The sequence below is a fragment of the Vibrio sp. C8 genome (assembly GCF_054051265.1).
In genome coordinates, this window is record NZ_JBPAOE010000014.1 from 1 (window position 1) to 57,491 (window position 57,491).

Sequence of the window (57,491 nt, forward strand, 5' to 3'; positions counted from 1 at the left end):
ATTGAGTACACCATCAGTGATGGTAATGGTGGCACGGCTACCGCAACGGTGACGGTAACGGTCAATCCAGTAAACGATGCACCAGATGCGATAGACGATACATATAATGCTTCTCAAGAAACGATACTCTTTACTGAATCCTTCGAGGGTATGGCATCGCTATCTCCAGGTCGCTGGACCATTCTGTCAAACAGTGAAGTAAAAGATCAGAGTGCTTGGGAATCAACCAACGGTTTAGAAATTCAAAGTAACGGTGTATTGGCGGATACTAACGCTAGCGATGGTTCGTACTACGCTGAGCTAGACCCGAATAATAACACGTCAATCAAAGCGACAATTGATACAACAGGGCAAGATAGTATTCGTGTCGAATTTGATTATAACCCTCGTCAAGATGGTAACTCTTCATCAAACATGAGTTTTGCTGTAGGTTCAATTTTAGTTTCCCTGTCAGCGGATGGCACAGTAAGTACTTCTGATGACAGTGTCTCTGTGACTATTGAAGGTCCGGGTGCAGATGGCTGGTATCATGTCAGTGGTACGTTCCCAGCATCAAGTGACGGAAACACAGATTTAGCTCTATCGGGGGAAGGAAGTAGCGATAGCTATGGTGCGTTAGTCGATAATATTGTTGTTACCGGAATTGTGAATGCTGACCTGACTACCTCGGAAGATACTGCCTTAACTATCAGTGCAGCTGACCTGCTGGAAAATGATAGTGATCCTGATGGTGATACATTAACCATTACTTCGGTTAATGCAACTTCAGGTACGCATGGCTCAGTAGAGTTAATTGACGGAAAAGTAGTCTACACACCTGAAAGTAATTATAACGGAGTTGCTAGCTTCACATACACCATTAGTGATGGTCATGGTGGCACTGATACTGCAACAGTAACTGTGAATGTAACTCCTGAAAATGATCCTCCTGTGGCTCAAGACGATGGAAATACTGTCTCTAACGATCAGACAACTGCGGTTGGTAATGTACTGATTAATGATACTGACGTTGATACGCCTCACGAAGATTTGAAGGTTACATCAATCAATTATGATGGTGTTGATTACTCAGTTGATGAAAGTACGGGAGCAACAATCACAACGCCTTCTGGAACTTTGACTATTTGTAGCGATGGTAGTTATACGTTTGAGGTTTCCTCTTCCTCAACAACAGAAAACATCAATTTATCTGATTATGTTTCTGGGGCTGTATCTAATACTCAAACTACGAACGGTATTGAAGTATATGGATTAACATCAGGCAGCTATACCTATAAGGTCGGTGATGCAGTTTATGTTATCTCTAGTACTGAAACCCTAGTGAACAATGTATCTAGCAATCTATCTAGCAATGGCTCTGGAATTGGGGTTAAAGACTCAAATTCAAATTCAAATTCAAATTCAAATGAAAGTAAACTTGACCAGGGTGAATCACTAATCATTCACTTAGATGCTGGTGCAAGTACTGTCACTGTTGGGTTAAGTCAGGCTGACGACGAGGAAGTAACAATTTCAGTCTTTGATGTAAATGGTAAGCTGATTACGGACTATACATATGAATACACTTACATAGGAAATAGTCACAATGTGAGTGGTATAACTATTACATCGACTACTGCCGAAATAGGATACATAGTTTTTGAAGTATCAGATGATCTTAAGGGCAACAATAATTTCTATCGATTAGATGGTGATATTGAGATTTCATACTCAGGAACCATCGATTCTCAGTTCGAAGAACAATTCACATACACCGTTGAAGATGGTGATGGTGGCAGTGACACAGCAACGCTAACCATTAACGGAGAATATCCAGTTGATGATGCGCCTGTTATTACATTCGAAAGTGGTCAAGATAGTGTAGTCGTCTCTGAAGAAGGCTTGTCTGCTCTGAATGCTAACCCAGATTCTGAAGGCACATCTGATACAACTAATGCCACAATTGCTCAAGGTATATTTGCTGTAAGTGATGTTGACACAGATAGTAGCGATCTGTCGGTCTCTCTGACTGCTCCAGATGTGGCTTTATACTCCAACAATGTCGCCATTGAATGGTCAACTGAAAATGGAAATCTAGTCGGTAAAGCTGGTAATGAAACCATACTGGTAATCAGCCTATCTCAGGATTCTTCGAATCCTAGTTCATACAGCTACACTGTCACTTTGTTGGGTTCATTAGATCACGCAGATAAAACAGCAGAAGATACTTTGTCTTTTGATGTTGGTGTAGAAGTTTCTGATGGCACAAATACTGTCAAAGATTCTATTACAGTGACAGTAGAAGACGATTCTCCAGACGTTCCTGTAAATATCGTTGTCGATGCTGTTGAACATAATGAAACCACAACTGGCTCGTTGGGTGAATTCAACTTTACTCAACGACCAAATGATTCAGGTTGTCACAACAATAATGCGTACACCTTTATTGATACAAACTCAGGAAACTCAGTCTTTGTATATGCAATTGGTTTATTTGGAACTCATCATCATGAAGAGTTAACCTTCTCCAATGACAGTGGTATGGGCGTCAAATCGTCATCATTCTTTGGAATCATTAACGACAGAACTGATGGTGAAATCGATTATCAATATGGTAAATCAGAAAAGATAGTCATGGAGTTAGGTAACAAAGTCGCCTATGGAATGCAGGTGGGTTTGGCTGAGTTCTACTCCAATGAGGGTGAGAAAGGTAAGATCATCTTCTTGTTGGATGGCAAAGTTGTACAGGAAGAAGACCTGATTGCTACTCATAGTAATGGCAATTATTCGGCTAGCTTTAATGTTGCATCTGGTTTCGATGAAGTACGATTTGAAGCTGTGACAAACGATAACGGTTGTTATGCAGACAACAGTGATTACTCAATTAAATCTGTGTCGTTTGAAAGTTTAATTGTCGATCCTGTAATTGCGACCGATGAAGGAATTATTAGCGCTGATTTTGGTGCGGATGGCGCTGGTGTAATTACGTTAACAGGTGTAGCCGATACAAATATTAAAACGGCGGATGGTTTACCTGTAACCTTAGGGTCTACTGATGTGGTGGATGGGGTAAAAACTCAAGTCTGGGTAGATAGCCATGGCGATAAAGTTTTTGAAATTGAACTTAATTCGAGCACAGGTGAGTGGTCTTATAGACAGTTTGCTGAACTGGCAGAGGGTGATTCCGTTGAGATAACCTATGATGTCGTTGATGCAGATGGAGATATCGTATCGTCTATTGCACCAAATACCGGAACAGACAACGATTTCACATCTGGATTAAAAGGTGAGTTCTATAACGTAGGTTATCAACTTAGCACTATTGCTCAAGCTGTCTATGTAACCGAGCATCAGAACGCTAACGCTACGTTTACTTCTTCTGAAATCAGTTACATTGGGCAGGACTGGGATGATCTTGGCGATTACGATTGGAGAAACGAGTCCACGAATCTAGAATCATGGCTGGGTGATGATGCTCAATCAGTAGAGTTTAAGAACAAGACAGATTCAAACGATGCTGTGGTTCGTCTCACTGGTGGTGTCGCGCTAGATGCGGGAACATATTCAATAAAAGTAAATGCAGATGACGGCTATCGAATCATCATTGATGGGCGTACTGTGGCCTCTTTTGATTCGAACACGTCTGTGAGGTCTGAAGAATTTACTTTCAGTGTCGATGAAAATGGTATTCACCAAATTGAAGTTATCTATTGGGACCAAGGTGGCGCGTATGTCCTGGAGGTTTCTCTAAATGATGGTTCTGGTTATGAACTACTTGGCAGTGAGGCGTATCCAACTTATTCAGGCTATAACGTAGAAGTTACCGATTACGTTGACTCAGTAGACACAAGCAACAACGATCATCTAGTGGGTACCGCAGCCAATGATCATATTCAAGGTTTAGGTGCTCAAGACCATTTGTTTGGTGGTGCTGGTGATGATTGGCTCGAAGGTGGAGAAGGTGATGATCACTTGATCGGAGGCAGTGGTAAGGACATCTTAGATGGCGGCTCAGGTCAGGATTCACTGTCAGGCGGATCAGGTAATGACAAGCTTTATGGTCAGCAAGGTGATGATTCATTGTCGGGAGAATCTGGTAGTGATTATCTAGATGGTGGGCAAGGCCAAGATTACCTCTATGGTGGTTTGGGCAAAGACATTCTTGTTGGTGGTGACGGTGATGACAAGCTCTTTGGTGATGAGGGTGATGATGTTCTCATTGGCGGCAGCGGGCATGACCAACTAACAGGTGGATCCGGTAGCGATGTATTTGTTATAGAAGGTTCAAATAGCTCAGATACGATTATGGATTTTAACGTCCAAGAAGATATTGTCGATATTTCAGAACTTCTTAACATTGATAGCTCTAGTGATCATGATGCAATTCAAGCCTATCTAGACTCAGAGAGTTCTTCATTATCCATTACCGCTAATGGAGATGGTTCCGCGACCATCAGTGTTGCTGACCAGAACAATGCTTTGCACTCAGCAGGCAGCTTCGGTGCGGACTCACACATTGTGTCGGGTGATATCGTATCTGTTCTGTTTAACAATCATGAGTACACTCTGAAAGTGGACTAGCCCTTTAGCTAAATGTGAAAAGGCCGGAGTTATCTCCGGCCTTTCTATTTCTATCGAACAAATCAAAATAAATAAGGAAACAGCTTCTTCCTTTCTTCCGGACTGAGGTTACTTACTCGCTCAATATTGATATCCGGAATATCTTCTGGATTTGGGTAGTGCTTGAGAACCTTTTCCATGCTCTCTTCACGAATAAGGTGAAAGATTGGGTATGGCGAACGGTTAGTCAGGTTCTCAGCGTCTTCAGGATCGGTTCCTGCGAAATAGTAATCAGGATGGAAAGTCGCAACCTGGAAAACACCTTCCCAATCTTGCTGCTTGATCAGTGCTTCAACCCAATCAATAAAAAAGTTGTAGTCAACAAAGTCATTGAGCATATTCGGAACCACAACGAGAGTGGTTTCAAGCTCGCTGGGCTCTTTGGTATCTAATTCTAGTAACTGGTCTAGGATATCTTGCAGCAAGTTCTCTTCGCTCGCAGCTTCACTGACGAAAATTTTAATTTGCTTGTTGCGTTGTGGTTTGGCAGCAAAAGGGCAGAGGTTTAGCCCTATTACTACGTCATTCAACCATTGATTAACTTGTTGAGTAATAGTTTGATTATCAGTTGTTGAGCTCATATTTCTGTGTCGGTGCTATTATTTGCCGCAAGCATAACACAGTTTAGTGGGTTGAATTGAGCACCACTGATTGCCCTGTTATTGGGGTGCGCGCTGTCTGGCTGAGTTTCCAACATAAGGCAAACATTATGGCATAGATAACCAAGCCTGCTGCGGCAACCATAGTCCATCCACCGTGTTGCCAAAAATAGAGTAAGTAGAATCCACCCAAACTACCACCGATATAATAATGAGAAAGATATAAAGCCGTTGCAGTCGCTTTTGCTTCGGTTGCTTTTTGACTTACCCAAGCATAAGCCAGAGTATGAGTGAAGAACGCCCCAAAGCTAATCAACATCAAGCCAATAAGCATCATAGGAATGGAATCGATAATCGCCACGATCATGCCGCTAAGACTGATAAAACCGCCAGCGACCATACCTGAAATCGGAGAAAAGCGTTTGCTCCAGTTGGACGTTAACTTTGAACTCAAGGTGCCGGCCAAGTAACAAACGAAGATCAGAGACGCTAAACCAATAGGTAGGTTATAAGGTTCACTCACCAGTCTGAAACCCATAACCGAATAAAGATTGACGAACAAAGCGAAGTTAGCGCCACCAATCAGCATCGCAAACCAAAGTGTTTTGTTTGATAGGTGTTTTACCAAAGCGCGATTGTGGTGGAAGAAAAGACCGCGCTGTGGTTTGAAATTCTTCTGAACAGGTAACAGAATTAAAACCAAAACCGCACCCAGCAAAGTGAAGATAGCCGCAATAATAAGGGCTTGTTGCCAACCCAAAGCGTCGGTCAGCAAACCACCGAATATACGTCCGCTGATCCCACCTAATGAATTCGCCGCAATATATCCACCAATCGCTTTGCTAAATGCTTGAGGTGAAAGTTCTTCCACCATATAGGCAACGGCGACAGAGGCAAAGGCCGCCAATGCGACGCCAAGTAGTGCCCTCGCTGCAACCATTACCCAAAATTCGCCGCTGATTAACATCACTAGGCTGATAAAAGGCATTGCGAATAAACCGAGCAACATGACTCTTCGACGTCCTATCGCTTCTGAGGTAATAGCCCAAGGCACTAAACAGACTGAAAGTGCGAACGTGGAAGCAGCAAACAGCCAGTTGATCTGTGTTTCAGATACCGCAAAGTGCCTAGCCATATAGGGAAGCATGGGTTGAAACAGATAGAGATTGCAGAATACGAGGAATGAGCCAAATGCGAGAGCAAAAGTAACTTTCTTGTACTGCGGACTTTGTAATTCGATCATAGTGCTCTCAACAAACCATTAGGTGAGTAAAACTGGAAGACGATCACAAATTATCAGTGAAAAAGAAATTAATAAAATATATTAAAACTATAATCGCGATATAAATAATTTATAGATAACTGCTCGCTGATATTATGGAAACTCGTCACCTTAAATATTTCGTTGAAGTCGCACAGCATCAAAGCTTCACCCATGCTGCAAGTGCTTTGCATATTGCTCAACCCGCTTTAAGTATTGCGATTAAGAAGTTTGAACAACAATTGGGTGTTACTTTATTTAGGCGTGATGAAAGAAAGGTCAGCCTTACTCATGAAGGTGAAGTGCTGCTTGAACACGCGTTACGGATATTGCGACAACTGGAAGACGCACAACTGGCGGTAGATGAGCTAAAAGGTTTAGTTAAGGGAGAAGTGCGGCTTGGCACCCCCAGTATGATGGGGTCGTACTTCTTTCCCGAAATCATCATGGCATTTAAGAGTTACTTTCCCAACTTAAAAATGACCATGGTAGAGGCGGGTACTCAGTCGATTCGCAAAATGCTGCTCAATGGTGAGCTCGACATTGGCGTTATCCTCAATCACGATCTTCCGCCAGATCTTGAAGTTGACCCTCTTTTGTCTTCGCAAATGGTTGCTGTGGTGGGTAAAGAACACGAGCTTGCCGAGAAGAAAGAAATTGAATTTAAAGAATTTTTTGACCATGAACTGGTGATGTTTAAACCGGGGTATTTCCACCGTGACTTCATAGACAACACGTGTAAAGAACACAAGTTAACAGCCAATATCTCGTTTGAAACCAACTTATTGCCCATGATTCTTAGCATTGTGCAACATGAGTACGCGATTACCGCATTACTAGAGTTGGTGACTGACCACGAATCAGAAATTCGGGCGATACCGTTTAATCCGCCCGTATATTTAGATTTGGCACTGGCTTGGAGAAAAGAAGGTTACTTGTCGAATGCGGACAGAACCTTTATTGAGTTCGTGAAAAAATACGTTTAGGCCATTAGGCGTGGTAGGTGTTAGCCTTTTCCATACATACGATCGAAATTGTTCGGGTTCCAGCCAATCATTACCTGATCGCCAATTTTCAGCACAGGCACACTACGAGCACCTATAGCGTCGAGTTCTTTGCGCCCACGTTCCATCTTCGCGTTACATAAGCGGTATTTTATCCCTTTAGAATCAAGGTAACGTTGTGCGTCTTTGCAATGTGGACACTTGTCTTTAACGTATAAAACAACTCGTTTCATGGTATTCGCTCTGCTCGTAAAGTGGCTAAGTTAAGGTGGCGTAGAAAAGCGGCAAAGTTTACCGATACACAGATAATGATGCAAACCTATCTCTGCTTTGACGATAGTCTAATGCGCGAATCTTCACCAAATTTTCGCTACGTTATGGAGGCTCTATTTTAAGGCCTACAATTCACTTAAATTAGAAAGAAAAAGTAAAGAAAATAGATGAACGACAGCAGCGTAGCTGTAATCGTCGGATAAATGATATAGGTTTCGTATTTGGTTGTTTGTAGGAAGCAAAGACCGGTCAATATGACGTTGTATAAAACAAGTAGAAGACTTATCGAAGTGCCACTATTGATAGTTAAATGGGTTAACTGGAAAAGAAAGGTAGCCAGTAAAAAATAATCAACAACAATGAGCCATAAAAGCGCTTTTTTAAGATTGGCTTTTTCACAGCTCTCGTTGTTATGTCGATCCATGGTGTACTCAGTAAAGTTATAAGACGCTTAAAAAGATCACCCTCTGGTGTGTAATTATGGCTAGAGGGTGATCATATGCTTAAGATTTTTGGAGATTTCTGTTTGTGCTATCAACTTCTACAGGGTAGTTAATTGCTTCCTGACGTAAGACAGGTTGATTAAAGTCGGCTTTGTCCTTCGCCTTTTCAAGCTCATTGTCTTCGCTTTTAAATAGTGTTTCCAATACTAGTGATGCGGTCGTAGTGAGGATGAACAACTCAATTCGGCGGTTTTCACTGCCATTAGGATTTTCAGGATTAAGTAGCGCTCGATTTGACATCCCGGTCACTTGTAACACGCGTTCTTCCGGCATGCCTCCAGCAACTAAAGTTTGACGGGCGATATTGGCTCGATTCGCTGATAATTCCCAGTTGGTGTTGTGACTAAATGCGCGCTTAAAAGCAACGGAGTCAGTGTGTCCACTGATAATCAAAGAGTTTTTCACGCGTTGAAATATCGGAGCCAGAGCCAACAGCAAATCTTCAAAGTACGGTGTTAATTCTGTACCCCCACGATCAAACATATGTTGTCGGAAGTCATCTTGTAGAACGATGCGTAAACCTTGTGGTGTGACGGAAACGAACACATTACCTTCGGCATTTATCTGTTTGATCATGTTTTCGATCACTTTAGCGAGTAATGCCAACTCTTCTTGCGTATCAAAGGTTCCATCAATCAGTGAATCAGATTCAGGTCCTTCACCATCGCCACTATAAAACGATGTAACAGTATGATTGGAATCAGCTTTGCTTGGCACTGTCGATGAATTGGTTTCCAAATCAATAGGAGACAAACTTTGTGACGTGTCAAAAGGGTTTCCTGCGCTTTCAAAAATGCTGGCTTTCGCGATTTGAGCGACGATAGCTTGCCTTTCTTTCTCGTTGGAAACCTGCATGATCCACAGTACGAGGAATAGCGCCATCAAGGCTATCATGAAATCTGCGAACGCAACTTTCCAGGCTCCTCCGTGGGATTCATCGTGTTCATGCGCCTTAGCGCGTTTGAACACTATATGCTCCTTTTGCATTATACCTCCTGCTCAGTTAGCCATTTTTCCATTTCGTTAAAAGTTGGCTTGATGTCTAACTGAATGTGTTTACGGCCAGCGTCAATCGAAAGCAACGTAGGTTTTTTTGCTACGTATGCCACAAGGCTTGCTCGAATACATTCGAAAGTAGACATATTGCGTTTAACTCTTTGCGCCATGGCATTGCTTAGTGGGTCTAAGCAGCAGTAACAACCAAAAATACCGATAAAGGTGCCAACAAGTGCAGCAGCAACATGATGGCCGATAAGGGCGATAGAACCGTCAATTGATTGCATTGTAATAATAATGCCGCCTACAGCCGCCAAAATACCAAATCCCGGTAAAGCTTCGGCTGTGCGTTGAATCGACCTTGATGGCACCATTAAATCCGCCTGAACAGCGTCTATTTCCTGTTCGAGTAATCCTTCAAGCTCATGAGGTGACATCTGTCCCATTGCCATAAGACGAAGGTTGTCTGCAATAAAGGCGACGACTCTATAGTCTTTAGCAATGCGAGGGTAGCGAGAGAATATGGAGCTGCTCTGTGGGTTTTCAATATGTTGGTCCAGAGATTTAAATCCACTGGTACGTACAGTCTCTAGAAGGATCTGTAATAGAGCCATCAGCTCCATGTAGTATTTCTGTTCTTCTTTGGGTTGACGCAAAATCATACGCAACTGAAGACGTATTTCCTTAATAACATGAGGCGGATTACCAATGATAATTGAACCTAAAGCTGCACCAATAATGATAAGAAATTCAGCCGGTTGCCAAATGGCAATTAGGCTGCCGCCAGCCCACATATAGCCGCCAAATACACATACTAAAATAATGATGGCGCCAAGAAACTTTTGCATAAGTGACTCCTAAGAAGACAAATGATGATTGAGTTGGTTGAGCGCCTGTTTGTGTAACTGACAAACACGGGCTGGTGTTAAATCGAGTACGAGCGCAATTTCGTTTAGGTTAAGTTCATGTTGATAAAACAGCGTTAGTAGTAGCTGGTCGCGTTTATTCAGTTGTTCTACTGATCGTTCCAAGCTTCGACGAGTATGTTCATGTGAAATGCTGTCGTAGCCGTCTTCGGAAAAATGCTCAACGCCGTTTTCAATCAGTTGATCGAGGCTTTGCATTTCTCCAGCAACTAACGCATTTAGACGAGAATGATAGTCTTCCCCGCTGGTTCCCAGGGCCTGAATGATTTCACTTTCAGACGGTTGTCTTCCGAGTTTTCTCGTTAAGTCACGAGTAACATCATTCAGTTCGTGTGCGTCTTGTCGTGTCTTTCTTGATCGCCAGTCTAGCCGACGCAGTTCATCTAGAATCGCTCCTCGGATACGGCATACGGCGAACGCCGGAAAGTTGGGGTCATCAATGTCACCATAGCGGCGTCCTGCTTCGAGTAAGCCGATTAATCCGATTTGTTGCATGTCTTCGATACTGCAATGAGTATTGGCATGAACGCGTAATTGGTTAGAAACCCTTTTCACTAGATGTTGAAATTGACTGAGTAGGTAATTTTCATCAATGGCAACAGCAGGGGTGTTTATATCTTCTGAATGACTGTAAGCGTCTTGATACTGCATGTCCAACATACGTTCCGACCTTACTGCACGACAAATTTAGTAAGAAGTACATCGTCGATGTTATGAAGAATATCTGTTTTATCAAACGCTGAAAGAACGGACTGTTTCACTTCGTTCTGCAATTTGTCGATGATGCCGTCTTGCTGAATATCTTCATAGGTTTTATCGCTAAACAGTTTGATCATTGAGTTGTGAACAACAGGCATATAATCGTTTATGTTTTCAATGGCTTCCGGGTATCTGGTTTCCACGGCAATTTCAAGCATAAGGAAATGATTTTGTTTTTCCCCTTTAATACTGAGTACTACTTTCTCTAGCGAACGAAAACTTGGAGCTTGTACGCCTTCTTGCGAGTTGTAGGTTAGAAAAGACAATGGGGATTGAGCAAACCAACTATTTGATTCGCCATTGTTTGGGGATTTTAGATACATAATACCGCCAAAAACGATACCACCTGTAACGAGCATGTTAGTGACAAGTAGCATGATAAACATTGTGATAATTTGTTTTTTGGACATAACTATTTCCTAGGATATTCGCTTTAGGCTTGTGCACTGAGCCAATGTTCAGACGTTGGTGTATAGTCTTGGTCTAAAGAGGTTTCTCTCGCTTCATAAATTCTGCCGCTTTGCTCTTCAAAGGTTTGACTTTGCTGTTGATTGCGTTGTTCTGAGCCCACGTTGACATCAACATTGACGAAATTTTGTTCCTGAAGTTCAGCACGTAAACGATCCGAAACCTGCATTAGGGCTTCTCGTGTCGCTGCATTATTTGCATTGATTTGTACACTTAGACGATCCCCTTCTATTCGAACGACCAAATCCAGTTTTCCAAGATCCGGTGGGTCGAGACGAATCTTTGCTTCCTGAAGGTTTTGCTGTGCTTGTAGCGTGACACGATCATGCAGTACCTGAAGCATTTGCTCGCCCCATTTACCCGCTTGAGTATCAATGCGTAAGGTAGCCCATTCTGGTCGGTTTTCACCTGCTGTTACGTTTGTAGTAGATGAAGAGTGTAGGGGGGCTGATTGTGCTGTTGGAGATAGCGGTGATGCCCCTATGTTACTGAGCTCACTATTGATTGCGCTGACAAGTTTGATGTCTGCAACAGGCGTATTTGATGTCCCACTGTTAACTTCCGGGTTTGTTAACGGAGTTTGCAATAAATTCGAGCTTGTAACTTGATTTGTGTTTGTAGCTTGGGGAACTGATATCTGGTTGTTCAATGTGCCAGCTTCAGCCCCTGTTATATTTCTGCCTTGAGTATATTGTCCATTAGCAAAATTAAACCCAGATAATGTAACACCTTGTGCGTTGCTTCTGGATTCAGGTTTGTTCATCTCTTGCACAATATTAACTGTAGGCGGAACCAACATGGTTAGCTCTTGCTGACTATCATCACTGACTTGTTGCTCGTCTGACGCTGTGGCGTGTGGATGATCGTCCGCAGCAGGCCTATGTTCCGTTTTGGACAAAGCGGAATTCAATGGAATTTGAACAAGAGTAAAGGCTTCAGCGTTTGCTTGCCCATCGCTATTAAAACTACGCGCCTGGTGCACTGATTGAGTAAAAGAGGCATCCTCTTTTACAGGTGATTTCACTTGTTGAGTTGTAGTTAGTCCTTGCAAAAACTAGTCCTCCATTGACATCGCTAACTGATAGGCCAATGTACCTTCCTGTTGCTCGTTAACTTTGGACATTTGAGCTTCCAATTTTGAACTCGCTTCTTTTAGAGCGTTATAAGCCGCTTTATGTGCAGCTTTTACATCAGCAACATGCGGGGCAATACGTGGATCTGTTAGAGAGTCTCTACCCGCACTTAAAAGTTCACTAAGCTCAGAGTCGTAACGGGCAATAGCATGCCAATCCTGCATTTTTGTCGCTATGGTTATCCGTTGAGTCAGAAAGCGGAAACGCTCCGCTGAAACCTTACGCATGTTGCCCAAAATTAACCCATCCTTCTCTAATGTTGCCCATCACTGTTTCAACATTGGTTAAGCGTTGCACGTCTTTCTGCACGCTAGCTTGATACAGCTCGATTTGGCAGAAGTCGTATAACTGATGTAGGTTTTCAGCGAGCTCACCACCGTTCTCCATGTCGAGAGCACTGTCTAAACCAATTAAAATGTTCATACATTTACTTATGCCTGCACCTTTGGCCGCTAGACGCCCTTCAGCAAGGTGGCCACGGATACGCTCTACTTCATCGAGTAGACCGTCGATAAGCATAACGACCAACTGGTGTGGAGTTGCTGCTGCGGCTTGAGCGTTTAAGTCCACTTGTTGGTATGAGTCATAACCAGAATCCATTAACATAAAGTCTCTCCTAGATCAGACTTAGCCGAACATCGACATTGTCTGATTCATTTGGGTAATAATTTGGTTCATTTGGGTAAATTGCTTCAGGTAGCGGTTGTAAGACATCTCATATTTTCGTTCTAAGGCTTCTTGTCTATCGCTAATACGATCGAGAGTTTGGCGTAACGCGTCTTTACGTGATGAAAACATACCTGTTGAAAACTGGAGATAAGGCTCCATCATTTCATCAATAGAATCTAAAAGATTACCGTCACCATTGAAGAAGGTGTTCAAAGCCTGACTATTGGTCGTCTGAGCTTCTTTGAACTTGTCGCTATCAATACTCATACTTCCATCACGACTGATTTCAATGCCAAGATCAGCGAGGCGTATTCCAGAAAATTGCTCACGTACAATCGTTTTGAGCTGAGTTTCTATGGAACGAACGGTTGAATCTCCTGCCAGTACACCACGGGCAGTGTCTTCTCCACCGATAGTGGTGTATTTGTCTATAGTCGACATTAAGCTGTTATAAGCTTTGATAATCGAATTCATCTGTTCAGTAGTGCCTTCCTGATCCGGCGCAACTGTCATCGATATTGGCGTCTCACCCGATGTTTGTGCTTTAGATACCGTGATATCGACACCATCAACAACGTTTTCGAAAGTGTTGCTACTACTGGTTAACTGGAGACCGGATCCTTGGGCACCGGCCCAAATGATCGCATCTTGTGGTGCGGTGATTTCTGTCAGATTAGCGAAAGCATTTTCAAACCATGCTTGGCCTGTACCTGAAGCACTAACATTAATCGCGTTGTTAACGCCGGTTTCTTCACTGGAAAGCATAAAGTAGGTTTGGCCGTTCGAGCGTACCAGCGTGGCGTTAACGCCGGGGTTGCTACTGTCACTGTTAATCGCAGTGACGAGTTCCGCCATGGTTGATACACCGTCACTATTACTATCAATAGTGGATAGGTCTAAAGACATAGTTTCGCCATTGATACTAAAATCGAGCGTTCCTGTTGAAGGCACTACAGTGCTAGCATCTAAGTTAACTGGCATATCGGCGGAAACTTGGTGAGCTGTTGCAATTTGTTCCACAAAAAACTGGTAACTGCCTGAAAGTGCGGTAGCGTCGGCTGTCGCAGAAAGGTAACCATCAGAAGAGGCGGTCGCACTATTTTTTACGATGCTACTAGTCGAACTGTTTATATCATTAATAGCGGTGCGAAAATCTCTCAGAGCCGTTTCTATCTTGCCTAGTGCTGTCAGTTGAGATTGATACTGAGTATTCTGTGTATCATAACGAGTTTGAAATGCCTGCACGTCATAAGTTGCAAGCTGTGTTGCCATCGTTATTGGATCTATCGAACTCATTTGTTTTCTCCCTGATATCAGCCTGAGTGCTACTTATATCTGGCTATACATAGCTGATTTGAATAAACGTTCATTTCAAGATGCGTGCCAGTTAAATTGTTTATATAAAACAAGTATATAGATGTGATAATTAGTAAAGGCGGAAGCTCTGTTTCCATAGGATGAGTTCCGCTTTTCCACTTAAAATCACATGCTATTCAATAACGTTAGGCGACATAGTCTTGAATAAAATTAAATGCAACGTGGTGAAACGTAAGTCGGCGAGTGAAAAATAAAAAACCTCCCATAAAGGGAGGTTCTATTAAGGTATATGGTTGAGCAATTAGCGTAGTAGAGAAACAGCCATGCCTGGAATTTGGTTAGTTTGAGACAGTACCGTTGTACCAGCTTGCATCAACATTTGGTTCTTAGTCATGTTTGAAGATTCTGCAGCGAAGTCTGCATCCATGATACGACCTTTAGCTGCTGTTGTATTTTCAGAAACGTTCGCTAAGTTGTTAACTGTATGTTCTAGACGGTTGATGTTTGCACCCAATGTACCGCGCAGGCTACTGATTGTGTCGAACATGCCTTCCATAACAGTAATTTCGCCGTTCGCATCCGCTTGAGTAGTTAAAGCACCTAAACCAGTGATTGCAGTTTCAATTGCTGTAATACCAGTAGATGCATCAACTTGTAGTGTTTCTGCTGCAGACGCACCGATTTGGAATTGAAGAGTTGCATTGCTACCCATAATACCGTCAGTGGTGTTTAGCAGGTGTGTACCTGAACCGTAAGTTGTCTGATCGATGATACGTGTCATTTCGGTAGCCAGTTGTTGGTATTCTGCATCCAGTGCAGTTTGTTCTGTACCACCATCAGCATAAGTACCGTTAGATGCTTGAGTTGCTAGATCTTTCATACGGTAAGCGATGTTAGATAGCTCATCTAAAGCACCATCAGCAGTTTCGAGCATGGAGATTGCGTCTTGAGAGTTACGCATTGCAACCGACATACCACGAGTTTGAGCTTCTAGTTTAGTGGCAATAGCCAAGCCTGCTGCGTCATCAGATGCAGAGTTGATGCGGTAACCTGTGCTTAAACGTTCTAGCGCAGTATTAAGCATGTTGTTCGTACCGCTGATCGTGTTTTGCGCAACGAGTGAAGCATAGTTAGTTTGCATTGATAAAGCCATGTTCGATTCCTCAAGTGGTTTCAATATGTTATTGGGTTCGGGATACTTCCCTGTTCACTAATTAGAGGCGGATGATCGAGTGAGAAAATTAATTAAAAATTAAGAAAAGTTAAGAAATATTTTAAAATTGATTAAAATTCAATAACTTAAATTAATTCTTGGTGAGGGTTATTATTCAGATTATTTTGATTCCCCCTTTACTAACAACTGATGTGTCAGTGATGCGGAAAGAGAAGGGGGAATAGAGTCAGACTGTAACGTCGTTAATTAAATATAACGTCGTTAATTAATAGGTATCATTATCCGCATCGCTAAAGTTTCTAAATGACATAGACATTGGGATATCGCTGAAGTACCCAAAATAGTAACTGGCGCCAAGCAACTTATATTGGTTTAGTTCTATTTTGCTGGAAACTCTACCTGCAACCCATTTGTAGCGTGATTGTCGAAGGAAACGTGCGATTGGCAAAAAAGCCTGCCTGTCTTCTTTATTTTCCAATGACACGGCAAGTTTGATCATGTCTGGTTTGAACAGCGCTACTTGTTCGAATTGATCACATGGAGCATAGAGCTCAAACCAAACAGCGTACGCAGTCTTTTGAATTTGTTTTACAAATTCCTTAAGTTCATTAGGAGAGGTTAATGGGAAGTCTACCTGTATTGATGGCACTATGTGCGCAAACGTCTGCTGATGATGCTCAAGAGCTTGTTCGATAAATAGTTTACCTTCAGGCCACAATATTGTTTCACCTTTAATAGGGACGACGACATTGCTGATGAGATCCGGGTGAAAAGTTTCTAATTGGAATTTGGTTTGACGAAGCGCTAGATATAAGCTGTATAAGTCTAGGCAGTACGCCATTTTCTCTGATAATTGAAACTGATAAACACTTTGTTCGCCATGGCTACCAAATCGCAAAGTTAGGTGTTGAAACTCAACTTCACCAGTATTCGCTTCACGGATCGCCTGACAGGCGTGACGAATATCGTTGTGTTTGAATGCTTCAAATACTAAAGCGTCGTCATTGGTGGTGACGTTGTTTTCGATAAGATCGCTGAGATAATGGAACAGCGTCTGAAAAGAAAATAGCTTAGCCAAGGTTACCTACCACACTTATCTGTTTGTTTTCTGGAATCTCATTGTATGACAGCACTGCTAGCCCATGTGCGAACGTTCTTGCGTATCTTGCAACTAACGGCCTTAATTGCGGCATAACCAGCAGAATTGACGGAATACCTTGCTGTTTCATTTGTTGCTTAATGAGAGGTAAATTTTGTTGGAATTGTCCCAGAATGTTAGGCTCAACAGGAAAACTATCTAGCATCACGGTGCCACGAGTTTGAGCCTGTTGCAAAGAAGTCATGAGCATTTGCTCAAGTTCATCAGATAATGCATAGACTTTAATTTCCTGCTTTTGCCCAGCTAAAAGGTTAATCAAAGTCCGGCGTAATGCACAGCGAATGTCGGCGGCCAATAAGATTGGATCTTTTGTATTTTCACTAGACTCAAGCATGGTGTTCGCAATGGTTCGAACATCTTTCAGGGGAACCTGATCTAACAAAAGCTGACGATATACTTTGAGTTGTTGCGCCGGGCGCAAGGCCGCAGCGAGTGCTTCAGCGAGTTTCGGTGCTTGAACGGTTAAACGCTGATTCATCGCGTCTACATCATCATGATTAAACAGCTCAGCAAGGTTGGTTTTCATCACTTTACTAATATGCGTAGCAACGACTGTCGCGTCATCGACAACCTGATAGCCCATATTAAGTGCCCGAGCTTTTTGCTTATGTTCTATCCATACTGCTGGTAACTGATAGGCAGGATCGCTGCCGATGATACCGTCGATCTCACCGTAGGTTTCTCCTACCGCAATTGCCATCAAGCGTTCTGGTTCTATAAAACCTTCTTCTATCGTTTCTCCGTTTAGGGAAATAGTGTACTGATTCGGTTTAAGATTGAGGTTATCTCTAATGCCCACTTCTGGAAGCAGGAACCCGACTTGCTCTGATAAATTGCGGCGTACGCCTCTGATTCGTTGTGTTAGAGGGGCGCCTTGTTCTTTATTGATCAGATGAACGAGTCGATAACCGAGGGAAAGCCCTAAAGTCTGAACGTGGGGTATATCTTCCCAGCTTAGCGGTGCGTCTTCTTCCTGTCGCATTGCTTTTGTAAGGGCTGTCACTTCTTCAAGTTGCGAGTCTTCAACCGGCAGTTTGCTCTGACGCCATCCGGCAAAGGCGACAACAACAGCAAAAGTGAAGAAAGCTAAGTGTGGCATACCCGGAACAATACCGATAACAAACATAATGCACGCTACGGTATAAAGCGTCGAAGGTGTCGCGAGCAACTGTTTGTGCATTGTTTGCGACATATCGTTATCGCTATCGTTAATGCGCGTAACAATAATCGCTGCTGACGTTGCTAATAGGAGAGATGGGATCTGAGCAACTAAACCGTCACCTATGGTAAGTAGAGCATAAGTTTTGAAGGCTTCGGCAGCTGCCATACCGTGTTCAAATACACCAATAGCGACACCGCCAATAATGTTGATGAACAAGATCATCAATCCAGCGATTGCATCACCGCGGACAAACTTAGATGCACCATCCATTGAGCCGTGGAAATCTGCTTCATTCGCTACTTCTCGGCGGCGTTGACGAGCGGACTCTTGATCGATCAACCCGGCATTCATATCAGCATCTATTGCCATCTGTTTGCCAGGTAAAGCATCTAGAGTGAATCGAGCAGAAACTTCAGAAATGCGTTCTCCACCTTTGGTAATGACGACAAAGTTAATGATCATTAGGATGATAAAGACCACCATACCAACGACATAGTTTCCGCCGATTACCACTTCACCAAACGCTTGAATGACTTTACCTGCAGACTCGGCACCATTATGTCCTTCAAGCAGTACAATCCGCGTAGATGCTACGTTTAGAGTCAAACGTAATAGGGTTGCGACAAGCAATATGGTTGGAAATATGGAAAAGTCCAACGGACGTTTTGCCGTTGTACTCACTAATAAAACCAGAATTGCGAGCACGATATTGAAAGTGAACAAAGAGTCCAACAGCAAAGGCGGTAAGGGCAGGATAACCATTGCCAAGATCATCAGTAAAACGATTGGAATACCAATATAAGATTTACTTGTACTTTGTAGTTGTTTTAACCGGTTTAACATCGGTACAGTCCTTATTACTGATTAATGCTGCAAGTTCTTGGGAATGGAAAAATGAGGGAGTGGCATCGGTTCTTCCCCTTTACCATTGCGAAAAGATTTCAACTGCAACACGTACGTCAAAATGTGTGCTACCGCGATATAAAGCTGGCTTGGAACAGCCTGTTCAATGGCGGTTGTATAGTAAATTGAACGAGTTAACGGAGGAGAGTTAATGATTTCTACGTTATTTTCTCTAGCAATACGCTGAATATGCATTGCGGTCTCATCAATACCTTTAGCGACCACGAAAGGGGCATCGGATAAAGAGAGATCGTACTTTAGTGCAACGGCATAGTGTGTTGGGTTGACGATTACTACATCAGCCTTTGGTACCATTTTATCGGCACGGCGTCGGGCAAATTGTTGTTGGATTTGGCGAATACGTTGTTTAACTTCTGGACGACCTTCATTGCTTTTGTATTCTTCCTTCAATTCCTGCTTGGTCATCTTGAGTCCTTTCATATGCTCCCATCTTTGGTAGGGAATATCGACCAGTCCAAAAAGCAATAACACGCCCCCCATTAAAAGAAGACCGTCAAACAGGATACTCATTATTAATTTCACACCCTGATTGAGAGGGAGTTGCTGCATTCCCAATAGAGGCTGTAGATTTGAGTCCATATACCAATACAATGCGAAAGAGATAACCACGACTTTCAGCGTGGATTTGAGAAGCTCGACCAATGAGCGTGTAGAGAACATCCGCTTAATTCCAGTTAAAGGATTAAGCTTACTCAGTTTGGGTAACATGTTCGCAGGACGAAACAGCCATCCTCCGAGAACCATGTTGGAGCCTGCGGCTGTAACAACAATAACTACAAACATCGGAATTAATAGTTCGACTAAAATACCTAAGCTGTGCATCAACTTTTCAATCATCGTGATTGGGTTTTCAAGATCTTGATGAGTGAGAGACATGTTGTAGCGAAACACACCCGTAATGGTGTGCCAAATCGTAGGGAGTTGTGCTGAGAAATAGAAAGCCACAGCGAGAAAAATAAGCGCGGTGGTAAATTCTTTGGCTCGAGGTATTTGGCCTTGTTCTCTGGCTTTTTTGACCTTTGGGGGTGACGCTTTTTCGGTTTTATCCTGAGAAGACGATTCGCTCATGCTCTTCCCACCATAAATTGATTTAGAAAACGTAAAGTGTCATGAACTAATCCTGTGTAGCTGCCCGGTATACCGCTAACGGATAGCAATACGGTGAATAGCCCCAATAGCATCGTCATTGGAAAACCGAGAGCGTAAACATTGAGGCTTGGTGCTGCTCGGTTCATTACACCGAAGCTAATGTTCGCCAGAAGCATAGCGACGATTGCCGGTAGGGCGAGAGCGAGAGCTGCCGAAAACATCCAGCCAAATACCGAGATAAGTGTTTTTACCGATAAGATCGTAATGCCTGACCCTACGGGCCAAACCTCAAAACTTTGAATTAAGATATCGATAACCAAAAGGTGCCCTTCGAGAGCTAAGAATAATAGAGTGGAAAAAATGAGAAAAATTCGGCTAAGAATAGGTACTGACATTCCATTCACAGGGTCATTCATAACAGCCATACCAAGTCCCATTTGTAGAGAGACTATTTGACCAAGCATGGTAAAAACTGTGAACAACATATGAATGATTAATCCAAATAATAAGCCCCAAACGGCTTGCTCAAACGCTAGAAAAAGTGACGTCATCGAAAAAAGTTCCACTTCTGGCATTGTTGGCATAAGCGGAGCTGTTATCACAGTAATGGAAAGTGCAAGTAATGTTCTTATCCACACAGGAATAAGCAAATCACCCAAAATAGGCATTGAAATAAACGCTGCGCCAATCCGGAAAAACGGCCACCAAAGTTGACCTAACCAACTGGATAATTCGCTGAAACTCAACTCCATTAGCCAAGCATTCCGGGTATGTTGAGGAACAGGTAATCAAACAACTCCATAATTTGGCGTATCATCCAATGGCCAGCAAATATGACCATTAACATAGTCACGATGAGTCGAGGAAGAAAACTGAGTGTCTGTTCGTTAATCTGAGTTGCGGCCTGAAAAACGGCAACGCCTAGTCCCACAATTAAGCCAGGAACAACTAATACAGCGACAATTAGGATGATCAACCAAACGGCTTGAGAAATGAGGGTTACGACATACTCAGGAGTCATTTATTAATCCTCAATTTATGGAGCGAAACTGGCGGAAAGAGTACCGACGGTCATTGCCCATCCATCCACGAGAACGAAAATAATTAGCTTAAATGGTAATGAAACAATAAGCGGGGATAGCATCATCATACCCATTGCCATCAATACACTGGCAATCACCAGATCAATGACTAAGAAAGGAATAAACAGCATAAATCCTATCTGAAAAGCAGTTTTCAACTCACTGATGACAAAAGCGGGCAATACAACAGCAAAAGAAATGTCTTCTACGTTCTGATCTAACGGTTCATTAGCGATACGAAGCATTTGCTCGAGAGAGCTTTGATGTGTTTGAGCAAGCATAAAATGTCGTACAGGTTTTTCGGCAACAGAGAATGCTTGCATCAAGGTTATCTCACCTTGGTCGTAAGGCTTAAATGCGTGTTCATATACGTCAGTCCAGACAGGGCGCATTATGAGGATGGTAAGCGCGAGTGCTATACCAACTAAAACACGATTGGGAGGGCTTTGTTGCAGACCAAGAGCCTGACGCAAAATAGCAAGTACAACAATAATACGCGTAAAGCTGGTGGCCATCATAATAAAGGCCGGTATAAAACTTAATGCTGTCATCAACAACAGAATCTGCAGTTTTACACTGTATTCTTGTTGAGTATTACCGTCAGTGACACTGAACATAGTAAGACCGTTTTCTGCTGCAAGCGTTGGCATCGATAACAATGACAGCAACAACACCATTATGCTTAAGCGGTATAAAGAAAGCGGCTTATTCATTTTTATAACCTGAGATTAACCAACGGATGTTAAAGCTGAATCAATCACGTCAATTAGACGCAGACCATACTTCTCATTTACGATAACGACTTCCGCATGGCCCAGTAATGAACCGTTCACTTTTACGTCTAAAGGCTCGCCATTTAGCTTATCCAACTCAATGATAGAACCTTCACCCGCTTTCATTAAATCGCCTAAAGAAAGTTCTTTACTGGCAACCTCTAACGTTACGGTTACGGGAATGTTTTTGAAAAAACTTAAATCCCTTTCGCTTTTGGGTGTTTCTTCATTTACAGCACTTTCTTCCGATTCATCAAGTTGAAATTGACCAAAATTCAGGTCATCGTCATCGAAGTTCAAAGCGTCCAAAGAGTCACTCATTTGTTAGGAATCCTTATCTTGGTTCAAAATTAAAACTAATTGCCCGTCTTGTTCTGCAACTCGACCTGTAAAGAGATTGGCATTGCCGATACTGACAGGAGGGGATGACAACAGATCGATGGGAAGTATGTCTTGCGGCGATAAACTTAATACTTCGCTTAGAGTCATGGTTTTCTTGCTCAAAAGAACATTGAGTCTCACTGGCGTAGTTTTTAGCGATTCATAAAACTGAGGTTTTAAGTTTTCGTTTGACTGCAAATCAAGCTGGTTGATCAGCGTTTGAACCAGTCGATTATCAAAGAATACCGTCAGCTCACCGTTATGTTCACCGCTAGTTACACTCAATTCGGCCTTAATACCTGTACCGAAAACCACATCGTCTCCGTTGGTTCGCCACATTTCTTTTGGTGCTACCCATTGACTGATCAACTTGCCTATACGGTCTTGAAGACGTTTGTCACTACTAGTAATTACGGTTTGTTTACGTTCAATATCTGTGCCATAGAAACGGTCAGAAAATCTAATCAATGATTTGTCATCTAGATTGATAAATAAAGAGCCACCGTTTTCATGACTGTATTGAGAAACCGTTTTCATATTGAAGGATAAATTGCTTAGTTCGAATATTTCAACGGACTTGATATTAATATCTATATATGGGCCACTCAGCCAAGATTGAAGTTCTGTAATTAGACCAGTGGTTGAACTTTTTATGATTTTTTCTAACTTTTCTCGGACGATATGAATTGGCTTGCCTAGTAATTGTACATTTAAGGGTTTTACGTCGGTATTTAAATTTTCAATTAGTTCTGACATTTATATTTTACCGTTTCATGACAATTCATTTTTAGTCTTATTGACCAGCATTCTAATCAATAAAACTAATATTTTTTTACTTATAAAAATCATATCTGTGATATTTATTCCAAAATGAGCTCTGTGATGTTTTTCACTTTTTTTCAGTGGTCATTTATTGAATTGATTGTTTAAATTCTGGTCAATTTATAACGTTTGATTATCAATATTTAAGGGTTTTTGTATTAAGTTGTTGTAAGTAAGAGGTTTTTTGTGCAGGCTTAGATGGGTGTCAGCACTAGGTTATACATAGATGGTGCTTATGTTGCAGTTGTTAAGATTTTTCGGTGCTATGTGTGTCTCGTTGCCATCTATAGGTTTTTCATACCAAGTAAAATAAAAGTCACGCACTTTTTATTAAAGATAAAATGTGCATTTGTTCCAGTTTTTAATTTGAATTTGAGTTAAATATATAAAGCTTTTGAAATATATAATTCTTTATGTAAATTGTTTTTTTCTAATGAAATGTGTGTCAGAGTAGTGTCAGGTAAAGTTTTGAACGGCTATTTTTGGATGTTTGAAAAATGTTTCGCTCAGTTGTTTTCTCTTTAATATTAGTTTCATCGTTCGAATCTTGTGCGAATGAAAAAATTGAAGTGCCAATGGATGTCTCTTCTTGGGTATATAAAGAGGAACCAGCGGCTTGTAATTTAATTCATGCGGAAGTTCCGCAGGGGAAGTTTTATTTCCGCTCTGAGACAAATAATCAGGTCACATTTGAATATGAATTGGCGAATACATTGAATGTTTGGAAAACAGCGGAACTTTCATTGTTGGAGCCGCCTTGGTCAGAACTGCAGAAAGTCACTGAAATGAGTCAGGGATATAAGAGGGCAGCGTCTCACTTTTTATTTCTAGACCATATAAGCGAAACACTAAAGTCCGCTGAACAAGGAAAGTGGTTGCAGCTTTCACTTCATGACGGCTCTCGTTCAAAGCGATTCGATATTATTGTTCCAACCATTCGGGCTCAATCTCCTATTGCTGAGTTTATTGAATGTAAGAATCGTCTGCCTTCAATGACGTATTCCGATGCGAAAGATACATTTATTTATTATCGAAGTGGCCAAAAAACACTGAGTCAAAGCCAGCGTGCGCAGCTAAGTACGTTGGCAGAATACATCCACTGGGACGCTTTGGTTACCAAGGTATTGATCGACGGCTACACAGACAGTGTCGGATCAAGATTGGGTAACATTCAAATTTCAAAAGAACGTGCAGAAGAAGTGGCACAGTATTTGGATAAATTAGGTATAGGTAAAGAAAACATGCAGATACGAGCACATGGTTCCCGGTATCCGATGATGACTAACGACACAGAAAAGGGGCGTTCCAAAAACCGCCGCGTAATGATTCGCATCGTTAGAAATAACGAGACTGTTGTTAAAACACTCACTCAACACCAAGTAACCAGTGAAGGTCAGTAATGTCTACGTTAGATATTTTATTAGTCGAGCCGAATGAGCTTTTGGCTCAATCTGTTATAGAAGTGTTGACTGACGCTGGTTATAAAGTACGTCATGAACGCACAGGCCGAAACGCTCTACTACAGAGCCCAGCTTCAATTACAATCGTTAGCTCCAATTTATGTGATATTTCAGTACACGACTGGGTTGCATGTCATCAGAAGCAAAGTCGCTCTGGGGTTGCCATCGCGATTGTAGAACAAGATCAAGGTATTTTGGCTGCCGAAACCATGAAGGCTGGCGCGACAGACTATTTGCTACGTCCGTTTGAATCAAATCAGCTTCTAAACCTAATTCATAGAGTTGAAGCTCTCAAAAAACCAATGGCTAACATTGTTGCAGAATCTTGGCGTAGTAAACAGGTTCTGCAGCTAGCTCACAGAGCTGCTTGTACAAACGCGAGTGTATTGATTACTGGTGAATCTGGTACAGGTAAAGAAGTTCTCGCTCGCTATGTTCATGAGCAGTCATCAAGATCAAACGGTGCGTTTGTTGGCGTTAACTGTGCTGCAATACCCGAATCAATGCTAGAAGCGGTTCTATTTGGTCACGTAAAAGGCGCGTTCACAGGTGCGCTAGCGTCGCAGAGTGGTAAATTCGAAGAGGCTAACGGAGGAACCATACTACTGGACGAAATTGGAGAAATGTCCCCAGCTGTTCAGGCTAAACTTCTACGCGTACTTCAGGAGCGTGAAGTAGAAAGAGTGGGCAGTCACAAGGCTATTAAACTTGATATCCGTGTGATAGCTGCAACCAATAAAGATCTTCGAGAAGCAGTACAAAAGGGGCAGTTTCGCGAGGACTTATACTACCGCTTAGACGTATTACCTTTACATTGGCCTCCGCTACGTGAACGTAAAGAGGACATACTTCCAATTAGTCAGTTCTTTATCAAAAAATATCAGGAAGCAAGTTCTTGCTTTCTTTCTCAGGACGCCAAAATAGCGCTCAGTCAATACGACTGGCCAGGCAACATACGTGAACTTGAAAATGTAATTCAACGTGCGTTAGTCATGCGTCACGGAGACTATATTACTGCGCAGGATCTCATGCTTCCCGTTGAAGTCAGTTCAATAAACCATAGTTCTACTTCAGATCAAACGTTTGGTCATGTTGAAGCAAAAAAGCAGGCTGAGTACCAATACATATTAGAAAAGTTACGTCAGTTCGGTGGCAACCGAACCAAGACAGCTAGCGCGTTAGGGGTTTCAACCCGAGCATTACGATACAAGTTGGCGGCAATGAGAGATCAAGGTATTGATCTTCAGTCAATACTTGGCTCAGCGGCATAAAAAGGAGAATAGAAATGGCAGATTTACCTTTTGGGAATGTAATGTCAGCCGAGCAAATGATGCTCACGAAAATGGATGCAATGCGAATACAAGCCTCTCCAGAGTTTGTCGTGACTGCTAACCCTGTTGATATTCATACCGTAAATGAACCTATGTCGTTTTCAACTGCAATGACGGATGTACTTAACAAAGTTAATGGTCATCAGTCGCTTGCAAGTAGCAAGATGACGGCGGTAGAAACCGGAGAAAGTGATGATCTGGTGGGCGCAATGATTGCGAGCCAGAAAGCGAGTCTGTCATTCAATGCATTATTGCAGGTACGCAATAAAGTGGTTGGTTCATTTGAAGATATTATGAAAATGCCGGTGTAAAACATGTCTGAACTTCAAACTCAAACGGCTGGTGCGCTTAGCCTCAGTTCTAATCAGCCAAGAGCCTCTTCAGCGAAAGGAATGGACGACTTTGGTAATAAGCTAAAACAGCTATGGTCAAGTAGTCAGCGAAATTTAGTATTGTCTGCGGTGTTGGCTGCCATTGTTGCGGCTTTAATTGTTGTTGCGTTGTGGAGTTCATCACAAGGCTTTCGCCCTTTATACGGGCACAACGAGCAGTTCGATGTAGGCGAAGTTGTATCGGTACTGGAAGCTGAAGGTATCGATTACCGTTTGCAGGACCAAAACGGACAAGTTTTGGTCTCTGAAGACGAAGTAGCACGAGCGCGTATGCTATTAGCTGCCAAAGGTATTAAAGCTAAACTTCCTACTGGACTTGATTCACTTAAAGAGGACAGTTCATTAGGAACGAGCCAGTTTATGGAAACGGCTCGATATCGTCACGGATTAGAAGGTGAATTGGTTAGGACAATTATTGCATTAAATGCCGTTTCTAATGCTCGTGTTCATTTAGCGATTCCTCGCCAAACATTGTTTGTGCGTCAACAAGGTGAAGCACCATCAGCCTCTGTTATGGTTGAGTTAAAACCTGGGTCAGATTTAAAACCAGAGCAGGTTGAAGCCATTGTGAATCTGGTTGTTGGCAGCGTCATTGGCATGAAACCAGAATCGGTATCTGTTATTGATCAATATGGTCGCTTACTAAGTGCTGACGTCGGTTCTACTGAATCTGGCAAAGTAAATGCTAAATATCTTGAATATCAGAGAAACGTCGAACAACAGATTATCAAACGCGCAGCAGACATGTTGACGCCTATATTGGGTTCAAGCAACTTTCGTGTTCAGGTTGCTGCGGATATGGATTTTAGCCGAGTTGAGGAAACCCAAGAAATCCTAGATAACAATCCAGTCGTCAGTAACGAACATACAGTGCAGGATAATTCGATTGATCAGATCGCTCTTGGTGTGCCAGGGTCGTTAAGTAACCAACCTCCGGTTACGGGTGAGCAACCCACTCAGGACAGTCAAAACACAAATGCACGCGCAGAAATTAAACGTCAGTATGCTGTGGGTTCAAGTGTAAGAAGGACACAGTTTCAACAGGGACAGATTAAGAAACTCAATGTATCTGTATTGTTGAATTCTGTGGTAGCTCCAGATGGGAGTGCTTGGACTAATCAAGAGAAATCAGAGCTTTCTGAAATGATTATGGAAGCGGTCGGCATCAATGCTGAGCGCGGTGATAGCTTCAGTTTAAGTAGCTTTAACTTTACACCAATAGAGATCGAAGCTCCGCCAGAAATACCTTGGTGGCAGGATCCAACCATTCAACAACCGCTACGTTACGTTATAGGTGGAATGTTAGGTTTGGCCATGATTATGTTTGTTCTACGACCATTGGTTATGCACCTAACTGGAGCAGACCGACGTAATCTGGAACTTGAAGTACCTTCATTGCTAGATGAACCGTCTTACGAAGATGTACAAACTAAGTCTGATCGTGAATATGAAGAAAATCTCAATCGACGATTAGCAGAAAAAGGCATTAGTACATCCAATGGATTAGATGTGAGTAGTGAACTATTACCACCTCCAGGTTCTCCATTAGAAATCCAATTGAAGCATCTGCAGCTTATCGCGAATGAAGAGCCGCAGCGTGTCGCCGAGATATTGAAACAGTGGGTAAATGTGAATGAGCACAGCACAGTCAATGCAGAACCAAGAGCTTGAATACGTAGAGCAAACAGCGTTAGTGCTGTTGGGGATGGGTGAAGACGCCGCAGCCAAAGTGCTACGTCATTTCTCTCGAGACGAAACACAACGTGTCACTCGCGCTATGGCGAAGTTGAGTGGTATTAAAAGCGAAAAAGCGAAAAATGTTATACAGAAGTTTTTCGAAGATTTTCGCCAGCACAGTGGTATACGTGGTGCATCGAAAGATTACTTGTCTAATACTCTTCGTAAAGCGTTGGGTAACGATTTAGCCAAGGGATTATTAAATGATCTTTATGGTGATGAGATTCGCAACAATATGCAGCGTCTGCAATGGGTAGATTCCGAGATACTTGCCCGTTTTATTGCAAACGAACACCCACAAATGCAAGCCATATTCCTTGCCTATTTGCCACCAGAGAGTTCTTCTGCGGTTTTAAAAAGTTTACCTCAGGATTACCACGATGAATTATTGTTCCGAATTGCACGAATACAAGATATCGACCATCAGGTGGCTGGTGATTTGAACGAACTGATTGAGCGTTGTATTGAGCAAATCTCAGTGACGCAAAGTGCACCTTTGTCAGGCGTTAAGCAAGTCGCTGACATCATTAACCGTTTTGATGGTGATAGAGCGTCATTGATGGAGATGCTTCGTTTACATGACGAAGATGTGGTTAATGAAATTGAACAAAATATGTTTGATTTCATGGTATTGGGGCGTCAAAGCGAAGACACCATGGATCGTCTGGTTCAACAAATACCGATGGAACTTTGGGCGGCCGCACTTAAAGGCGCTGAAATTACGTTGCAGCAAGCGATTAAGCGTTCCATGCCTCAACGTATGATTAAGACACTCGAAGATGAGATGCAAGTGCGTGGAGCGATTCCTCGCAGTCGTGTAGAAAGTGCTCGTCAGGAAATTATGCAGACTGTTCGTGAACTCAATGAAATGAATGAGATTGATCTGCAGCTCTATCAGGAACCGACGGTGGAGTAAGTCATGAATAAAAAAAAGATCATGCGCCTTCCTTCCGATAGCTATCGAGTTCATCGTTTTCCACCGCTGGCACAGCCAATACAGGGAAATGATGAATTCGTTTCTGAGAAAGAAACTCAGGGTTTGAAAGCAGATGTACAACAACAGCTAGAAGTAGGCTTTCAGCAGGGTCTGCAGCAAGGCTTTGACGAAGGCTTACGTCAAGGAATTGAACAGGGAAAACAGCAGGGTGCAGTTGAAGGTCAGAAAGAGGGCTTTCAGAAAGGATTTCTTAACGGTGAGCAGTCAGGAAAAAAACTGTTTGCTGAAGCAGCAAAGCCAGTTAATGAGATATTGAAATCATTATCGCAGTGGCAGGTTGAGCAGGAGCAGCAACAGCGCCACATTATTTGCGAACTGGTACAAAAAGTCGCACAGCAAGTTATTCGTGCAGAACTAACGTTGATGCCGCAACAAATTCTGTCATTGGTTGATGAAACGCTACAAGCGATGCCAGGTAAACCTCAAAGTGTCGTTATACATTTAAATCCTCAAGATTTGGAGCGCATCAAGCAGGTGAGTACTGAACTACCAGACGATTGGAAACTGATTGCCAATAAAGACTTACCCGTTGGAGGTTGTCATTTGGTGACTGATGACGCCGAAGCAGACGTCAGTTGCGACTCGAGGTTAGAGTCATGCATGGACAACGTGAAACAGCACTTACTTGAAGAATCGTCTGAATCTGAGAACCAATATGAGCAATAATGTTCGAACTCATAGTTTTTTATCAGAACGTCTTAATGATGCAATTGCTTCTCTAGATGCCATACCTGTGGCACGAGTTACTGGAAGATTGGTCAAAGTTAATGGATTAATGCTCCAAGCGGTCGGTTGCCGTTTTAAATTGGAGCAACGTTGTATGGTTGAGACCGCTGAAGGAAGCATGATTGAGGCTCAGGTTGTGGGTTTTGATCATAACGTGGCTTATTTAATGCCCATAAGACGCCTTGGTGGATTGTTCGCAGGAGCGAAAGTTGTCCCTTTGGAAGGGGACAGCACTGTTCAAATGAGCAATCAATGGCTTGGACGTGTCGTAAATGGCTTGGGTGAAGCGCTTGATGGTGGACCTGAGTTACGTGGTGGTGAACGAATCTCTTTAGAGGCAAATCCGATCAACCCGTTAAAACGTAGGCCTGTTGATACGCCATTAGATGTTGGCGTGAAAACAATTAACGGACTTCTAACCGTCGGTAAAGGACAACGTATTGGTTTGATGGCTGGCAGTGGCGTTGGTAAAAGTGTTTTATTAGGCATGATCTCTCAAAACACTCAGGCTGATGTTATTGTCGTTGGCCTTATTGGTGAGAGGGGAAGGGAGGTTCGTGAGTTTATTGAGCGAAATCTTACCGAAGAAGCCCGTCAAAAAGCGATTATTATCGCGGCTCCTGCTGATGAATCGCCACTCATGAGATTACGTGCAACATTACTTTGTCACCGTGCTGCTGAATATTTTAGGGATAAAGGCAAAGATGTACTTCTGATGATGGATTCGTTAACGCGATACGCTATGGCACAAAGGGAAATATCACTCTCTTTAGGTGAACCGCCGGCGTCTCGAGGATATCCACCTTCTGTTTTTAGCGTACTGCCCCAATTGCTAGAGCGCGCTGGTAACAGCGAAAATCAGGAAGGCAGTTTAACAGCTATTTATACCGTCTTGGCAGAAGGAGATGACCAGCAAGATCCTGTGGTCGACTCTGCTAGAGCTATTCTCGATGGGCATGTGGTACTTTCTCGCCAATTGGCGGAACAAGGCCATTACCCGGCAATTGATGTCAATGCGTCAATCAGTCGGTGTATGTCATCCTGTACCCAAGAGGCGCACCAAACCGTAGCAAATCAATTCCGTCAGCTATATTCGAATTATCTGCAAGTTAAAGAACTATTGCCTCTTGGTGGATATCAACCCGGACAAGATCCCGACTTAGATCGTGCTGTTGCTATGTACCCGAGTTTAAGCGCTTATCTGCAGCAGTCAGCTCACGAGTCGGTGAGTTATGAGGAAAGTTTGACACAATTAGCGACTCTGTTTCAGGGGCGCTGATTCTATAAATTTTGAGGTTGTTTAGGTAAGCGGTTATGAAAAATAAAATTCGGGCAGTTGGCAAATTGCAACAAGTAGAAGAACAAAAGCGTGACCGTATTGGTCAGCGACTGGATTCAATGCGTCAACAGCATCAGCATTTAACACATCAGCTGGAACTCTTAAGCCACTTAAAATCGGCTACAGGTCAGTCAACCTTTGGTGCTTTGACACTTAACAGCGCAATATTAATGAACTTAAATCGTGTAGATATCATGCTGCACAAAATGCTACGTCACCATGAAGAAGAGCAAGCGGTGATGGAAGCGGAATGTAATTCTGTACAGGAAGTTTTAGAGTATAAACATGCGCGAGTGAAAGGATTAGAACAAGTGTTAGATCGCTGGAAGAAAAAGCAAAGTTATGAGAAAGCGCGCAAAGAGCAAAAACACATAGAAGATATTATAAACTCACGCCTTCGTTACAAAACTCTGTAATGTTAACTTCATTTTGATTGCCAAGTACTGATTGCTCACCGTTCAACGAGAATGTGTACAAATCATCATTGATCATTTAATCAGATTACTCTCATTACAACTGAATGAGAGGTGGCAGAGGTTGCAGGTTAATAATAGGCTGAGCATTTAGCTGATTATTAGAGCTAAACAACATAAGTGGTTGAAATGAGCTTTGGTTTATCGAAGAAACAGTAACCAGATTGGCGAGCGCATAAAAACGGTGAACATACTGGATGGTTTCTTGTGGCAAACGTAATTTTTGGAACTCGTTACTGCCAGCTTGCTTTATTGCTCTCTCTACACGTCCTTCTCCGGCATTGTATGCGGCTAGTGTCAGCGTTAAGTTCCCGTCAAACTTTTTGTAAAGAAACTTCAGATAACGTAGTGCTGCGCCAGTACTGGCAGAAATATTTAGCCGTTGATCATTCGGGGTAGTGGTGAGGCCGAAACGTTGCGCAGTCGCGGGCATTAATTGCCATAATCCACGCGCACCTGCATGTGATATCGCCTGTGCGTTGTATGAAGATTCAAGCATGGGTAATAAGACCAATTGTTTAGGTAACGAATAATGCTCCAACTGGCCTAGAATGAGCTCGGTAATAGGTTGATGAGCCTGTATGTGTGAACGTATCTGGTTTTTAAATGGCAGCAAAAGAAGCTGTTGATTCTCCACTTCTTTGGTAAAGGTTTGTGCCATACACACGCTACTACTGAATAACAGGACTAATCCAGTCGCTATCAGACGCCTTTTATTTAACGATAACCTAAGCTTGCTTATCATAATGCTTCGGTTAGTCGCTCTTCGTATGTAACAGACGTCTGAGTAAGTTCGGTTAAAAGCTCATGGAAAGCTGCAGAACTTTGACCGTTTTCTTGATTGAGCTTGCGACATTGTTCTATCACAGAATTAAGCGATTTCCACTGAGTGGCGAATCGACCTCTTACGCTTTCTGGTAATGCATTTAAAATACGAACCACGGATTGAGAGTTATTGGGTAAGCCTAAACTTCTTAGACACTGAGTTCGTTGTGATGCGTTTTTATTTAATCGATTGAGTAAAGGAACTTGCTGTTTAAGGTTTTTCGCCAGTTCATCTCCTTTAAACTCAAGATACAATAATCTTTGCTCTATGATGAGCGTATGAAGCAGACCATAAAGTTTTAGATCTTCACTAATCGTTGCCATAAAAGCCTGAATGTGTTGCCCACGGTTGCTTGACATGAGGACTCCTTATTACTCGTGTCCTGTGTGAAACTGCATCATAGCCTGAGACAAAGCTTTGCTATCCAGTTCAAGTTTGCCATTCGCGAGTGCTTCACGGACTTGTGCTACTTTTTCGATATCCACATCTGAAAGTGCAGCCATTGCCATTTGTGCTTTTTCCAAGGCAACCGTATTGGCGTTCATTTCAGGTTCACTTGTTTTGGTCTGTTGACTTGATTCAATTGGCTTTTTAGCTTGTTGCAGCGTTGGCTGCTGGACATGAGCGCCCGAAACTTTATCGATTTTCATGCTTTGACTCTTGGCTTAAATTTCGTTGTTACTATTAGTAGGCGACAACGGTTTTTAATTCATTAAATAAAAAACGGAAATTTTTTAAATTTAGAATTGAGTTTGAACTTGGTTTAATCCAGTGACTACAGCGTGAATTACGGTATGAGAGGAACTATTTTGCACTTCTATTTGCTCTCCTAGTCCACCATCTTCTAATGCGACACCTTGTGTCGATGCATTAACCCCATTTTTAGATGCGATGATGATAACTTCGTTACCTTTGGTAACGATTGGAGGAACAGCCACAAGAGTTGGTTCTAAAATTTGTCCGACACGCATACGACGCGTCGCTTGTTTGCCAATCGCATCGGATAGTTTGGTAAAGAAATCATCTTGATGCGTCAGAGTTCGCATTTCCATTTTTAGCATTGAAGCATCAATTTTTTGATCTCGGGACAAAGGCGTACTCACCACAACAACGGGGAGTGATAACGAAGCTTTTATGGTGACGTTTATGCTCCAACTAGAGTTATCGTCATAACAATCAACAGACCGTTTTAAATTGCCAACCGGAAGCAATTGGTTGTCTTGACCAGAAATAACCAGAGGGGTTTCACAAACTTTGAGATGTTTAACTGAGCCAGGAATCCACACCTGCCATTGAGGTTGAAAATTCTGCCACTCTCTTTGTTTCGCTAATAACGCCAATTCTTTATCAAGATGGTTTTCTATGACCTGCTGTAACGCCTGTTCTGTCATGTTGTTTGCTTGGGTGGCGCCACTCACGATGAGCAAGCTTATTAAGATTAGAAACTTATTAAAAATAGAGGAAATATACACTTCCTCCTTCCTGTAATTTGCTTCCGATGGGCGGAAGTTGATCTTCCTTGCTTTAATATAAGTCATTGAATTTAATTAATAATTTATGTGGCATGCATCTTGTTATATGTATCTGAAGTGTAAGGCAATCAGCAAGGACAATAGCATGGCTATTTCATTTGAAACCGCGTTAGGCGTACATCCCGATGCGCTTAACTTTCGCGTTCAGCGTACCAAAGTTCTCGCGGGTAACCTAGCGAATGTTGACACTCCGGGATATTTGGCAAAGGACTTGAGTTTTACCACCGTCATGGATTCTGTCAGTAAGTTGGGCGTTGATCCTTTGATCCCCTCTCTTCGTGTTGAGAGCCAATATTCGATTCCTTATCAGAATAGTAAAAATGGTAATACCGTCGAACTGGGTGTGGAACAAGGCAAGTTTGCTCAGAACAACATGGATTTTCAAACAAGCCTGACGTTTCTCAATATGAAATTTCAGGGCTTAGCTAAAGCAATTGAAGGACGCTAATCATGTCATTTACTGATATTTATTCGATAGCGGGTTCGGCAATGAATGCACAGACTGTTCGCTTGAATACAGTTGCCAGTAACTTGGCGAATGCGGACGCCGTATCTGCAAACCCGAATGATGCCTATAAAGCTTTGAAGCCAGTCTTTGCGACTGTCTATAACAAGACTCAACTCACCGCCAGCCACAATGATTACCCGAGTGCAGAAGTTCGCATTGTTGATGTCGTTCAAGCGCAGGGGCAAGCAGAAAAACGTTTTGAGCCTAATAGTCCATTGGCTGACATAGACGGTTATGTCTATTACCCAGACATCGATGTTGTGGCAGAAATGGCTGACATGATGTCAGCAACACGCAGTTTTGAAACCAATGTTGAAGTACTCACCAACGTAAAAAGTATGCAGCAAGGGCTGTTGAAACTAGGGCAGGGTGGCTAATGACAATTGCAAGCTATACAGCACTTTCTGGTGACACTACAGGTAGTGCAACAATGACAAATACAAGCGTGAGTAGTAACTCTCTGGATGCAAACAGCGCTACGTCACTTGAAAATGAGTTTATCAGTTTGATGGTTGCTCAGATTCAAAATCAGGATCCGCTAAACCCAATGGATGGTACGGAATATGTTGGTCAGTTAGCCCAATTCTCTCAAGTTCAAAGTATGGAAAACATGTCCAGCGTACTGCAGAACAACACTGTCTTGCTGGATAACATGCAGGTGCTATCGACCGCAGGGTTAGTAGGGCAGACCGTATACATTTCCGGTAATGAGTTTGAGCTTGATGAAAATCCACAGAAAGGAAAAGTCGAGCTCAATTACGCTTCTAGCCAAGTTAACTTAATCGTTACAGACCAGTATGGAGAAACAGTGAAAGTGCCATTGGGTGCTCATCCTGCTGGTGAAGTTGAATTTTCAATAGACCCTGAAGCATTAGGACTAACCGCCGGTAAATATAACGTTACCGTGCAAGTGCAAGATGGCCTACCAACACCGAATGTGTTGCTGGCTGGTGAAGTGGAACAAATTCGGATCCCCGCTTCAGGCGGCTCTGCAATGGTCAATGTCGCCGGTGTAGGTAGCGTACCTTTTTATCAAATTACTCAATTTGGCGCTTAACGCCTTATAAGGAAACTGAGGTTATTTATGAGTTTTAATATTGCTCTTAGTGGCTTGGATGCAACCAATACTGAACTAAACACAATCAGCCATAACATTGCCAATGCGTCAACGTATGGATTTAAGGGTGCAAGGACTGAATTTGCAGCCGTTTATAATGGCTTACAGCCAGGTGGCGTAGAGGTTGCAGCCACATCACAGGATTTTGATACAAATGGGTCTGTGACAAACACTGGCCGAGCAATGGATTTGGCGATTAACGGCGGTGGTTTCTTTGTGACACAAGATTCTGCGGGTCAGATTCAATATACGCGTTCTGGTGTCTTCGGAACCGATAAGAACAACAATGTTGTTAGCAATACGGGTGCTGCGCTACAGGGCTACAGCGTAGATGCCAATAACACACTTATGAGCGGGTCTGTTGGTGATATAAAAATTCGCACTTCCTCATTGGCGGCGAAGGCGACAGATTCACTTGAATTTGTTTCCAATTTCAACGCTAGTGCAGGCGTAATTGATCAAGCGGTATATCCATTTGATGTTGCTGATCCTAACTCATTTAACTCTTCATACACCTCCAAAGTTTATGATTCTCTCGGCAACAGCCATACGGTTACACAGTACTTCACCAAAACTGCAGATAATACTTGGGAAGTGAACGTCCAAGTGGATGGCAGCGCTACACCAGTATCAACACAAGCAGTGACTTTTAATACTGACGGAACACTGTTATCACCTACTGGCACTTATAACGTAGCTTTCCCTGCCGCAGGTGCTAACGCGATGAGTATTGACATCAGTATGACGGGTAGTACGCAGTTTGGTGCGGAGTTCAGTGTCAGTACTAATAACCCTAACGGCTATACCTCAGGTGAACTCAGTGGTGTACGTATTGAAGACAACGGCATGGTGTATGCCACATACACAAATGGTGAATCTCAATTACAGGGACAAGTTGTGTTAGCCAACTTTGCTAACCCGCAAGGCTTAGCAAAAGTGAGTGGTACTGCTTGGACGCAAAGTTTCAGTTCAGGTGCTCCGATTATTGGCGTACCGGGTACGGGTACTTTAGGTGATTTATCTGCAGGTGCTCTGGAAGGCTCAAATGTCGATTTGACTGGAGAGTTGGTCAGTCTGATGACGGCTCAGCGTAACTATCAGGCAAACGCAAAGACCATATCAACAGAAGATAAGCTTACTCAGGCGTTATTCAACGCAATCTAGTTAATGAAGTTCAACAGGATCATAAATGGATAGTTTGCTATACACCGCGACTTCTGGAGCCAGCCGGGTACTTAAAGCTCAGCACGTTCGTTCAAATAACTTATCAAACGCAGATACTTCGGGTTTTCGCGCGGATATGGAACGCGTCAGCAGTGTGCCGCTAAAAGGTTCAGGGTATGACGGACGAACCATGGTTGTAACCAACTCTGCTTCTACGCGTTTTGACAGTGGCGACATCGTTAGAACTGGGCGGTCACTTGATGTAGCCATCATGGGAGATGGTTATTTAACCGTTGAATCTCCAGATGGCGGCGAAGCTTATACACGCGCAGGCAATATGGCTGTCGATACCAATGGTGCCCTGAGCATTAACGGGTTTGCAGTATTAGATGATGGTGGCGCGCCAATTGTCCTGCCTGAATATGAAAAAGTGGAAGTTAGTGAGCGTGGAATTATTTCTGTCACACCACCTGGAGGCGGTGCTGAAATCAACGTTGGGACTCTCAAACTGGTGAACCCGGCGGATGGCCAACTGCAAAAGGAAAGTGACAGTTTATTGCATACCACTGATGGCACAGTGTTAGCGGCAGATGCAACGATACAACTTAATCCTGAACATATTGAAGGAAGTAATGTTTCCGCAATTGACGAGTTACTGAGCGTTATGTCTTTAACTCGTAATTTTGAAATGCAAGTGCGCATGATGAAAACCGCAGAAACATTGGCTCAAGCCGGAAATAAATTAGTAAGCGCGCGATAAATGTCGGCGTTGTAAGGAGAATCTTTAATGCATTCAGCACTATGGGTCAGTAAAACTGGCATGGCGGCTCAAGATACTAAGATGACCGCTATTTCAAACAATCTCGCGAACGTGAACACGGTTGGTTTCAAACGTGACCGTGTTGTTTTTGAAGACTTGTTTTACAGCATTCAACGTCAGCCCGGCGCTCAGGTTGATCAGGTAAACCAGCTTCCAACGGGTGTTCAGTTAGGTAGCGGTGTTCGCGTAGTGGGTACGCAAAAAGTCTTCACTCAGGGTAATACTCAGAACACCGGTCAGGAAATGGACCTCGCTGTCATGGGGCAGGGTTTTTTCCAGATCGAAAATTCTGACGGCCAAATCATGTACAGCAGAAATGGACAGTTTCATGTGAACTCTGAAGGTTTGATGGTGAACAGTCAGGGATTGCCTTTGCAACCACAAATACAGATCCCAGATGATGCGACATCTTTGTCGATTGGTGTTGACGGCACAGTCACTACAACAAGCGCAACGGATTCTACACCACAGACGTTAGGGCAAATCACGCTGGCAAGATTCATTAACCCAGCAGGCTTAGAAGCATTAGGTGGAAACCTCTTCCGTGAAACGGATGCTAGTGGTCAGGCTGAGGAACTTGTTGCTGGTGAAGATGGTGTAGGCAGCATTAAACAAGGTGTGCTTGAAGGTTCTAACGTTCAGGTTGTAGAAGAAATGGTAGATATGATCACCACACAACGAGCGTACGAGATGAATGCCAAAGTCGTATCTGCGGCTGATGACATGCTGAAGTATGTGTCACAGTCTGTGTAAGGAAGCATAGTTAATGAAACATAGAGTAATGACAAAGCTAAACACGGTCGGGTTATTGGGCGTTTTAATATTATCGGGTTGCGCTGGGCGGGATGAGTTTATTCCGCCGTCACCCGATGATGAAAAATATGGGCCACCGGCTTTGGATTACTCTTTACCTACACCTCATTCAGGCAGTCTTTATCGTCACAATTACTCAATGACACTCTTTCAAGACCGCCGTGCATATCGTGTCGGCGATGTTTTGACCGTACTTTTGTCGGAAGAAACAGAATCCAGCAAAAGTGCAGATACTAAATATGGAAAAACGTCGAGTGTTGGACTTGCTGTTCCCACAATAGGGAACAGCACATACGATCAATTTAGTGCGTCTGTAGATGGTGAGCGAAATTTTGATGGCACAGCTTCTAGCTCTCAAGGTAACAAACTTGAAGGAGCAATAACGGTTACCGTCGGTGAGGTTCTTCCTAATGGAGTATTAAGAATTCGCGGAGAAAAATGGCTTCGATTGAATCAGGGGGATGAGTTTATTCGTCTGACCGGAATCGTCCGTGTCGAAGATATTACACGCAGTAATCAAGTCTCTTCTCAACGCATTGGTGATGCAAGAATTACCTATTCAGGCCGTGGCGCACTGGCTGACAGTAACGCGTCCGGTTGGTTGACGCAGTTCTTTAATAGTCCATGGATGCCGTTTTAATGAAACAACACAATATATTTTTCACAACAGTATTGCTGGTACTGTTTTTGGGTTCGTTCCCTACCGCGCGAGCTGAAACTCAAATTGCATTAATGGACTTAGTAGATGTTCAGGGAATACGTGAAAACCAATTAGTTGGTTACGGAATGGTTGTTGGCTTAGATGGTAATGGTGACCGTAACCAAGTGAAGTTTACCGCTCAGTCTATTACAAACATGTTGCGCCAGTTTGGTGTACAACTCGATGAATCTACAAACCCCAAGTTGCGTAATGTGGCTTCAGTGAGTGTGACGGCGACAGTCAATCCAATGGCTGGGCCGGGTCAGAAACTGGATATTGTTGTTGCATCGATCGGCGATGCCAAAAGCCTCAGAGGCGGGACGTTATTAATGACACCATTGCGCGGTGTTGACGGCGAAGTGTATGCCGTAGCGCAAGGTAATGTTGTGGTTGGTGGTGTGTCTGCCGAAGGTCGAAGTGGTTCAAAAATTACAATCAATACAGCAACCACCGGCAGAGTGCCAAACGGTGCAACACTCGAACGAGAAATACCCACAGACTTTAATGAACAAGACAAAATTACACTAAATCTACGTGAGCCTAGCTTTACGACCGCAAAAAATATTGTTCGTGAAATTAACAATACGTTTGGACCTAAGGTCGCGACGGCAATCAATAAGGGCAAGGTCGAAATGCGTGCCCCTAAGGATACCCAACAACGAGTGACTATGATGTCTATGTTAGAAGAGCTCAGTGTTACCGAAGGTCGTAAACCTGCACGAATCGTCTTTAACTCTCGCACTGGAACCGTCGTAATAGGTAAGAATGTGAAAGTGGGAGAGGCTGCTGTCAGTCACGGCAACTTAACGGTCAGTATTAACGAATCTCAACTGGTGAGTCAGCCAAATGCGTTTGCAGATTCAGGGCAAACGGAAGTTGTCCAGCAGTCGGATATTAATATCGATGAAATGAGAGCGAATATGATGATCTGGCCTGTGGGCACCGAACTAAACACCATCGTTAGTGCGGTAAACAGCCTTGGCGCGACACCCACTGATCTGATGTCGATATTGCAAGCCTTACATGAGGCAGGGGCATTAAACGCCGAGTTAGTCGTTATTTAGGGAAAGCACAATGAAAATAGATCTTTCTAACGATAGAACACAGATGGGTTCAGTTCTTTATCACGACAACACAACACTGACGAACATTAAACATGCTTCCGACGAAAAAGGCGCATTAGAAACTGTCGCTAAACAATTTGAGGCAATGTTCCTGCAATTAGTATTACGTCAAATGCGTAGCAGTAGTGATGTTATGGCTGATGAAGACAGCCCGTTTTCTAGCAAGCAACAGGGTGTTTTTCGCGATATGTATGATGGCCAGATGGCTATTGAAATGGCGAAAAAACAGAGCTCGGGAATTGCAGATATGTTAGTTGAACAATTGGGTTCGAATGAGAGCTCAGCTTCAAACATTGTGGACTTTTCTTTAGCTTCTCAACGTGTAGGACACGATGAGCCAAAATTGGCAAAAAATGTCATCACACCAGTTAATCATTCTTCACAAACGGTCGCATCTAACTTCCAAGAAAGAAATGAATTAACAGCGACTAATGCATTTAGTCAGTCTTTGATTCGTAAATTGGAGCGTTAACGAATATGAACCTGGTTAATATCGCATTAAGCGGACTCAATGCAAACCGCGTAGCACTAGATGTTACAGCTCAGAACGTCGCGAACGTAAATACTCCTGGTTATAGTCGCCAACAAGCGCTAATGGCAACCGTTGGCGGTTCTCAGTATGACAGACTTAGTGCAGGGACGGGCGTAGAGGTGACGAGTATTCGCCGAGTAACAGATCAGTTTATTGTTAAGCAGACGTGGACGACCAGCAGTGCAGAATCTTATGCATCACGGTATACAGAGAGTTTAAGCTACCTAGAAAACACATTAGATTCTGAAGGATTTAGTTTGTCAGCGGGTTTGGATAACATATTTGCTGCACTTCATGATGCGACTTCGAAACCGGAATCTATGCCATTACGTCAGCAAATTATTAATGAAGCTGAAGCGCTATCCCGCCGTTTTAACACTCTGAATGAGTCCCTTTATTCCCAACATAAAAACTTAAGCGATCAGCGCACTGCTGCTGTTGCAGAAGCGAATAGTCTTATGAGCAATATTGCTGATATAAATAAGCAGATAGTTGAGAGTAAAGGCGTTGGCGCAAATGCAGCGCAACTACTAGACACACGTGATACGTTGGTTGGAGAGCTATCAAAATTGGTGGAAGTAAAAACCACTGATCAGGCTAACGGCAGCATTCAAGTAACACTGACGTCTGGTCAACCTCTGGTCATGGGCAGTGAGGCTGGAGTCCTTAAAGCAATACCTGATGTAAATGATGCTTATCTAGCAACGTTACAAGTCGATTTTGATAAACAAAGCTTTTCAATACCCGGTGATGTCGGCAGTAACCTTGGCGCAATATCAAACTACCAAACTAACATTCTCAAACCGTACATGACGGCGCTTGATGAGATGGCTGTTTCCATGGCTGATGCGTTCAACACGGAACTGGCAATGGGCTTAGATCTTAACGGAATCGCGGGAAAAGCGTTATTTAGTTATGACGCAGCGAACGCTGCTGCAAGTCTAACTATTACGGACATTACTCCGAATGAACTGGGTTTATCTGGTGATGGAAATCCAGGGAACAGCGACAACTTGATTTCCATAATAGAGATAAGTAACCAGACATTTTCGATTAATGGCTTTGGGAATGTCTCACTGAATGATGCATTTACAGGAATGGTGGGTAATGTCGCAATAAAAGCACGACAGGCCGAATCGGACTATCAGGCTAAAAGCAGTATGAATAGTCAGGCAATTACCGCCAGAGATAATATTAGTGCAGTTAACAGTGACGAAGAAGCTGCAAACCTAATGAACTTTGCTAATGCGCACAATGCCAATATGAAAGTTATCAGTACCGCCAACCAACTGTTTGATTCAGTGCTGCAGTTATTTTAGAGGGACATCATGAGAATCAGTGACACACAGTTTAGCCAGATGATGCTGCAAAGTTTGCAGACAAACAATGCAGGGTTAGGAAAGGTCATGCAGCAAATGTCGACAGGTGAAAGGATGACTAAGCTGTCCGACGATCCTATGGCTTCAATCAAGCTATTGAATCTCGAGCGTGAAGACAGCGCTATTAGCCAATATCAAATCAATATTGCCAATGTAAAAACGATACTTTCCAGCCAGGAAGTGTATTTAGATTCCGTGACGGATAGCTTGCAGAACATACGTGACCGAATTCTTTGGGGAGCGAATGGTACGATGACAACAGACGACCGTGCTGGGATTATTACCGAGTTAAACAATCTGCGAGATTCGATTACTTCGGCATTTAACGCTCAGGATGAAGAAGGGGTTCATTTATTCTCGGGAACGGCAACGGATACGCCGTCTTTAGATGGGAATTATAATTTTTTGGGTAACAGTGATAAACGAGTCGTGACTGTCGCAAAAGGCGTTACGATGGAAACAAATATTACAGCGTTAGATGTTTTGGATCTGGGCGGTGGCAATAATATTTTAAAATCCATAGACGGATTAATCGCCGAGTTTCAGGCTCCTACTGCGAACTTCCAAACGGAAGTCAGCAACACAATTAATGATCTTGATATAACCGCAAATAACGTTCTTTCAGCAATCACAGAAATGGGAGGACGCCACAATAATTTGGATTTAATGAACAGTTCGCATACCGACAATAAACTCTTTGTCGAAAAAGTGAACGATGAGTTGTCTGCTTTAGATTACAGTGAAGCCTCTGTGCGTTTGAACAGTTTTATGGCTGCTTTACAGGCTACACAAGCCAGCTATGTCAAAATAGACGGCTTATCACTATTTGACCGTATTTAGGTAGTATTTAGATGGCTTTAAGCACAAGTGAAGTTCGTGCGCATGGTATTCGACTAACTGGGCAAGAAAGAACGGTAGTTACACCGTCACTAAATGCTGGTGATGTAAAACTTATTGCGTCGAACCCCGTTACTTATCCGGACAGAGGTAATACCTCGACTTATTCTGTGTCGGGAATATTGCTTACTCAGGGACAACAACAAGCGACAGCTGTACAAATAGCGGCTAAGTCCTTGCAGCTAGTCGGGAAAGAGTTAGGTAGCATTAAGCGTCAATTAACTCAGGCAATGAATCAGGGCGTAGATAACGTTGCAAATATTAAAGAGAACTTAACGCGTTCAAAATTTCAAATTGATACCGTGTTACAACAGTCTCGTTTCGATGGTCATCGTGTTATTGATAATGAGTTGAACTTAAAACTCAATGGAACAGATGTCCGCCGATTTTCAATCCCTGGTCTCAATGTGAATCGCCTACAAGGAAAAGCTGAACAAATACGTTTGGATTTCCCTCATGGTAGCTCGGTAATGATCCAGTTTGATTCAGCACAAGATGGAGTTAGAACCGTTAAAATGTTGGATAGAAGTCTAATACCGTTGGGGATGAGAGCCAGCATTAGTGAAGACGGTACCGTACTATTTGAAGCGAGTGAGCGAGCTTACAAACAAATGGACCATAAAGTCGCAGTTACAGGCCAAGGCCATCGTTTTCCGGCTGGTCAGGCTAACATGCTCAATATAAAATCAGAACCAGATGGCGTTGCTGAGCTTCGTTTCGATTTAAGCTCGCGTGACGGTATTAAGCAGAGCATCATTAAAGTTAATAAACATCTTCAGCAAACACACGCTAGCTTAGAACAAGCTAACCAATATCAAGTCGATATCGATACACAAATGCAGACAATGAAGAGTCAACTGAATGTGCCTACCAGTCAGCAGATTTCACAAAAGCTCACACATTTTAATAGAGCTTCGGAAGATTTTTCTTCAGCGTTTGAAGCATTAAATGCACAAGCGAATGTGCGTCGCCATACTGTGGTTGCGTTGCTCAGTTAGACCTAGCTCATACCTTTTTAAAAACATGGAAAATCATCTGGTGTCTAGATTTTCCATGTTCCAGTTTCATTCATTCAGACTTGATACAAACCTACCTCTGCATTTGCCAAAGCCTAATACGTGAATCATTATCGACTTTCCGCTACACTGTGCGGCTTCATTTTAAGGCTTTCAAAAATACGTATGAATTCAGTACTCAGATACATTCAAGGCTATCCTGCTCACATTGTCGAGTCAGTCCAAAAGTTGGTTGATAACGATAAGCTCATTCCTTGGTTCGAGCAGCGTTACCCTGAACGTCATTCAATTCAAAGTGAGAAAGCTCTGTTTGAATATACGATGGCGATTAAGAATCAGTATATGAAGAAAACTGCGCCGCTGAGCAAGGTGGTTTACGACAGTAAAATACACCTAATCAATAATGCTCTAGGGCTTCACACTTACGTATCAAAAGTCCATGGCAATAAGATCAAATCTAAAAATGAAATACGTATTGCCAGTATGTTTAAAAACGCGCCTGAGCCTTTATTAAGAATGTTGGTTGTTCACGAGCTTGCGCATCTGCGAGAAAAAGATCACAACAAATCCTTCTATCAACTTTGCTGTCATATGGAACCGAATTATCACCAGTATGAACTGGATGCGCGCATTTACATGATGGTCTTAGAATTAAGCCGAGGTAACGGATGAACAGTCGAACTTATGCTGGGAAAACTCACGGAGAAACACGCAGTAAAAATACAGTGAAAGAGAAAGCTGCTAACGAAAAAAAGGTGAGCAGTAAGAAACCGTATTCTGCGTCTAAGGCTTCAAAGTCCAAACCACTAGTACAACCGAAAGCTAGCGGAACGGTAAAACCAACAGTTAAATCAAATCCAGTGACGAAGGGCAAAGAGGGGTTACACAGTAGAAATCGCCACAAAGGCAATTATGACTTTATGGCGTTGTGCAAAGTGTTACCGGAATTAAAGCCCCACCTGATTAAAAATCCAAAAGGAGATTGGAGTATTTCCTTCTCTGACCCGATAGCCGTTAAGCTATTGAACAAAGCGTTACTTGCATTGCATTATGGTGTGACGTTCTGGGATATTCCACAGGGCTACTTGTGCCCGCCGATTCCTGGACGTGCAGACTACATCCACCGAGTTGCTGATTTACTGCAATCAGAGAATTCGTCGCTAAAACAGAATGGCGTTCGTGCACTTGATATAGGAGTAGGTGCGAATTGCATTTATCCGATCATTGGTGTTACGGAATACGGTTGGATCTATGTAGGTAGTGATGTTGACCCTGTGTCGGTGAAGCAAGCTAATAACATTGCTCTGCACAACCACAATCTGAAAGGCCGAATAGAGTGTCGTTTACAGAGTGATAGCAAATCGATATTTGCCGGCATTATTCAGCCAAATGAAAAATACGATGTGACGACTTGTAATCCACCGTTTCATGCATCTCTTGCCGAAGCAGAACAAGGGACGCAGCGAAAGCTTAAAAACCTTCAAGCGAACAAAAAGAAAAAAGGTTTAATAAGTCAGTCACCGCTTTCTAAGCAAGATGAAAAACCGACTCTCAACTTTGGTGGACAGAAAGCTGAGCTTTGGTGTCCCGGCGGTGAAGCGGCATTTATTAAGAACATGGCTTTTGAAAGCCAGCAGTTTAGTCAGCAGGTTTTGTGGTTCACAACCTTGATTTCAAAAAGTGATAATGTTCGTTGGATGAAAAAACAGCTTCAGAAAGTTGGCGCTGAGTCGATAAAAGTAGTAGAGATGCAGCAAGGACAAAAGATAAGTCGTTTTATTGCATGGACTTTTCAAAATGTTGAGCAGCGCAAGCTGTGGTTTAAAGCTAGTTGCTAATATAACGGTAGTGGAACAACTCTATAGAAGAGAAGGAGGTAAGTATGGACTTTGTGTTCTTTCAACCTTGCCAACCCGATTGGTTATGTAAACCATTCTTGAGTGTGTTTTCACTATTGTTGCTTGTTGGACTGGTTTTATTTATCCGTATCGTTTATCGCGAATACCAGAAGATACAGAGGGCGACAAAAGTACGACGTTTGCGTAGAGTGCATTATCGCGATAGAAAAGGCGGCAATAGTGGCCGCCCTAATAACTCTAAATGACGTTTAGCTTACAGTTGGTTAAGTAACGATAAATATTTTTGTTCCAATCTTATGTTTCCTGCTCGCCGTTCTAAATTTGCCAACAAGTGCAGTGACGCTTTTTGATAACCATGGTTCTGATGAAACTGCATAAGCCTCACTCGCGCCTGAGAAAACTCTCCTGAATCTATTTCTAGCTTTGACAATTGTAAGATTGAACGAAAACGTTGTGGGTCGTGGTCTATGGCACGACTAAAGTACGTTTTTGCTTTACTCAAATTGCCATATTTCGTTGCACACAACCCCGCATTTTCATAGCTTTCCGCCACTAAGTAATAGTTAGGTTGTTTTACGGCTTGATTAAAATAGTAATCAGCTTGTCGGTAATCGCCAATTTTGCACAGGAAAGCGCCATAATTGTTGAGTACTTGGCCGTTGTCGTCATGCTCGCTCAGCGCATCTTCGTAAGCTTCAAGCGCTTTATCTTTTTCGCCAACGACATCGTAGTAATGAGCAATGGCAAGCATAGCTCGATAGTATTCCGGAGCATGTTCTAGCGCCTTTTCAAGGTTCTCTCGTGCTTTAGGCATGTTGCCGTTTTCTAAATAGCCTAGGCCTAATGTTATTCTCGATTCCGCTTTTTCAATCGGGTCGCTGTGAAGCTGGAGACTGTCTTGTTGTTCAACCATCATACAGCCCCAGAGGAGAGATGATAGCAAAATATTGAGTATTGATTTCATTGACTTACTCCTTAAATGTTGCAGGTATGATAATGAAATCAATGGATTATCGAAGTTGTGGTGAAAAGTTATGCGACTGGTTCTGCATATTCAATGGAGTGAATAAAAAAGCCCGCTAGTGGTAGCAGGCTTAGGAGTGGGTGCTGAAATACAGCTTTGCTCTTCGACTAGTCGTCTTTTGTGAACTTGTCTTCGCTAAAGTGTTCCAGATCAAACGGTGTTTGTTGGTAAACACAATAGTTAAGCCAATTCGCGAACAGTAGGTGCCCATGACTTCGCCAGCTTGCTCTTGGCTGATTATCCGGATTGTCATTTGGGTAGTAGTTCACTGGAATCATTGGTTCCATGCCTTCACCCAGATCGCGAATATACTCATTGTGCAGTGTATTGGCATCGTATTCAGGGTGACCTGTAACGAACACGTTACGTTTGTCTTTCGTTGATGCTAAGTACACGCCCGCAACGTCAGAAGTTGCGAGAATATCTAAGTCAGTATGCTCATCTAAAAAGTCGGCTTCGAAATCGGCATAACGTGAATGTGGGGCCAAAAAGGTATCATCAAAACCACGTAAAATTGGGTGGAATGGCTGATGAATATCGTGATGGTAAACTCCTGAGAGTTTTTCCTTACGTGTTCTTTTTGGCAAGTTATACAGCAGCTTCAAGCCAGCTTGTGCAGCCCAGCACACATAAAGTGTTGAAGTAACATGGCTTTTTGCCCAACTCATTATGGTTTGCAAATGATCCCAGTACGCAACATCTTCAAACTGAACTAAGCCCAGAGGGGCTCCGGTGATGATCAGACCATCAAAGTTACGATCCTTAATTTTGTCAAACTGACGATAGAAAGCATTAAGGTGTTCTTCTGGTGTGTTTTTACTTGGGCGATCATCAATGCGTAACAGTTCTATATCCAATTGCAGAGGTGAATTGGAGAGTAGACGTAAAAATTGAGTCTCGGTCTCAATCTTTTTCGGCATCAGATTCAAGATCAAAATTTTAAGTGGGCGTATTTCCTGCGTTGACGCACGAGATTCTGGCATTACGAAGATGTTCTCTTTACGTAATACATCACTTGCAGGTAGTTGATCGGGGATCCTAATTGGCACAGCTTTCTCCCTTAGCTAACATTTTGGACGTCTAAACATCTAGACTTATAGCCTAACTATTTACAGATGTCGATAGCAAAATGCAGACAACCTTAAATTAAGTTAATATTCACGCCCAACGCGGTTATTTCATAATTTTATATCTTATTGACGGGTTCAACATGCTGACTCTCACTCTTATCCGAGGTTTACCTGGTTCAGGTAAATCAACGCTGGCAAAAACATTACCAGCCGTTCATTTAGAAGCGGATATGTACTTTGTAAACGAGCAGGGGGAGTATCAATACCGTGCTGAAGAAATTGGGGATGCCCATCAATGGTGTCAACAACAAACGGACTACTGGCTTCAACAGGGTAAAAGTGTAGTGGTATCAAACACCTTTGTTAAGCAGTGGGAGATGTCCGTGTATAAAAAGTTAGCCAGAAAGCATAAAGCTAAGCTCAATATCATTGTGTGCCGAGAGCGATACGGCAATATCCACGGTGTCGAGGATGAAGTCATCGAGCGGATGCGAAAAGACTGGCAAGAATAAACTGCCAGTCGTCTCTTATACTTTTATTTTGGTGCAGATGCGTGGCGTTGAGCTTTGTTAAGTTGCCACCAAGCCAGTAAGAACCAAGCAACTGCTTGTCCCCACAGCAAGGTCCATTGAGATGCTATTTGACGCCATTCAGCACTCATCTGATTGAGAGCTAAGAAACCTTGTATTGCAGGAGTGCTTGGAAACAGCTTCGATGCCCATACTATTGGTTGTGGAATCGCCTCGACAGGCCATATAAAACCTGCTGAAAAAATTAATGGCATTGAGCTAAGCAAAACCACCAAAGTTACCAGCTCCCGTCTTGGCGTAATAGAACCAAGCCAGATACCGATAAAACACGAAGACAGCAAAAATGGCAGCAACAGCGTCAGCAGATCGGATGCGTGTGCCAGTGTGTTGACACCATGTAGGCTAAAACTTGCGCCGAAATAATACATACTCAGCAGGTAGTAAATCGGTATAAGCACAACACTTCTTAAAGCTATTAGTTTGAAACTGGATATGTGGCTCCAATAACCAATACCGTGTTTCTGTGTGCCAACCATCATGCCTGATGCAATCAGCATCGTTTGCTGCAGAATAAGAACAAATACCGCTGGCACTACGTAGTCTACATATCCCATACGTGCATTAAATGTGGGTTTCAGATTTTGCCCGGTCGGCGAGTAGTGTTTAGCGGCAAGTGAAAGTGGTTCTCCGTCTACGACAAGACGAGCGACTTTGGTTTTCGCCGCTAACGTTCCGCCTGCTTGAGCCAGACCTTCAACCAATGTGCCGTAAACCAAAAAGTAAGAAGCATCACCCGCATAAGCGAGCGTGGTGCTTTTGCCTAGCATTAAATCTTTGTAGAAATGCTCAGGAATGACCAGAATTCCGCTGACTTGCTTATCTAAAAATGCCTGCTTTGCTTCTTCAATAGTTGCATTGCGCTGTACGACTTTGACCTGTGGCGTTGCATCGACCATTCGTTCAAGCTGATAGCTGGCTTGACTCTTATCTAAATTTACAACGGTAAGTGTTTGTTCTCTTGGCGTTTGCTGGCTGTAGGGAAGCGGGTAAAGAAACGAATAGAAAAATACTCCACCAAACACGGTCAATACCACCACAGGGTTGGTAAACAGTGCTTTTATTTCTGCTTTTAGCAAGTTAAACCAACTCATCGGTAATCCTCACTTCTTCTTCAGTTCGCAGATGCTTTTTAATTAACAGGAGGGTCAACCCAAGTGGTAGAAGGTAGCCAAGCATAGGCCACAAAGAGGCTAGAGCAGAATAAGCATCGAGCCCATAGCTGACTTGGCTTACCTGCACATCAATATAATGACTGACAGGTAGCAAGCTGCGCCAGATCTGAGCCAAAGTACCCATATCCGTTGTCGGGAATGTTATTCCCATAAAAGCGAAGCTTGGTGCGGTATATGCAGCGGCGAAACTCATCGCTCGTGCTGGGTCTAATGTAATAAAGAAAAAGAACGAGCCCATAATCATACAGGCTACAATCGTAAAGCACTGAGCAATGACCATGGTCGACATCGAACCGTGCATAGGCCAATCCAGCCCGTGATAAAACCAGCTAAGAAAGCCAGCACCTTGCAAGACGAAGACAAGTGAATAGGGCGCAAGTGTTGCTATCAAGCGAGAGAACGTATTGGGTTGTGCCCAAATGCTTAAACCGTGAGTTCGGTGATTGGCGGCCAGTATCAGAATGGTGGTCACCACTATCGCAATTTGCCAAATGGCGGGAACAACCGCCGAAACCAAAAACTGAGCGTAGTTTGTATTTTTATTAAATAGCGGTGTGATTTGAGTACGTATAGGTAACACGTGGCTCATGGCACCCATTGTGGTTTGCTGGCCCTTGGCGAGCGTTTTTACCACTTCAACCTGTGCATTAAATGTGGATTGCGCTTGCACGACGGCAGAATTGATTAGCCTTCCAACCAGAATCATTTGGCTGTTATAGAAGGTGGTAACCTGAGGTTGTTCTCCACGATAAATGGCTTTATCGAACTGGTTCGGAATGACCACATAAGCATAAATGTCAGTGCTCTTTAGAGCCTCTGTCGCTTCTGCCACATTGGCGTAACTACGAATCACCGAAAGGGTGGACGTTGCATCCAGTTCGCGGCTAAGCTGACGTGAAAGACGACTATTGGATAGATCTACGATGCCAATAGGTAAGTCGCGGACAATGGCTTGGGAGAATATCCACCAGATTATGACAACCAATACGATCGGAACCCATGTCAGACAGGAGAGTAACCAGCGATCTCTCCTTAATATCTGCCATTGTGTCGCTAAAGAAGGTGAAGCCACAGCGTGATCCATTTAAAGTTCAACCACCACGCTCATGCCCATGCGTAAACCTTCAACCGGTTCAACGGGACGAGCTTCAACTTCAAAAGTGCGCAAGTCGAAACCTTGTGTTGCATCGGTAGAGCGCCACGTTGCGAAGTCACCCATTACTGCAATGTGAGTGACTTTAAACGCTAACGTTTTATCTAACGCGGGAACAAAAGCATTAAACTGCGAATCCTTAGCAAAATGGCTGAGAAGGTCTTCTCGAACATTGAGAACAGCCCAAGAATCTTGCGTATCGACGACCGTCACAACAGGGAAACCTTGCGGGGCGAGTTCGCCACTTTGCAATAATACTTGTGCGACTTCTCCGTCAAACCAGCTCGAAATTTCAGTGTCTGCGGCGTACGCTTCCACTTCAGCAACCGCACCTTCAGCCATGCGAACTTTTTCCGCCGCGGCCTGTTTGGTTTCTTCACGAGCACCTTCTTGAGCCATGTTGTACATTTGTAGCGCTGAGCTTTCGGTGTACTTCGCTGCTTGCCATTGCGTTAAAGCTTCATCTTTTTTCTGTTCAGCAACGACACCATCTTTATATAGGTTATTGACGCGCAGATAAGTCTTCTCAGCTAACTGAGAAGCGGCGCGGGCTTTTAACCATTGATCTTTTGCGGCTTGAATCTGTTGCTCACGAGCACCGTTTTCCGCTTCCTGAGCCAAGGCTCCAGCGGCTTTTTTCCCAGCAATCGCCTGTTCAAGTTTGGCTTCAATTTCTGGGCTGTGAATAGTGAAGATCAGCTGTCCTTCTTCGACCATATCACCTTTGCGAACATACACTTGGTCTATACGCCCAGGTACTTTTGAGGAAATGCTGTATTGTTGAGATTCTATCTGACCCTGCAAATGAATAGGCTTTGGCTGATAAGCTTTGTAAAAGCCATAACCGATCCATGAAACCAAAGCTAGGGTGGATACAGCAACTAGTGTCGTTTTTACAGCCTTCATGATGGATCCTTTTCATTCACAAGTGTTTGAGTTTCAGCGCTTGTCAGAGGAATTGCTGACTTTTTGTAGTTATCAAATGTGTCCATTTCACTGGTCAGTGCGAGCAATTTATTAAGTGAAATTAGGTAATTAAAGCTGGCAACGTATTGCTGAGTTTTAACGCTCGCTAAATACAGTTCGGCATCTACCACATCAAGAGATGTAGATAAGCCTTGGGTGAATGCTTTCTGACGCAGCTTAAGGTTTTCTTGAGCAAGATTGAGGCTGGAGTTTAGCCCTGTCACTTCTTCAAGTGCTTGCTCTGCTTCGAGATAAGTTTTTTTCACTAATACTTGCAGATCTTGCCTTGCTTGTGCCTTCAAGTATTTGACTTGTGAGACTGCACTATGTGCAGCCTTGATCTGATCACTACGCCCTGTGTTTTCAATCAAAGGGACGCTGACACCAATACCAACCAGCCAATCAGGCTTCATTTGACTCGCCAATGAATCGTCTTCATAGAGGCTGTAGTCACCGTAAAGGTAAACCTCTGGGTAGTATTTGCCTTTTTCTGCATTGATTAAGCTGCTGGCTTGCTTTTCTTTGGCGTCGAGCAGATCCAGACCCGGATAAGTATTGAGTGTTTGTTCGACAAAAGCATTCATTGAAGGAATACTTTGGTTTACAAACAACTCGCCATCGGGTTCTACGAGGGTGGTTTGCCCTAGAATCTCCGTTAAGGCATTTTGAGCAATATCGAGGTCTTTTTGTGCTTTCTTACGTTCAACCGCCGCTTTATCTAACGAAGCTTCTGCCTGAAGTCTCTCAACGTGGGCGATTTGCCCTTGTTGCTCCAATTTTAGAGCGTTATCTCTGTGTTTGGTTAGTCCAGCTTCAACAGTAGAGCGTGTTTCCAAAACTTGCTGAGCCAAAACCACGCTGTAATAGTATTTTGCCAAGTCTTCATATCGAGCTTGGGTTTCCATCGCAAGTTGGCTTTGCGCTTCTTCTTTCTTTCCAATCGCGGCATCTTGGGCTGCTGAAATTCTGCCACCAGTAAAAATAGGCCAGACAGCGCGAATAGAAGAGCTGAAGATATCTCTTTCAGTAACCGTTGAAGTTATTGAACCAATCGAACTTAGTAGCGCAGCAGGGAGAGGGACGGTTTGACCTGTGCTCTCCATGATTTGTTGGCCGGAGAGCGTCACGTCGTTATCTAAGCGAGTGAAATTCGCTCCCACGCTTATGGAAGGTAAGTTGAGGTTACCTTTAGAGTTTTTAAGATGTTCGTAACGCTCTACATTGGCACGTTCTGCGGCAAGGGAATTGTTGTTCTGTTTCAGCAGTTCCCAAGCTTGTTGAAACGAAATTGGCGCAGAATAAGCAGTTTGAATACCAAGCAGAGAGCATACAAAAAGAGCGATAGTTCTTGTCTTCATGTTCAGCTCAGCAATAAAAAATAATTAGAGCATATGCTCTAATTATTTGTGTGTTAAGTCAACGGGTTTTAGAAAGCATAGTCGCTTATCAGTAAATCACTGTCTGAGACAAAAAAATGTATTTATTAGAAATGATGATCCGCAGGGCAAAAGTAATCGGCTCGCCAAACCAATTTCTTGCTACTTTGCATTGTACTCAGCAGTTCCTTACCTGACATCTGTGGAAAAGAGAGAAGCACTAACATGTCATCTGCGCAGGTTTCTCTTGGGTCATAGGCTCTTACGTGGGTGAACGTAGAACACAGTTGTCTCGATAACATGTCTTTGGAAAGACAAATCCCTAAGTCGTCCCGTTTCATAAATAAGCCCCATCAAATTGTTGAGTTTTACTTCCTAAAAAACTCATTTTTCGATAAACGATTCACAAAAAAACTCGCTAGCTAGAATGCTCCTGATTGCTTGTTAATTATACAGCTCAATTTTTAACTCTGTCGAAGTAAAGCACCCCCGCACTCTGTGATTCCTGCCAAATTTAGGGGATGTAATAAAACTTTGTTACTAGCTCTTTAGAAGTAGTTATCATTCTAATTCTTAGGGGCAAAATTTAGGTTATTTTTGAGGGCATTTTATTGCGATAAGTTGTTCACACTATTCGATACCTATTTAGCACTGATGTTAATTAAGTGTTACTTTCAGCCCGGAGGTAACACATGACTTGGAACAGCATCAGCTTTCGTAAACGCCTGCTCATTATTATGACCTTATCAGGTCTTATAGAGTTGTTACTTTTAGTGGCAGCGGGTTTTGTCTATGTGAAACATAGCCAAGAGGAAGAAGTCGGGCTGAAAGCACTTGGTGTCGCTTCATTTTTAGCTCAATCACCAAGCGTTATTAATATGCTTCAGGGTGGTCAGGCTACGGCTGAACAACAAGAGCAGTTTCGAGATCTGACCCAATTGATTGGAGCCGCGTTTATCTCTATTGGTGATAAGCAGGGTATCCGACTGGTTCATCCGTTGGATGAGCGTATAGGTAAACCAATGGTCGGTGGTGACAATTATCGGGCGTTGATTTCTGGTGAGTCATACGTTTCCTATGCCAAAGGATCTCTTGGCAAATCCGTTCGAGGAAAGTCTGCAATACGCGATGCGAATGACCAAATCATTGGTGTGGTATCTGTCGGCTATCTGATTGAACGTTTACAAAATCGAATTGAACCGTTTCTTATCTATCTTACTGGGATGGCACTGCTTGTCGTTGCAGCGAACGTAGTCGTTTCTAGTTATGCCTCTCGCCGATTTCAAAGAGCAATTCTGGGCTTTGAGCCAGAAGAAATCGGTCGTCTTTACGTCGAACTTGATGTGACTATGAGTACCATAAAAGAAGGTATTTTAAGTATCGATTCAAAAGGGTATTTAAGGTCAATCAATAAAAGTGCCTGCGAAATTTTAGGCTTAGACAAAGAGAAAGCGCTTAATCGATTGTTAACCGATTCTCTGCCCGATAGTGACCTATATACCGTACTGGAAACCGGCGAAACAGATAAAGATATTGAGCTGTTTTTGAATAACCAAAGGCTAATAGCCAACCGTAGTGCAATCATCGTTGCTGGCGAAGTTGTCGGAGCGGTATCGAGCTTCCGTTTGAGGGATGAAATTAACGTTCTTACTGAGCAGTTATCACAAACTAAAGAGTACGCAGAGATGCTCAGGTCCCAAACTCATGAACACCGAAATAAACTTAACACGATAAGTGGATTAGTTCAGATGGGTGAACTTGAAGCGGTGCAACAGCTAATAGGTCAGGAAACGGCGCTATATCAAAACTTGATAGAATTTCTTCGCGAGACTGTGAAAGACCCATTGATCGCTGGATTGCTATTAGGCAAAACCGAAAGGGCTCGCGAACTTGGACTTGAACTGTTTGTTGAGCAAGGTTCGAAGCTAGAAAACTTGCCAGAGAAAATCAAGGCAGAAGACATTGTCACCATTCTGGGTAATTTGATTGATAACGCTTTTGATGCCTGTCTTTCATCTATCCGAACAGGTACATACATCTCGCCAGAGCGTCGTACTATTCAAGTGTCGATTAGTGATTATGGGCATGAAGTGATTTTAGAAGTGGAAGATCAAGGCTGTGGCCTACCAAAAGGGCTAAGCCAAGATCAATTGCTACAGAAAGGTGTTTCAAGCAAAGCTAAGCATAATAGGGGGGTTGGATTGTATTTAGTTAAGCAGCTTACCGATCGTTATTTAGGACATTTGGAAATGGTAGCGAACACCCCATTCGGTACACGTACAACGGTTTATCTACCAAAGGAACAACAATGAATACTCGGGTTTTGATCGTAGAAGACGATGTAGCCATTGCTCAGCTTCATAATAAGTACTTAGATAAAATCGAAGGCTTTGAAGTGGTGGGAATCGCCACTAGCCAATCGGAAGCAGAGATGCAACTTGATGTTCTTCAGCCTAATCTGGTTCTTTTGGATGTCTACCTACCGGATGGTACGGGATTAGATCTCATCCAGCGTATGAGAGGGAAGAACGACAGTTGCGACGTTATCTTGATCACTGCGGCGAGAGAAGTCGAAACGCTGCAACAAGCGATGAGAGGGGGCGTGGTTGATTATCTGTTAAAGCCAGTGATATTCCCACGTTTAGAAGCCGCTTTGAATAAATACCGTTTGAGGCAGGCAGAGCTAGGACGTATGGCCGATTTAGATCAGAATCTTGTCGATAAAATGATGACGGCGAATCTTAGTGATGAACCTAAACTTTATCGGCTTCCTAAAGGCATTGATTCAGTCACGTTGGATAAGATTCGTTTTCTATTTCAAACAGCAGTCAGCTTAACAGCAGATGAAGCCGGAGAGAAAATTGGCGCAAGCCGAACTACCGCTCGAAGATATCTTGAGTACTTGATTAGTACAGGTGAATTGCTGGCAGATCTTAAATACGGAACGGTCGGAAGACCAGAGCGCAGCTATAAAAAGCTTGTACGATAATCCGTAAATGCACGGCATTATCGTCATAACCATCTAAAGTATAAGAAACCAATAGGCAAAATTTGCTTCGGGGGATAGTCCAATGTTTCGAAACTTTTTGATGTCTTTGTGTCTAGTGCTTGCTGCGAATACCGCGATAGTCGAAGCTCACCCTCTTGAGTCTTTGGTATATTACACCGAAGATTATCCGCCTTTTAATTTTCGGGAAAATGGAGTTATTAAAGGCATTTCTGTCGACTTACTTCATGAAATGACCTCGCTCTCAGGTGCAGAAGTCCTTGAGAGCAATATCATATTGTTGCCTTGGTCTCGTTCATATCGCTCCGCGCTGATTAAGAAAAATAGTGGGTTGTTTTCCACGACCAAAACATCCCATAGAGAAGACCTATTTCAATGGGTCGGGCCAATTGCTACCGCCAAAGTGACAGTAATGGCTCGTAAAGGGAGCAACATTGTTATTAACTCACCACTAGACATGGCCAAGTATCGAATAGGCGTTATGAGGGACGATGTGGGCGAACAAATGCTGTTTTCTTTAGGGGTTCCAAGAGAATCTATGCAGGAGACTACTCATATCAGCCGTTTGATTGAGCTTCTTTATAAAAATCGAATAGATTTGTTGGTGTATGATGAGCGCTCGGCAAGTTGGTTAATTGAAAAAGCGGGTTATGGAGTGGACAGTTTCGAGAGCGTATTTACGCTTGATCAAAGTGAAATCTATTACGCCTTCAACAAAGGCGTGGATAAAGCGTTGATAAGAGAGCTACAAAAGAATCTCGACAAAATCAAAGATACGGTGGATTCTCAGGGCGTCACTCGTTATCAGTCCATCGTCGAAAAGTATCAGTAGCCATCGTTTTTAAAGTACAAACGCTAGGCGATGAACGGCTGGGTTCGGCATTGCTGCATTAACATCTCTCAAAAGTAACCATCAGTACTGGTTTTTCTACATAACTTCGGTTATGAATTAACGTGTTAGCGTCGTTTTAGCTTAGGAGTCTGCTTTTTATCATGACCAACATTTTTATTGTTGTTGCCATCTTGGTTTTGTTTTTTTATGTCATTCAGAAAACCGTTACTCGTCGTGACGAAACAAAGGACTTTGCTTATAAGTCAAAAGGGGCGCCCCTAAATATGGCAGAAAGTGCTTTCTATAACGCTTTAAAGACGGCTGTTGGTGAGCATGGTGTGGTGTTAGCGAAAGTGAATATGGCGAATATCATCACCCCTACAAAAACAAACAATAAAAAACAGTGGTTTATCGCCTACAACCGAATTGCAAAAAGTTATTTTGACTTTGTTGTTTGCGATGCTCGCACGTTAGAACCGAGAGTGA

General features: G+C 43.0%; 62 protein-coding genes (1 of these 62 running past the window's edge). 30 read left to right on the top strand and 32 right to left on the bottom strand.

Annotated elements, in window-relative coordinates; all coding sequences use genetic code 11:
- The coding region (locus ACRQQK_RS09755) for a tandem-95 repeat protein (protein ID WP_457511207.1) at nt 1-4,560 on the top strand (4,560 nt) is incomplete at its 5' end.
- A 62-nt stretch (nt 4,561-4,622) separates the two neighbouring features.
- Here the strand turns inward: ACRQQK_RS09755 and ACRQQK_RS09760 are convergent.
- Complete coding sequence (locus ACRQQK_RS09760) at nt 4,623-5,180, bottom strand: DUF1415 domain-containing protein (RefSeq protein WP_457511208.1); 558 nt, start codon at nt 5,178-5,180, stop codon at nt 4,623-4,625.
- Nucleotides 5,181-5,223: 43 nt separating this feature from the next.
- On the bottom strand, nt 5,224-6,441 hold the full coding sequence (locus tag ACRQQK_RS09765; RefSeq protein ID WP_457511209.1) for an MFS transporter: 1,218 nt from the start codon (nt 6,439-6,441) through the stop codon (nt 5,224-5,226).
- A 134-nt stretch (nt 6,442-6,575) separates the two neighbouring features.
- Here ACRQQK_RS09765 and ACRQQK_RS09770 point away from each other — a divergent pair, with 134 nt between their 5' ends.
- On the top strand, nt 6,576-7,445 hold the full coding sequence (locus tag ACRQQK_RS09770; RefSeq protein WP_457511210.1) for a LysR family transcriptional regulator: 870 nt from the start codon (nt 6,576-6,578) through the stop codon (nt 7,443-7,445).
- Nucleotides 7,446-7,465: 20 nt separating this feature from the next.
- Here the strand turns inward: ACRQQK_RS09770 and ACRQQK_RS09775 are convergent, their stop codons facing one another.
- The 19 genes from ACRQQK_RS09775 to ACRQQK_RS09865 form a co-directional block, all read right to left on the bottom strand.
- Nucleotides 7,466-7,696 carry a glutaredoxin family protein gene (locus tag ACRQQK_RS09775; RefSeq protein WP_457511211.1) on the bottom strand — a complete coding sequence of 77 codons (231 nt, stop codon included), beginning with the start codon at nt 7,694-7,696 and terminating at the stop codon, nt 7,466-7,468.
- Between the two features lie 176 nt (nt 7,697-7,872).
- Nucleotides 7,873-8,160, bottom strand: a complete 288-nt coding sequence (locus ACRQQK_RS09780; RefSeq protein ID WP_102964058.1) for a hypothetical protein — start codon at nt 8,158-8,160, stop codon at nt 7,873-7,875.
- 79 nt (nt 8,161-8,239) lie between these two features.
- Nucleotides 8,240-9,226: a flagellar motor protein MotB gene (locus ACRQQK_RS09785; protein WP_457511212.1), complete on the bottom strand. Its 987-nt coding sequence runs from the start codon at nt 9,224-9,226 to the stop codon at nt 8,240-8,242.
- A complete protein-coding gene (gene motA / locus ACRQQK_RS09790) occupies nt 9,226-10,083 on the bottom strand; it encodes a flagellar motor stator protein MotA (RefSeq protein ID WP_457511213.1) in 858 nt (285 codons plus the stop codon). The genes ACRQQK_RS09785 and motA overlap by 1 nt, the downstream gene beginning before the upstream one ends.
- A gap of 9 nt (nt 10,084-10,092) precedes the next feature.
- Entirely contained in the window at nt 10,093-10,821 is a 729-nt protein-coding gene (locus ACRQQK_RS09795) for a FliA/WhiG family RNA polymerase sigma factor (RefSeq protein ID WP_102964055.1), read from the bottom strand.
- Nucleotides 10,822-10,832: 11 nt separating this feature from the next.
- Complete coding sequence (locus tag ACRQQK_RS09800; protein ID WP_457511214.1) at nt 10,833-11,330, bottom strand: flagellar basal body-associated FliL family protein; 498 nt, start codon at nt 11,328-11,330, stop codon at nt 10,833-10,835.
- Nucleotides 11,331-11,353: 23 nt separating this feature from the next.
- Nucleotides 11,354-12,439: a flagellar hook-length control protein FliK gene (locus ACRQQK_RS09805; RefSeq protein WP_457511215.1), complete on the bottom strand. Its 1,086-nt coding sequence runs from the start codon at nt 12,437-12,439 to the stop codon at nt 11,354-11,356.
- A gap of 3 nt (nt 12,440-12,442) precedes the next feature.
- Nucleotides 12,443-12,748 carry a LafD gene (locus tag ACRQQK_RS09810; protein WP_425445581.1) on the bottom strand — a complete coding sequence of 102 codons (306 nt, stop codon included), beginning with the start codon at nt 12,746-12,748 and terminating at the stop codon, nt 12,443-12,445.
- Nucleotides 12,741-13,127: a flagellar export chaperone FliS gene (gene fliS, locus ACRQQK_RS09815; protein ID WP_042488807.1), complete on the bottom strand. Its 387-nt coding sequence runs from the start codon at nt 13,125-13,127 to the stop codon at nt 12,741-12,743. Before fliS ends, ACRQQK_RS09810 begins: the two co-directional genes overlap by 8 nt.
- A gap of 21 nt (nt 13,128-13,148) precedes the next feature.
- Nucleotides 13,149-14,486 carry a flagellar filament capping protein FliD gene (fliD, locus tag ACRQQK_RS09820; protein WP_457511216.1) on the bottom strand — a complete coding sequence of 446 codons (1,338 nt, stop codon included), beginning with the start codon at nt 14,484-14,486 and terminating at the stop codon, nt 13,149-13,151.
- Nucleotides 14,487-14,808: 322 nt separating this feature from the next.
- On the bottom strand, nt 14,809-15,660 hold the full coding sequence (gene lafA, locus ACRQQK_RS09825) for a lateral flagellin LafA (RefSeq protein WP_457511217.1): 852 nt from the start codon (nt 15,658-15,660) through the stop codon (nt 14,809-14,811).
- A 286-nt stretch (nt 15,661-15,946) separates the two neighbouring features.
- A complete protein-coding gene (locus ACRQQK_RS09830; RefSeq protein ID WP_102964051.1) occupies nt 15,947-16,759 on the bottom strand; it encodes an EAL domain-containing protein in 813 nt (270 codons plus the stop codon).
- Entirely contained in the window at nt 16,752-18,845 is a 2,094-nt protein-coding gene (locus ACRQQK_RS09835; protein WP_457511218.1) for a flagellar biosynthesis protein FlhA, read from the bottom strand. Before ACRQQK_RS09835 ends, ACRQQK_RS09830 begins: the two co-directional genes overlap by 8 nt.
- A gap of 21 nt (nt 18,846-18,866) precedes the next feature.
- Nucleotides 18,867-19,994, bottom strand: a complete 1,128-nt coding sequence (gene flhB / locus ACRQQK_RS09840) for a flagellar biosynthesis protein FlhB (RefSeq protein ID WP_457511219.1) — start codon at nt 19,992-19,994, stop codon at nt 18,867-18,869.
- A complete protein-coding gene (gene fliR / locus ACRQQK_RS09845; protein ID WP_457511220.1) occupies nt 19,991-20,767 on the bottom strand; it encodes a flagellar biosynthetic protein FliR in 777 nt (258 codons plus the stop codon). Before fliR ends, flhB begins: the two co-directional genes overlap by 4 nt.
- Nucleotides 20,767-21,036 (bottom strand): flagellar biosynthesis protein FliQ, encoded by a 270-nt coding sequence (fliQ, locus tag ACRQQK_RS09850; protein WP_042488784.1) that lies wholly within the window; start codon nt 21,034-21,036, stop codon nt 20,767-20,769. The genes fliR and fliQ overlap by 1 nt, the downstream gene beginning before the upstream one ends.
- Before the next feature lie 15 nt (nt 21,037-21,051).
- A complete protein-coding gene (fliP, locus tag ACRQQK_RS09855) occupies nt 21,052-21,810 on the bottom strand; it encodes a flagellar type III secretion system pore protein FliP (protein ID WP_042488780.1) in 759 nt (252 codons plus the stop codon).
- A gap of 15 nt (nt 21,811-21,825) precedes the next feature.
- Complete coding sequence (gene fliN, locus ACRQQK_RS09860; protein WP_457511221.1) at nt 21,826-22,191, bottom strand: flagellar motor switch protein FliN; 366 nt, start codon at nt 22,189-22,191, stop codon at nt 21,826-21,828.
- Between the two features lie 3 nt (nt 22,192-22,194).
- Nucleotides 22,195-23,007 (bottom strand): FliM/FliN family flagellar motor switch protein, encoded by an 813-nt coding sequence (locus tag ACRQQK_RS09865; RefSeq protein ID WP_457511222.1) that lies wholly within the window; start codon nt 23,005-23,007, stop codon nt 22,195-22,197.
- Nucleotides 23,008-23,570: 563 nt separating this feature from the next.
- On the opposite strand from ACRQQK_RS09865, the gene ACRQQK_RS09870 reads away from it, so the two are divergent.
- Genes ACRQQK_RS09870 through fliJ form a run of 8 tightly spaced genes read left to right on the top strand, consistent with a single transcriptional unit; the run spans nt 23,571 to nt 31,471 of the window.
- Complete coding sequence (locus ACRQQK_RS09870) at nt 23,571-24,473, top strand: OmpA family protein (protein ID WP_457511223.1); 903 nt, start codon at nt 23,571-23,573, stop codon at nt 24,471-24,473.
- Nucleotides 24,473-25,804, top strand: coding sequence for a sigma-54-dependent transcriptional regulator (locus ACRQQK_RS09875; RefSeq protein ID WP_457511224.1), 1,332 nt, complete (start codon nt 24,473-24,475; stop codon nt 25,802-25,804). The genes ACRQQK_RS09870 and ACRQQK_RS09875 overlap by 1 nt, the downstream gene beginning before the upstream one ends.
- A 14-nt stretch (nt 25,805-25,818) precedes the next feature.
- Nucleotides 25,819-26,175, top strand: a complete 357-nt coding sequence (gene fliE, locus ACRQQK_RS09880) for a flagellar hook-basal body complex protein FliE (RefSeq protein ID WP_457511225.1) — start codon at nt 25,819-25,821, stop codon at nt 26,173-26,175.
- 3 nt (nt 26,176-26,178) lie between these two features.
- Nucleotides 26,179-27,927: a flagellar basal-body MS-ring/collar protein FliF gene (gene fliF, locus ACRQQK_RS09885; protein WP_457511226.1), complete on the top strand. Its 1,749-nt coding sequence runs from the start codon at nt 26,179-26,181 to the stop codon at nt 27,925-27,927.
- A complete protein-coding gene (locus tag ACRQQK_RS09890) occupies nt 27,890-28,909 on the top strand; it encodes a flagellar motor switch protein FliG (protein WP_042488762.1) in 1,020 nt (339 codons plus the stop codon). Before fliF ends, ACRQQK_RS09890 begins: the two co-directional genes overlap by 38 nt.
- 3 nt (nt 28,910-28,912) lie before the next feature.
- Nucleotides 28,913-29,656: a flagellar assembly protein FliH gene (gene fliH, locus ACRQQK_RS09895; protein WP_457511227.1), complete on the top strand. Its 744-nt coding sequence runs from the start codon at nt 28,913-28,915 to the stop codon at nt 29,654-29,656.
- Nucleotides 29,646-30,995, top strand: a complete 1,350-nt coding sequence (fliI, locus tag ACRQQK_RS09900; RefSeq protein WP_042488756.1) for a flagellar protein export ATPase FliI — start codon at nt 29,646-29,648, stop codon at nt 30,993-30,995. Before fliH ends, fliI begins: the two co-directional genes overlap by 11 nt.
- A gap of 35 nt (nt 30,996-31,030) precedes the next feature.
- Nucleotides 31,031-31,471, top strand: coding sequence for a flagellar export protein FliJ (gene fliJ / locus ACRQQK_RS09905; RefSeq protein ID WP_457511228.1), 441 nt, complete (start codon nt 31,031-31,033; stop codon nt 31,469-31,471).
- Between the two features lie 94 nt (nt 31,472-31,565).
- On the opposite strand, the gene ACRQQK_RS09910 is transcribed toward fliJ, so the two are convergent.
- From ACRQQK_RS09910 to flgA, 4 genes are all read right to left on the bottom strand, one after another.
- The gene (locus tag ACRQQK_RS09910) at nt 31,566-32,189 is read right to left on the bottom strand and encodes a lytic transglycosylase domain-containing protein (protein WP_457511229.1); all 624 of its coding nucleotides are present in this window, start codon (nt 32,187-32,189) and stop codon (nt 31,566-31,568) included.
- An 80-nt stretch (nt 32,190-32,269) separates the two neighbouring features.
- Nucleotides 32,270-32,713, bottom strand: a complete 444-nt coding sequence (flgN, locus tag ACRQQK_RS09915) for a flagellar export chaperone FlgN (protein ID WP_042488747.1) — start codon at nt 32,711-32,713, stop codon at nt 32,270-32,272.
- Nucleotides 32,714-32,725: 12 nt separating this feature from the next.
- Nucleotides 32,726-33,004 (bottom strand): flagellar biosynthesis anti-sigma factor FlgM, encoded by a 279-nt coding sequence (flgM, locus tag ACRQQK_RS09920; RefSeq protein WP_457511230.1) that lies wholly within the window; start codon nt 33,002-33,004, stop codon nt 32,726-32,728.
- Between the two features lie 90 nt (nt 33,005-33,094).
- Nucleotides 33,095-33,745 carry a flagellar basal body P-ring formation chaperone FlgA gene (gene flgA, locus ACRQQK_RS09925; RefSeq protein ID WP_457511231.1) on the bottom strand — a complete coding sequence of 217 codons (651 nt, stop codon included), beginning with the start codon at nt 33,743-33,745 and terminating at the stop codon, nt 33,095-33,097.
- A 226-nt stretch (nt 33,746-33,971) separates the two neighbouring features.
- On the opposite strand from flgA, the gene flgB reads away from it, so the two are divergent.
- The 15 genes from flgB (at nt 33,972) to ACRQQK_RS10000 (ending at nt 46,060) form a co-directional block, all read left to right on the top strand.
- Complete coding sequence (flgB, locus tag ACRQQK_RS09930) at nt 33,972-34,334, top strand: flagellar basal body rod protein FlgB (protein WP_457511232.1); 363 nt, start codon at nt 33,972-33,974, stop codon at nt 34,332-34,334.
- 2 nt (nt 34,335-34,336) lie between these two features.
- Nucleotides 34,337-34,771 carry a flagellar basal body rod protein FlgC gene (flgC, locus tag ACRQQK_RS09935; protein ID WP_457511233.1) on the top strand — a complete coding sequence of 145 codons (435 nt, stop codon included), beginning with the start codon at nt 34,337-34,339 and terminating at the stop codon, nt 34,769-34,771.
- Nucleotides 34,771-35,451, top strand: a complete 681-nt coding sequence (gene flgD / locus ACRQQK_RS09940) for a flagellar hook assembly protein FlgD (protein WP_042488735.1) — start codon at nt 34,771-34,773, stop codon at nt 35,449-35,451. Before flgC ends, flgD begins: the two co-directional genes overlap by 1 nt.
- Before the next feature lie 27 nt (nt 35,452-35,478).
- Complete coding sequence (gene flgE / locus ACRQQK_RS09945; protein ID WP_457511234.1) at nt 35,479-36,675, top strand: flagellar hook protein FlgE; 1,197 nt, start codon at nt 35,479-35,481, stop codon at nt 36,673-36,675.
- 25 nt (nt 36,676-36,700) lie between these two features.
- Entirely contained in the window at nt 36,701-37,435 is a 735-nt protein-coding gene (gene flgF / locus ACRQQK_RS09950) for a flagellar basal-body rod protein FlgF (RefSeq protein WP_457511235.1), read from the top strand.
- A gap of 27 nt (nt 37,436-37,462) precedes the next feature.
- On the top strand, nt 37,463-38,248 hold the full coding sequence (gene flgG / locus ACRQQK_RS09955; protein WP_102967025.1) for a flagellar basal-body rod protein FlgG: 786 nt from the start codon (nt 37,463-37,465) through the stop codon (nt 38,246-38,248).
- Between the two features lie 28 nt (nt 38,249-38,276).
- Complete coding sequence (gene flgH, locus ACRQQK_RS09960) at nt 38,277-38,948, top strand: flagellar basal body L-ring protein FlgH (RefSeq protein ID WP_457511258.1); 672 nt, start codon at nt 38,277-38,279, stop codon at nt 38,946-38,948.
- A complete protein-coding gene (locus ACRQQK_RS09965; RefSeq protein ID WP_042488722.1) occupies nt 38,948-40,072 on the top strand; it encodes a flagellar basal body P-ring protein FlgI in 1,125 nt (374 codons plus the stop codon). Before flgH ends, ACRQQK_RS09965 begins: the two co-directional genes overlap by 1 nt.
- A 10-nt stretch (nt 40,073-40,082) precedes the next feature.
- Nucleotides 40,083-40,604, top strand: a complete 522-nt coding sequence (locus ACRQQK_RS09970; protein ID WP_457511236.1) for a rod-binding protein — start codon at nt 40,083-40,085, stop codon at nt 40,602-40,604.
- A 5-nt stretch (nt 40,605-40,609) separates the two neighbouring features.
- On the top strand, nt 40,610-41,983 hold the full coding sequence (gene flgK, locus ACRQQK_RS09975) for a flagellar hook-associated protein FlgK (protein ID WP_457511237.1): 1,374 nt from the start codon (nt 40,610-40,612) through the stop codon (nt 41,981-41,983).
- Between the two features lie 9 nt (nt 41,984-41,992).
- Entirely contained in the window at nt 41,993-42,883 is an 891-nt protein-coding gene (flgL, locus tag ACRQQK_RS09980; RefSeq protein ID WP_457511238.1) for a flagellar hook-associated protein FlgL, read from the top strand.
- Nucleotides 42,884-42,894: 11 nt separating this feature from the next.
- On the top strand, nt 42,895-43,938 hold the full coding sequence (locus ACRQQK_RS09985) for a flagellin (RefSeq protein WP_457511239.1): 1,044 nt from the start codon (nt 42,895-42,897) through the stop codon (nt 43,936-43,938).
- A 183-nt stretch (nt 43,939-44,121) separates the two neighbouring features.
- A complete protein-coding gene (locus tag ACRQQK_RS09990; RefSeq protein ID WP_042488710.1) occupies nt 44,122-44,628 on the top strand; it encodes a M48 metallopeptidase family protein in 507 nt (168 codons plus the stop codon).
- Entirely contained in the window at nt 44,625-45,794 is a 1,170-nt protein-coding gene (gene rlmF, locus ACRQQK_RS09995) for a 23S rRNA (adenine(1618)-N(6))-methyltransferase RlmF (protein ID WP_457511240.1), read from the top strand. Before ACRQQK_RS09990 ends, rlmF begins: the two co-directional genes overlap by 4 nt.
- A gap of 44 nt (nt 45,795-45,838) precedes the next feature.
- Nucleotides 45,839-46,060 carry a hypothetical protein gene (locus ACRQQK_RS10000; protein WP_457511241.1) on the top strand — a complete coding sequence of 74 codons (222 nt, stop codon included), beginning with the start codon at nt 45,839-45,841 and terminating at the stop codon, nt 46,058-46,060.
- Between the two features lie 8 nt (nt 46,061-46,068).
- On the opposite strand, the gene pilW is transcribed toward ACRQQK_RS10000, so the two are convergent.
- Nucleotides 46,069-46,779, bottom strand: coding sequence for a type IV pilus biogenesis/stability protein PilW (gene pilW / locus ACRQQK_RS10005; RefSeq protein WP_457511242.1), 711 nt, complete (start codon nt 46,777-46,779; stop codon nt 46,069-46,071).
- Between the two features lie 167 nt (nt 46,780-46,946).
- A complete protein-coding gene (gene metA, locus ACRQQK_RS10010; protein ID WP_457511243.1) occupies nt 46,947-47,888 on the bottom strand; it encodes a homoserine O-succinyltransferase MetA in 942 nt (313 codons plus the stop codon).
- A gap of 161 nt (nt 47,889-48,049) precedes the next feature.
- Between metA and ACRQQK_RS10015 the strand changes: the two genes are divergently transcribed.
- Nucleotides 48,050-48,421 carry an ATP-binding protein gene (locus ACRQQK_RS10015; RefSeq protein WP_457511244.1) on the top strand — a complete coding sequence of 124 codons (372 nt, stop codon included), beginning with the start codon at nt 48,050-48,052 and terminating at the stop codon, nt 48,419-48,421.
- Nucleotides 48,422-48,444: 23 nt separating this feature from the next.
- On the opposite strand, the gene ACRQQK_RS10020 is transcribed toward ACRQQK_RS10015, so the two are convergent.
- The 5 genes from ACRQQK_RS10020 to ACRQQK_RS10040 all read right to left on the bottom strand — a co-directional run bounded on the left by ACRQQK_RS10020 (nt 48,445) and on the right by ACRQQK_RS10040 (nt 53,507).
- Complete coding sequence (locus ACRQQK_RS10020; RefSeq protein ID WP_457511245.1) at nt 48,445-49,590, bottom strand: ABC transporter permease; 1,146 nt, start codon at nt 49,588-49,590, stop codon at nt 48,445-48,447.
- Nucleotides 49,577-50,743 (bottom strand): ABC transporter permease, encoded by a 1,167-nt coding sequence (locus tag ACRQQK_RS10025; RefSeq protein ID WP_457511246.1) that lies wholly within the window; start codon nt 50,741-50,743, stop codon nt 49,577-49,579. The genes ACRQQK_RS10020 and ACRQQK_RS10025 overlap by 14 nt, the downstream gene beginning before the upstream one ends.
- A gap of 12 nt (nt 50,744-50,755) precedes the next feature.
- Nucleotides 50,756-51,730: an HlyD family secretion protein gene (locus ACRQQK_RS10030; protein ID WP_457511247.1), complete on the bottom strand. Its 975-nt coding sequence runs from the start codon at nt 51,728-51,730 to the stop codon at nt 50,756-50,758.
- Entirely contained in the window at nt 51,727-53,148 is a 1,422-nt protein-coding gene (locus ACRQQK_RS10035) for a TolC family protein (RefSeq protein ID WP_457511248.1), read from the bottom strand. The genes ACRQQK_RS10030 and ACRQQK_RS10035 overlap by 4 nt, the downstream gene beginning before the upstream one ends.
- Nucleotides 53,149-53,273: 125 nt before the next feature.
- Nucleotides 53,274-53,507 carry a hypothetical protein gene (locus tag ACRQQK_RS10040; protein WP_457511249.1) on the bottom strand — a complete coding sequence of 78 codons (234 nt, stop codon included), beginning with the start codon at nt 53,505-53,507 and terminating at the stop codon, nt 53,274-53,276.
- A 351-nt stretch (nt 53,508-53,858) separates the two neighbouring features.
- Between ACRQQK_RS10040 and ACRQQK_RS10045 the strand changes: the two genes are divergently transcribed.
- The 4 genes from ACRQQK_RS10045 to ACRQQK_RS10060 all read left to right on the top strand — a co-directional run.
- Entirely contained in the window at nt 53,859-55,478 is a 1,620-nt protein-coding gene (locus ACRQQK_RS10045; protein WP_457511250.1) for an ATP-binding protein, read from the top strand.
- Nucleotides 55,475-56,155 (top strand): response regulator, encoded by a 681-nt coding sequence (locus tag ACRQQK_RS10050; protein WP_457511251.1) that lies wholly within the window; start codon nt 55,475-55,477, stop codon nt 56,153-56,155. The genes ACRQQK_RS10045 and ACRQQK_RS10050 overlap by 4 nt, the downstream gene beginning before the upstream one ends.
- Before the next feature lie 82 nt (nt 56,156-56,237).
- Complete coding sequence (locus tag ACRQQK_RS10055) at nt 56,238-57,005, top strand: substrate-binding periplasmic protein (protein WP_457511252.1); 768 nt, start codon at nt 56,238-56,240, stop codon at nt 57,003-57,005.
- Between the two features lie 161 nt (nt 57,006-57,166).
- A protein-coding gene (locus ACRQQK_RS10060; protein WP_457511253.1) for a DUF2726 domain-containing protein crosses the window boundary here: on the top strand, nt 57,167-57,491 show its start. Its footprint extends 368 nt past the window's final position; 325 of the gene's 693 nt are visible here — the first part of the coding sequence; the start codon lies at nt 57,167-57,169; its stop codon lies beyond the right edge, outside the window.

Coding starts and splice junctions, on each gene's coding strand:
- ACRQQK_RS09760 (WP_457511208.1), bottom strand. CDS start 5,180: ATGAGCTCAACAACTGATAATCAAACTATTACTCAACAAGTTAATCAA.
- ACRQQK_RS09765 (WP_457511209.1), bottom strand. CDS start 6,441: ATGATCGAATTACAAAGTCCGCAGTACAAGAAAGTTACTTTTGCTCTC.
- ACRQQK_RS09770 (WP_457511210.1), top strand. CDS start 6,576: ATGGAAACTCGTCACCTTAAATATTTCGTTGAAGTCGCACAGCATCAA.
- ACRQQK_RS09775 (WP_457511211.1), bottom strand. CDS start 7,696: ATGAAACGAGTTGTTTTATACGTTAAAGACAAGTGTCCACATTGCAAA.
- ACRQQK_RS09780 (WP_102964058.1), bottom strand. CDS start 8,160: ATGGATCGACATAACAACGAGAGCTGTGAAAAAGCCAATCTTAAAAAA.
- ACRQQK_RS09785 (WP_457511212.1), bottom strand. CDS start 9,226: ATGCAAAAGGAGCATATAGTGTTCAAACGCGCTAAGGCGCATGAACAC.
- motA (WP_457511213.1), bottom strand. CDS start 10,083: ATGCAAAAGTTTCTTGGCGCCATCATTATTTTAGTATGTGTATTTGGC.
- ACRQQK_RS09795 (WP_102964055.1), bottom strand. CDS start 10,821: ATGTTGGACATGCAGTATCAAGACGCTTACAGTCATTCAGAAGATATA.
- ACRQQK_RS09800 (WP_457511214.1), bottom strand. CDS start 11,330: ATGTCCAAAAAACAAATTATCACAATGTTTATCATGCTACTTGTCACT.
- ACRQQK_RS09810 (WP_425445581.1), bottom strand. CDS start 12,748: ATGCGTAAGGTTTCAGCGGAGCGTTTCCGCTTTCTGACTCAACGGATA.
- fliS (WP_042488807.1), bottom strand. CDS start 13,127: ATGTTAATGGATTCTGGTTATGACTCATACCAACAAGTGGACTTAAAC.
- fliD (WP_457511216.1), bottom strand. CDS start 14,486: ATGAGTTCGATAGATCCAATAACGATGGCAACACAGCTTGCAACTTAT.
- lafA (WP_457511217.1), bottom strand. CDS start 15,660: ATGGCTTTATCAATGCAAACTAACTATGCTTCACTCGTTGCGCAAAAC.
- ACRQQK_RS09835 (WP_457511218.1), bottom strand. CDS start 18,845: ATGTTAAACCGGTTAAAACAACTACAAAGTACAAGTAAATCTTATATT.
- flhB (WP_457511219.1), bottom strand. CDS start 19,994: ATGAGCGAATCGTCTTCTCAGGATAAAACCGAAAAAGCGTCACCCCCA.
- fliR (WP_457511220.1), bottom strand. CDS start 20,767: ATGGAGTTGAGTTTCAGCGAATTATCCAGTTGGTTAGGTCAACTTTGG.
- fliQ (WP_042488784.1), bottom strand. CDS start 21,036: ATGACTCCTGAGTATGTCGTAACCCTCATTTCTCAAGCCGTTTGGTTG.
- fliP (WP_042488780.1), bottom strand. CDS start 21,810: ATGAATAAGCCGCTTTCTTTATACCGCTTAAGCATAATGGTGTTGTTG.
- fliN (WP_457511221.1), bottom strand. CDS start 22,191: ATGAGTGACTCTTTGGACGCTTTGAACTTCGATGACGATGACCTGAAT.
- ACRQQK_RS09865 (WP_457511222.1), bottom strand. CDS start 23,007: ATGTCAGAACTAATTGAAAATTTAAATACCGACGTAAAACCCTTAAAT.
- ACRQQK_RS09870 (WP_457511223.1), top strand. CDS start 23,571: ATGTTTCGCTCAGTTGTTTTCTCTTTAATATTAGTTTCATCGTTCGAA.
- ACRQQK_RS09875 (WP_457511224.1), top strand. CDS start 24,473: ATGTCTACGTTAGATATTTTATTAGTCGAGCCGAATGAGCTTTTGGCT.
- fliE (WP_457511225.1), top strand. CDS start 25,819: ATGGCAGATTTACCTTTTGGGAATGTAATGTCAGCCGAGCAAATGATG.
- fliF (WP_457511226.1), top strand. CDS start 26,179: ATGTCTGAACTTCAAACTCAAACGGCTGGTGCGCTTAGCCTCAGTTCT.
- ACRQQK_RS09890 (WP_042488762.1), top strand. CDS start 27,890: ATGAGCACAGCACAGTCAATGCAGAACCAAGAGCTTGAATACGTAGAG.
- fliH (WP_457511227.1), top strand. CDS start 28,913: ATGAATAAAAAAAAGATCATGCGCCTTCCTTCCGATAGCTATCGAGTT.
- fliI (WP_042488756.1), top strand. CDS start 29,646: ATGAGCAATAATGTTCGAACTCATAGTTTTTTATCAGAACGTCTTAAT.
- fliJ (WP_457511228.1), top strand. CDS start 31,031: ATGAAAAATAAAATTCGGGCAGTTGGCAAATTGCAACAAGTAGAAGAA.
- ACRQQK_RS09910 (WP_457511229.1), bottom strand. CDS start 32,189: ATGGCACAAACCTTTACCAAAGAAGTGGAGAATCAACAGCTTCTTTTG.
- flgN (WP_042488747.1), bottom strand. CDS start 32,713: ATGTCAAGCAACCGTGGGCAACACATTCAGGCTTTTATGGCAACGATT.
- flgM (WP_457511230.1), bottom strand. CDS start 33,004: ATGAAAATCGATAAAGTTTCGGGCGCTCATGTCCAGCAGCCAACGCTG.
- flgA (WP_457511231.1), bottom strand. CDS start 33,745: ATGACAGAACAGGCGTTACAGCAGGTCATAGAAAACCATCTTGATAAA.
- flgB (WP_457511232.1), top strand. CDS start 33,972: ATGGCTATTTCATTTGAAACCGCGTTAGGCGTACATCCCGATGCGCTT.
- flgC (WP_457511233.1), top strand. CDS start 34,337: ATGTCATTTACTGATATTTATTCGATAGCGGGTTCGGCAATGAATGCA.
- flgD (WP_042488735.1), top strand. CDS start 34,771: ATGACAATTGCAAGCTATACAGCACTTTCTGGTGACACTACAGGTAGT.
- flgE (WP_457511234.1), top strand. CDS start 35,479: ATGAGTTTTAATATTGCTCTTAGTGGCTTGGATGCAACCAATACTGAA.
- flgF (WP_457511235.1), top strand. CDS start 36,701: ATGGATAGTTTGCTATACACCGCGACTTCTGGAGCCAGCCGGGTACTT.
- flgG (WP_102967025.1), top strand. CDS start 37,463: ATGCATTCAGCACTATGGGTCAGTAAAACTGGCATGGCGGCTCAAGAT.
- flgH (WP_457511258.1), top strand. CDS start 38,277: ATGACAAAGCTAAACACGGTCGGGTTATTGGGCGTTTTAATATTATCG.
- ACRQQK_RS09965 (WP_042488722.1), top strand. CDS start 38,948: ATGAAACAACACAATATATTTTTCACAACAGTATTGCTGGTACTGTTT.
- ACRQQK_RS09970 (WP_457511236.1), top strand. CDS start 40,083: ATGAAAATAGATCTTTCTAACGATAGAACACAGATGGGTTCAGTTCTT.
- flgK (WP_457511237.1), top strand. CDS start 40,610: ATGAACCTGGTTAATATCGCATTAAGCGGACTCAATGCAAACCGCGTA.
- flgL (WP_457511238.1), top strand. CDS start 41,993: ATGAGAATCAGTGACACACAGTTTAGCCAGATGATGCTGCAAAGTTTG.
- ACRQQK_RS09985 (WP_457511239.1), top strand. CDS start 42,895: ATGGCTTTAAGCACAAGTGAAGTTCGTGCGCATGGTATTCGACTAACT.
- ACRQQK_RS09990 (WP_042488710.1), top strand. CDS start 44,122: ATGAATTCAGTACTCAGATACATTCAAGGCTATCCTGCTCACATTGTC.
- rlmF (WP_457511240.1), top strand. CDS start 44,625: ATGAACAGTCGAACTTATGCTGGGAAAACTCACGGAGAAACACGCAGT.
- ACRQQK_RS10000 (WP_457511241.1), top strand. CDS start 45,839: ATGGACTTTGTGTTCTTTCAACCTTGCCAACCCGATTGGTTATGTAAA.
- pilW (WP_457511242.1), bottom strand. CDS start 46,779: ATGAAATCAATACTCAATATTTTGCTATCATCTCTCCTCTGGGGCTGT.
- ACRQQK_RS10015 (WP_457511244.1), top strand. CDS start 48,050: ATGCTGACTCTCACTCTTATCCGAGGTTTACCTGGTTCAGGTAAATCA.
- ACRQQK_RS10020 (WP_457511245.1), bottom strand. CDS start 49,590: ATGAGTTGGTTTAACTTGCTAAAAGCAGAAATAAAAGCACTGTTTACC.
- ACRQQK_RS10030 (WP_457511247.1), bottom strand. CDS start 51,730: ATGAAGGCTGTAAAAACGACACTAGTTGCTGTATCCACCCTAGCTTTG.
- ACRQQK_RS10035 (WP_457511248.1), bottom strand. CDS start 53,148: ATGAAGACAAGAACTATCGCTCTTTTTGTATGCTCTCTGCTTGGTATT.
- ACRQQK_RS10040 (WP_457511249.1), bottom strand. CDS start 53,507: ATGAAACGGGACGACTTAGGGATTTGTCTTTCCAAAGACATGTTATCG.
- ACRQQK_RS10045 (WP_457511250.1), top strand. CDS start 53,859: ATGACTTGGAACAGCATCAGCTTTCGTAAACGCCTGCTCATTATTATG.
- ACRQQK_RS10050 (WP_457511251.1), top strand. CDS start 55,475: ATGAATACTCGGGTTTTGATCGTAGAAGACGATGTAGCCATTGCTCAG.
- ACRQQK_RS10055 (WP_457511252.1), top strand. CDS start 56,238: ATGTTTCGAAACTTTTTGATGTCTTTGTGTCTAGTGCTTGCTGCGAAT.